A 48,045-nucleotide genomic window follows, 5' to 3' on the forward strand; every position below is an offset into this window, starting at 1 on the left:
TCGCCCGCACGACGGCCTCCTCCCCCGCGGTCGGCTCCGCCAAGCGACACGCCGCCGAGCAGCAGGCACTGATCGAAGAGGTCTTCTCGCTCTGATCCACCGAGCTGGCCGGGTCCCCGCACACGTGCGGGCACCCGGCCGCACGGAGCGGACCTGCCCTCGAGGCCCGGAGCGTGGCGGACTGGTTCCTGCTGCTCAGCAGCGCCGCGGGCCGCCGCCCTGCTGCCCGCCGCCCGCGACCTCGCGACGCTGATCATCGCGCCGGAGGTGGCCTCGCCGCAGGCCTTCGCGCTGGTCGGTCCGCGCCGGGACACTACTACCTGATGATCGAGCCGGGTTCCGCCCCACCCGCAAGGCCCGCCCCGGGCTCGCGGTCAGCGAGATCGACGCGTTCGCCGCCCGGCTGGCCGAACTCGGCGCGCTGGTGATGTGGGACGACAGCCTGCCACCCCGCCGCCGCTTCTACACCCAGGACCTGGTCGGCAACCTGCTGGAGTTCATCGAGAGCCCACCCGGCGATTGCTGACGCTCTCGGCGTGTTCGCCGGACGGTCCCCACGGTGGGCCGGGTGGCTGGGATACTGCGGTCATGGTGAATCGACTGGTGCATGCCCAGTCGCCGTATCTCCAGCAGCACGCCACCAATCCTGTGGACTGGTGGGAGTGGGGAGAGGAGGCGATGTCAGAAGCGGCAAGGCGGGACGTACCCATCCTCCTCTCGGTGGGGTACGCATCCTGCCATTGGTTACCGCTTCTGACGAACAATCAACTGGTGTCATGTGATGGCGCACGAGAGCTTCGAGGACGCCGCGCTCGCCGGGTACCTGAACGAGCGGTTCGTCGCGGTCAAGGTGGACCGCGAGGAGCGCCCGGACGTGGACGCCGTGTACATGGAGGCGGTGCAGGCCGCGACCGGGCAGGGCGGATGGCCGATGACGGTCTTCCTCACGCCCGACAAGGAGCCGTTCTACTTCGGCACGTACTTCCCGCCCGAGCCCCGGCACGGGATGCCGTCCTTCCGGCAGGTGCTGGAGGGCGTGGACGCCGCCTGGCGGGACCGGCGGCAGGAGGTCGCCGAGGTCGCCGGACGGATCCGGGCCGACCTCGCCGAGCGGGCCGCCGTCTACTCGGCCGGCGCCCACAACCCGCCCGGTGAAGCGGACCTGCACCAGGCGCTGGTGACCCTCAGCCGGGAGTTCGACCAGGCGCGCGGCGGCTTCGGCGGCGCGCCCAAGTTCCCGCCGGCCATGGCGATCGAGTTCCTGCTGCGCCACCACGCGCGCACCGGCTCCGAGGCGGCCCTGGAGATGGCCGTCCGCACCGGCGAGGCGATGGCCCGCGGCGGGATCCACGACCAGCTCGGCGGCGGCTTCGCCCGGTACGCGGTGGACGCCGGCTGGGTGGTGCCGCACTTCGAGAAGATGCTGTACGACAACGCCCTGCTGCTGCGCGTCTACCTGCACCTGTGGCGGGCGACCGGCTCCGCACTCGCGCGGCGGGTCGCGCTGTCCACCGCGGACTTCCTGCTGCGCGAACTCCGCACGCCCGAGGGCGCGTTCGCCTCCGCGCTGGACGCCGACAGCCTCGACGAGGAGACCGGGCAGTCCGCCGAGGGCGCGTACTACGTGTGGGAGCCCGGCCAGTTGGTCGACCTGCTCGGCCCCGCCGACGCGGCCACCGCCGCCCGGCTGTTCACCGTCACCGCCGAGGGCACCTTCGAGCACGGCACCTCCGTCCTCCAACTCCTCGCCGATCCAGAGGACTTCACCGAGTACGAGACGATCCGCGCCCGGATGCTCGAAGCGCGCTCGGCCCGACCCGCACCGGCCCGGGACGAGAAGGTGGTCGCCGCCTGGAACGGCCTCGCCATCGCCGCGCTCGCCGAGACCGGCGCACTGCTGGACCGGCCCGACCTGGTCGAGGCCGCCGAGCGCGCCGGCGACCTGCTGCTCGCCGTCCACCTCACCCCCGACGGCAGGCTGCTGCGCACCTCCCGGGACGGCCGGGCCGGTGCCAACGCGGGCGTCCTGGAGGACTACGCGGACACCGCCGAGGGCTTCCTCGCCCTGTACGCCGTCACCGGCGAGGCCGAGTGGCTGCAGCTGGCCGGCGGCCTGCTCGGCACCGTCCTCAAGCACTTCACCGACGAGGCCTCCGGTGCGCTCTACGACACCGCCGACGACGCCGAGGAGCTGATCCGCCGCCCGCAGGACCCGACCGACAACGCCACCCCGTCCGGCTGGACGGCCGCCGCCGGCGCCCTGCTCACCTACGCCGCGTACACCGGCTCCGACCGGCACCGGACGGCCGCCGAGCGGGCCCTCGGCGTGGTCGGCGCGCTCGCCGCGCGGGCACCCCGGTTCATCGGCTGGGGCCTGGCCGTCGCGGAGGCGCTGCTCGACGGGCCGCGCGAGGTCGCCGTGGTCGGCCCGGCCGGGGACCCGGCCACGGCCGCGCTGCGGCGGGCCGCGCTGCTCGGGACGGCGCCGGGCGCCGTGGTCGCGGTCGGCGCGCCAGGGGAGACCGAGGTGCCGCTCCTGGCGGACCGGCCGCTGGTCGGCGGGGCGCCCGCCGCGTACGTCTGCCGGCACTTCGCCTGCGACGCGCCGACCACCGACCCGGCGGCGCTGGCGGAACGGCTGGGGAGCGGCCTCGGATAGCCGGGAACTGCTCGGATAATCGCTGGCAGGCGGTCGACGAGCGAGTGAGGATGGGCCATGACCTGGACCTTCAGCACCTCGCTCGACGACTTCCGTGACCAGGCGGGCGCCTTCCTGGCAGCCCGCCCCGCCGAGAACACCGTCCTGCTCACCATCGCGCACCGGCTGGTCCAGGCCGGACCGGACGTGTTCGGCGGGCCACCGGTCTTCGGCTGGTGGCGGGCCGAGAAGGGCGCGCCGGTCGGCGGAGCCTTCCTGCAGACGCCGCCGTTCGACCCCCGGCTCTCCTTCATGTCGCAGGCCGCGGCCGCCGAGCTGGCGGTCGAACTCGCCGCCGTCGGCCCCGGGTTCACCACCATTGCCGGGGTCGGCGGGGCGGCGGACACGGTCCGCGCCTTCGCCGCGGCCTGGACGGCGGCCACCGGCACCCAGCAGTCCGTGCGGGTCGACGAACGGCTCTACCGCCTCGGACAGTTGACCGACCCATCGCGCCCGCCCGCCGGCCGCCACCGGCTCGCCGCGCCGGCCGACCGCGAGCTGGCGATCCGCTGGTACCAGGAGTTCCTCGCCGAGGCCGGGGTCCTGCTGCCCGACGTGCCGCGGGCGGTGGACGACCGGATCGCGGCCGGCGGGCTCCACCTGTGGGAGGACGGCGGCAGCCCGGTCGCCCTGGCCGGCAGCAGCCCGGTCCTCGCCGGGATGTCCCGCATCGGCCCGGTCTACACCCCCGCCGACCGCCGCGGCCGCGGCTACGGCAGCGCCGTCACGGCCGCCGCCTCCGCGTACGCCCTCACCCAGGGGGCGGAGGAGGTGCTGCTCTACACCGACCTCGCCAACCCGACCAGCAACTCCATCTACCAGCAGATCGGGTACCGCGCCGTGGAGGACTGCCTGATCCTGGACTTCCGGGCATAGGGCGGCGGTTACGCGTCCTTGGTCAGGTGCCCGCCGGTCACGCCCGCCACCTTCGTGCCGAAGGGGTCGGTGACCCCGGCCGCGGCGGGCGCCGGCAGCCGGTCGGAGTTCACATAGGTCTGCGCGCAGGTGATCAGGTTGCCCCCGGCCGCTTTCATGTCGGTCGAGAGCCCGTCCAGCAGCGTCTTCCAGGCGGTGCTGCACGCCTGCAGCGCCGCCCCGCTCTGCCAACCCGCCAGACTCCCCGCGGCCTTGGTGCTGGGCTCCGCCAACTTCGCCGTCTCGTCCGGGACCTTCCCGGCCACCGTCAGCGCGTTGTTCCCGGCGGCGGTCAACTCCCCTGGTTTGACGGTGAATCCCGGATCACTCGGCATTTGGCCCCCCTGACGCCGTGTCGGTTCGCGGGGCTATGGTAGCCACGAGTGCCGGGGGGCACTCGACGGTGACGGGGGAGACGTCATGGACCTCGCAAGTCTGAGGAACGCGAAACCGGCGGACCTCTACGCGGCGGCGGACGCCTACGACGCGCTGTGCAAGGCCTACCTCCAGCACGCCGCCGAATGGAAGAGCGGCACCACCGACCGGGTCCACGGATCCGGGTGGAGCGGCCCGGCGGCCACCGCCGCGATCCCCATCCTGGACGGCATCACCACCAAGCTGAGCGCCGCGATGACCGAGCTCAGCTGCATCGGCAAGGAGTTACGGGACTACGCCGACTCCTTCACACTCGCCCAGGGCAAGCTCAAGCAAGCCCTCGCCGACGCCCAGGCCAAGGGCTTCACGGTCGGCGACGACGGCGCGGTGAGCTGGCCCCCGTCGACCAACCCGTACCAGGCCACCGACTGGGCGGCCAAGCAGAAGGCGGCCGCCGAGGAGATCGGCAAGCGGATCGGCACGGCGCTCTCCGAGGCCACCCGCGCCGACGAGGGCCTGACCGCCGAGCTGAACCGGTTCGCGGGCCACGCCGCGGACAAGTCCGGCCTGGACGAGAAGACCGCGAGCGCCGACGCGTACCTGGAGACCTGGGCCGAAGGAGCCAACCCCCTCTGGCAGCGGAGTATGCCGGCCAAGGACGCCTCCCCCACCGAGGTCAACTCCTGGTGGAAGGGCCTCGGCCCGGACGGACAGCAGTGGTTCCTCAGCCACCACCCGGAGGTGCTCGGCAACCTCGACGGCGTCCCGGCGGACGTGCGGGACAAGGTGAACCAGGACTACCTGACGAAGCGGATCAAACAGCTCGAGGACCACCCCCGGACGTCTGCTGAGGAAGCCGAGTACAAGAAGCTCAAGCCCATTCAGCAACGCCTGGACCAGGACGCCCGTGCCCAGGACGGCAGGCCCGGGGTCTACCTGCTCGGCATCGGCTCCGACGGCCAGGGCCGCGCGATCCTCTCCTACGGAAACCCCGACACCGCCACCGATATCTCCTCCTACGTGCCCGGTATCACCACGACTCCCGACTCGCTCGGCAGGACGATCCCCGGTGCCACGCCCGGCACCAATGAGGCGGACAACGCGCTGAACGTCTGGCGGGAGGCCGACAAGAGGGTCAAGCCCGGCGGGTCGGTGGCCTCCATCGTCTGGCTTGGCTACGACCCGCCCGGGCAGGACCCGGGCGCGGCGCTCCCGGGGAAAGCACTCGAAGGCGCACCGGCCTACGCGAAGTTCGTCACGGGGCTACGGGCGAACAACGAGAGCGCGCACATCACCTCGATGGGCCACAGCTACGGCTCGCTGCTCGTCGGCCAGGCAACGAGGTACGCGACGCATTCCGGCAACCTCAGGCCGCCGGACGACGTGGTGATCATCGGCAGTCCGGGGGTCGGCGTGAAGCACGCCTCGGACCTGGGTGTGCCCAGCGGCCATGTCTGGGTGGGCGCGGCCAACAACGACCCGGTCACCTACCTCCCCTCGCCGGGCAGCCTGATGCCCTGGCCGATCAACGGATGGGTGGGAGCCGACCGGGAGGACAACTGGTACGGAAGGGACCCGGCGAGCGATTCCTTCGGGGCCAAGCGTTTCACGGTCGACGGCATGAGCCAGATGACGAACGCGGACTTCGGGATGCACACCAAGTACCTCACCCCGGAGTACGGCGGCCCCTCGCTGGGCAACATCGCCTCCATCGTCACGGGCAGGGACGACGACGTCCACGAAACACAGGGGCGCGGATGACGCCGCGGGCGACCCGCTGGAAGGTGACGGGCTTCGTCGTCCTGCTCTTCACGGCTCCGATCGTCGCCCTGGTGGTGCTGTACTCCAGCGGATACGGTCCGTCGGCCACGAACGACCGGAAGACCCGGTTGAGTCCCGAGGTCGCGAACAGCCGGATCGATGCTGCTCTGCGGGCCACCATGGAGGCGGTCTCGCCGTCCCTCACGTACGCGGGCGCCGACTTCGAGGTGGAGAGGGAGCCGGACCACAGGGACGGCGAGCCGAACCTGGGGTCGGACGTCACCGAGATCGTCCACGTCCGGACCGTGATCTCGCGGGCGAAGCTCCCGGTCCTGATGGACCAGGTGGCTCAGGCCTGGCAGGCGCTCGGGAGCACGGTGGTCAATCGGCCGGGTCCGTCCGCGAAGGAGCAGTATCTCCGCGGTGCCGGGACGGTCGGCGGAGAGACCTCCCTGACCTTCTACGCGTCCGAGGTCCAGGACTCCTCCGCCTACACGGTGATGTTCAGGGTCGAGGCGCACGCGGTGCTGTACCGACCCGCCCAGGAGTACACGCCCCTGTCCCCGCTCGCCAGGACGCCACGCAACGGCACCAACTGGGTGGTCGACCCCCTCGACGACCCGTACTGGTCGCACTGACCGCCGCTACTCCCAGTCCCACCGGATCCCCAGGATGCACGGCCGCAGGGCCGTTGCCACCAGGTGCACGCACCGGTGGCCGTCGAGGGTGAGCTCCTCGGTCTCGTACGGGGCCTCGCCCGGGGAGTGGAGGGCGAAGCGGTGGCAGCGGACGGGGAGGGCGTCGGGGTGGAAGGTGACCTGGAGGACGTACTGGCCGGCGCCGGAGTTGAAGCCGCGGACGTACTCGCAGCTGGGGTCCGGGGAGGGGGCGTCGTCGAAGCCGTAGCCGAGCAGGTGGGTGTCGCCGGCGCGGAGGCGGCGGTCGAGGAGGAGTTCGGCGGCGAGCAGGTGGTGGGCGCGGTCGCGGCGGATGCGGCCGGGGCGGCAGTTCTCCTCGGCACGGACGCCGACCAGCGTGATGTCGCTGCCCGGGTCGCCCTGGTAGAGCGCGAGGTAGCGGTCGATGCCGTCGCGGTGGGCGCGCAGCGCGTGCTGGGAGTCGCGGCGGGTGAGTTGACGGTCGGGGCCGATGCGGATGCGCTCGATGTGGGTGACGGTGTGCAGGCCGGTGTCGCGCGGCCCGGCGAGTGCGGTGAGCAGGTCGTCGACGGCGGTGGCGGGGGAGATGAGGTCGCGGTACGGCCGTACCGGCGGGCCGGTGGGGGCGGTGCCGACGGCGCGGCGGGGGCCGAGCAGCCGGGTGAGGGAGTGTTCGGGCAGGTCGAGGACGTCCTCCAGGGCGGCGACGGCGCGTAGCGACTCGGGGCGTTCGGGGCGGCGGCGGCCCTGCTGCCAGTAACTGAGGCTGGTGACGCCGACGTTCACGCCGCGCAGCGCGAGGTGGCGGCGGATCCGGTGCAGCGCGAGGCCCCGGGCGGCGATGGCGGTGCGCAGGGCGAGGTGGAACGGGCCGGTGCGCAGGGCGGCGGCGAGGTCGGCTGGGTCGCTCCGGTGGATGGCGGCCTCCTGGGGGCGGGGGCGGACGGGCGGTCCGGCTTTTGACCGTGAATATTCACATCGGTACGGCGGTTTGTCACCGGTCCGCGCCTGGTGCGCGGGGGTTTCCGGCGCGCTGTTCACACTCTCGCCCGGGCGTTCACACCTCAACTCGGGCCGCTGCAAGGGCCGTTGACCGTCTCCGGGGAGCGGCGCGATGCTCGGGGCGCGATCCGGACCGCGCCCCCACACAGCACCTCGCTCCACTCGCGCAAGGAGGCATCCCCACATGCCAGTTCCACGGATACGGCTGCGCCGTGCCGTCTCGTTGCTCGCCCTCGGCGTGCTCGGGCCGGCGCTCACCGCCGCGGTGGCCGCGCCCGCGGTCGCCGCCCCGACGGCTACCGCCCCCACGGTCGCCGCCACCCCCGCCCAGGACCGGGCCCCGCACCAGGTGCGCCGGGCCGCCGCGCCCGGCAGCACGGCCGATCTGGCCGGCACGTACAAGCAGCTCAACATCACCATGCAGCAGCAACAGCAGACCAACTGGTGCTGGGCGGCGAGCGGGAACACCATCGCCACCTGGTTCGGCTACCACTACAGCCAGAACCAGTTCTGCAACGCGGCCTTCGGCCGTGCCACCGACTCCGGCTGCCCCAACAGCCAGGCCACGCTGGCCGATGTCCAGAACGGGCTCGACTGGGTCGGTATCAACCCGGGCTCGTACGTCACGGGGTACCTGCGCTACAGCACCGTGCAGGCCGAGGTGGACGCCAACCGGCCGATCGAGACCCGCATCCAGTGGAGCTCGGGCGGCGGGCACATGCACGTCCTGTACGGCTACGACACCGGGAACAACTGGGTCTACTGGGGCGACCCGTGGCCGTCCAACTACCGCTACAACTGGGCGGATTACTGGTACTACGTGAACAACGACACGTTCTCGTGGACCCACTCCCTGTACCGGATCGGCGCGTGAGGGCGACCATGACCGAGATCCGTGACCTCCGTCGGGCCGCCGTCGGCGCCCTGCTCACCGCCGGCTTCGCGCTGGCGCTCGCCCCGGCCGCGTACGCCGCCCCGCCCGCGTCGGCCGCCTCGGCCCCCGCCCCGGTGCCGGCCGCCGAGCTGGCCCGGGCCCGCGGCGCGGTCCAGGACCCGGCCGTCCTGGACAAGGTCGGCCACTTCTTCGCCCGCAAGGGCGTCCCGCCGACCCAGCAGCTGACCATCGGCGCCGCCGAGGAGGCGTGGGCGGCGAGCGCGTCCGCGCCGAGGCTGGCCGGTGACACCGTGCCGGTGTACGTCCTGGACGCCGGCTTCGTGGCCGGCACCCCGGGCGCGCCGGTGGCGAAGGCCGAGTTCACCGCCAGCAAGGTGGTCGCGGCGGACGGGCAGACCGCCTCGGTCTGGACGGTCCGCCAGGGCGACGCCTGGCGGGTCGTGAACATCGCCTCGGGTGGTGACGAGAGCGACTACGCGGCGAAGGCGGCGACCAGCGGCGGCGGCACCGCCTTCCGTGAGCCGCAGGTCAACGCCTGGTACGTGCTGCGCGACGGCCGGGTGCTGCCGCTGGACGAGGAAGCCCGGCGCTCGGTGGGCGCGGACGGGGTGTCGCTGGCCGCGTACCAGCAGCTGGTGCACCAGCGGTACGGGGACAAGCTGCCCGGCTCGGCGTACGACCGGTCGGGCAAGGGCGGCGGCTACCAGGCGGACACGGCGGACACGGCGGACGCGGCGGACACGGCGGTTGCAGCGCACGCCGCAGCCGACCCCGCGCACGCCGCCGCGCAACCGGTGGCCGCGCCGCAGCCGGCGGCGGGCGGCGGTTCGGTGCTGTCGGCCGTGACGGCGGCCGCGGCGCTGGGCGCCACCGCGCTGGTGGGCGCGGGCGCGGTCCTGCGGCGGAGGACGGGCGTCCGCCGCGGGTGAGGGGGGAGCGGGGCCCGGCCGAGCGGACCGGGCCCCGCTGCCTCTCCCCTATTACCGCGACCCACTGACCGCGACCCACTGACCGCGACCTATCACTACGACCTATGACCGCAGGCCGTACCGCGACCCGCACCAGCCGGGCTCACATCCCGGCGAAGCCGCTTTGCAGCAGTGCGAAGGTGCGGTCGACCAGGTCCGCGATGTCCTCCCGCCCCTCGCCGTCGGCCCAGTGCAGCAGGGCTTCGGCGGTGGCGGCGGCGATGGCGGCGGCGGTGACCCGCATCTCGTACGTGGGCTCCTCGATGCCGGCCCGCCGGGTGAGCACGGTGAGGAACAACTGCTGCGGGTTGTCGCTGCTGCGGTGGAGTGCGGCGCGCAGCGCGGGCACTTCGGTGACCAGCCGCATCCGGGTGAACAGCTCCTCGCGTTCGTGCTGGAGCAGTTCGCGGGTCAGGCCGACCATGGCCTCCCGGCAGGAGGTGAGGAAGGGCTCGTCGGTGGGCCGCTCCAGCAGGGCGGCGATCACGGCCGGGTCGTACTCGTCGGAGAGGACCAGGTCCTCCTTGGTGGCGAAGTACCGGAAGAAGGTGGACGGCGAGACCTCGGCGGCGGCGGCGATCTGCTCCACCGTGGTGTTCTCGTAGCCCTGCGCGGAGAACAGCCGGTACGCCTCGCGGCGGATGCCCTGGCGGGTCTTGAGCTTCTTGCGCTCGCGCAGCGACAGCGGCGCCTCCAGCATCGCCTGGACCGGGTTGGTCTTCCGGACCGGGTCGGTCGGGGCGTCCGGGAGGGCCGCGGTCGGCTGCTGGGGCGTCATGCGTCCGATTATCCGTGATCTCCGGTGGCGGCCGGGGTGTCCGTGGGCATCCGTGCCGCGACCAGCACCGCCGAGACCACCGCGACCAGTCCGGCGACCAGCAGCACCACCCCCATCCCGTGCACGTACGCCGCGTGCGCGGAGGCGCTGAGTGCGGGCCCGCCCCCGGCCCGGGCGACGGCGTCGGCGGCGACCACCGACTCCCCGGCCCGGTGCGCCGCCTCGGCCGGCAGCCCGCCGGTGTCCAGCGCGTTCCGGTACGCCCCGGACAGCAGGCTGCCGAAGACGGCGATGCCGAGCGCGCCGCCGACCTGCCGCAGCGTCTGCAGCAGTCCGGAGCCGACCCCGGCCCGGGCCGCGGGCAGCGTGACCAGCGCGGAGGCCTGGGCGGTGATCAGCGACAGGCCCATGCCGAAGCCGAGCACGCCGAGCCAGAGCGCGGCCCGCCCGTAGCCGTCGTCCGCGCCGGTGCGGCTGCCGAACAGCAGGGCGGCGGCGAGCAGGGCCAGGCCGAGGGTGATCACCGTACGGGCGCCGATCCGGCGGACCAGCGGGTCGGTGAGCTTGGCGGCCACCATCAGCCCGAGCATCATCGGCATCAGCCGCAGCCCGCTGCCGAGGGCGTCGGTGCCGAGCACGCTCTGGAAGTAGAGCGGCAGCACGAAGAAGCCGCCGAACAGGACGAACGAGATCAGCGTGGCCGCGACGGAGGACCAGCGGAAGGTGCGGTCGGCGAGCAGGGCCAGGTCGAGCATCGGCTCGTGCTGCCGGCGGCTGCGCAGCACCAGGACGGCGAGGGCGAGCACCGAGACGGCCAGCGTGGCGGTCACCAGCGGGTCGGTCCAGCCGCGTTCGGAGCCCTCGATGATCCCGTAGGTGAGCGCGCTCAGTCCGGTGGCGGCGAGCACGGTGGCGAGCAGGTCGATCCGGGGCGGGGCGGGATTGCGGCTCTCGGGCAGCAGCAGGACGCAGGCGACGATGCCAGTCGCGGTCAGCGGGACGTTGATCGCGAAGACCGAGCCCCACCAGAAGTGCTGCAGCAGGAAGCCGCCGATCAGCGGTCCGAGCGGGGCGCCCGCGGAGAGCGCGGCGGCGAGGATCGCGGTGGCCCGGCGCTGGTCGGCGGGCGGGAAGAGGCCGGGGATCACCGCCATGGACATCGGCATGACCAGCGCTCCGGCCAGCCCCATCCCGGCGCGGGCGGCGATCAGGGTGGCGGGGGAGTCGGTGAGCATGCCGACGGCGGAGGCCAGGCCGAACAGCGCGAGGCCGGCGGTGAGCGTTCGGCGGCGGCCGAAGCGGTCGCCGAGCAGCCCGGCGGGGAGCATCACGGCGGCGAAGACCACGGTGTAGGCGTCGACGATCCACTGCTGCTGCCCGGTGGTGGCCTGCAGCTGTGAGGCGAGCGTGGGCAGGGCGACGTTGAGGACCGTCATGTCGAAGCTGATCACCAGCACGCTCAGGGCGACGGCGACCAGGGCGAGCCACCGTCGCGGGTCGGCGGTGGGGACGGCCGCGGTGCTGGTGGCGGGGGTGGGCGGAGCGGCGGGCACGTGACCTCCAGGGCTCACACGTGGGAGTTGCTGTCAAATGACAGTAACTCTCAAAAGATGGCGGCCGTCAATGCGATGGATGGGTCATCATGCGATCACACTCCGTTATGTGTCCTGGAAGTGCTGCTTCCGCACACGGAATTGACGCAACGTTGATCTGCCGTTCGCCGCTTGGGGGCAGTCGGGAGTGACTGTCGGTAGATACCATGTGGCAATCGGTCAGTGCTGGCCGACGCGTGCCGAGAGCGGAGAAGGGGTGGGGCGGCAGGAGCCGACCACGAGCCCGGCACCGGGGAAAGGGGAGCCGAAGTGGCCGATGCGGACGACAGGCAGGCGAGGGCCCAGGTGTGGGGTGCGGCGGCGGTGGTGGCCTCCGCGCTGGCCGTGGTCGCGGCCTATCTGATCAACGGCGCCCTGCTGGTCCTGGCGGTCGCCGGGGTCGAGACCGTGCTGCTCATGGTCTACGTCGGTCGCCGCTGGCGGGCCCTGCACGGCCGGCCGACCCCGATCCGGCACCGTCCGCGCCGGGGCATTCCGGACGCCGCGCACTGCGAGCGCTGCCGCCGGGCCCGCGAGGCTCTGGACGCCCGGCAGGCGCGCGGCACCTCCAGCCGCGCGGTGCGGCCGGAGGCGTCGGTGCCCTCGGAGCCGTCGTCGGTCGCCGGACGCGACGAGCACCCGGCGGACTACGGCCACCGGGAGCCGGCCCCGCAGTCCGAGCCCGGCGCGGCCGACCACCCGCTGTACCCGCGCCGCCCGCAGATCCGGGCGCCGTACGAGCGGCCCTGGACGGCCGAACGGGCGGCCGCCCGGTCCGTGGACCGTTCGACCGCCCGTCGTGGTGCGCCGGGTTCAGCCGGCCGCGCTGTACGCCACCAGTGAGACGCCGACGTACTGCACGATGAACGCCCCGAGGGTGAAGGCGTGGAACACCTCGTGGAAGCCGAACCAGCGCGGTGAAGGGTCGGGCCGCTTGAGCCCGTACACCACGCCGCCGATGCTGTAGAGCACCCCGCCGACGATCATCAGCACCAGGACGGCGACGCCGCCGGTGTGCAGGAAGTCCGGCAGGAAGAACGCGGCGGCCCAGCCCAGCGCTATGTACACCGGGGTGTACAGCCAGCGCGGCGCGCCGACCCAGAACACCCGGAAGGCGATCCCGGCGAGCGCGCCGCCCCAGACCGCCCAGAGCAGCACCTGCTGCGCGGCGCCCTTGAGCAGCAGCATCGTGAACGGCGTGTAGGTGCCCGCGATGATCAGGAAGATGTTCGCGTGGTCCAGCCGGCGCAGCACGGCGTCGCCGCGCGGGCCCCAGTCGAAGCGGTGGTACACCGCGCTGACCCCGAACAGCAGCCAGGCGCTGACCGAGTAGATCGCGCAGGCGATCTTGGCGGGCGTGGAGTCGGCCAGGCAGATCAGCACGATCCCGGCGGCCACCGTGGCGGGGAACATCCCGGCGTGCAGCCAGCCGCGCCACTTCGGCTTGCCCTCCCTGCTCTCGGCAGGGCCCTCCACGAGGCTCTCAGTGAGCGCAGCAGCAGTCATGCGCAGCATGCTACCGGCGACCTACGCATCCGTAGGTTACTGACGCGTAGGAAGTGGCGATCGTCACTCTTGGACGTTTTGGAGTATTTGAAGTGTGGCCTCGCGCACTCCGTCCGGGACGTGAGCGACTAGTTACTAGCAGGTAACCATACCTACCGTAGTAAAAGATGCGTCAATTTCGACGCTTCGGGGCGTTCAGGCCTTGAGCCCGGGGCTACGCTGCAAGCACCCTCAGACCCCCGCTACGCCGTCTCTTCGCCGAGATGGCGTGAAGGAGCGATCGTGTCGTACGAGATCTCTGCTCTCAGCGCATCCGCGCCCACCCGCCACAAGCAGCTGCTCGCTTGGGTGAGCGAGATCGCCGAGCTCACCCAGCCGGACCGCATCGAGTGGTGCGACGGTTCCGACGAGGAGTACCAGCGCCTCGCGGACCTGCTGGTGGCTCAGGGCACCTTCAAGAAGCTCGACGAGGACAAGCGCCCCAACTCCTACTACGCCGCCTCGGACCCGACGGACGTGGCGCGCGTGGAGGACCGCACCTACATCTGCTCCGAGCAGGAGAAGGACGCCGGACCGACCAACAACTGGAAGGCCCCCGCCGAGATGCGCGAGGTCTTCCAGGGCGAGCAGGGCCTGTTCCGCGGCGCGATGAAGGGCCGCACGATGTACGTCGTGCCCTTCTCGATGGGCCCGGTCGGCTCCCCGCTGGCCGCGTACGGCGTCGAGATCACCGACTCCGCCTACGTCGCCGTCTCGATGCGCGTGATGACCCGCATGGGCCGCGCCGTGCTGGACCAGCTCGGCGAGGACGGCGACTTCGTCAAGGCCGTGCACACCGTCGGCGCCCCGCTGGCCGAGGGCGAGGCGGACGTCGCCTGGCCGTGCAACACCACCAAGTACATCTCGCACTTCCCGGAGACCAAGGAGATCTGGTCCTTCGGCTCGGGCTACGGCGGCAACGCCCTGCTCGGCAAGAAGTGCTACGCGCTGCGCATCGCCTCGACCATGGCCCGCGACGAGGGCTGGCTGGCCGAGCACATGCTCATCCTGAAGCTCACCCCGCCGAACGGCGAGGCCAAGTACGTCGCGGCCGCCTTCCCCTCGGCCTGCGGCAAGACCAACCTCGCCATGCTCCAGCCGACCGTCCCGGGCTGGAAGGTCGAGACGATCGGCGACGACATCGCCTGGATGCGCTTCGGCGCCGACGGACGCCTGTACGCCATCAACCCCGAGGCCGGCTTCTTCGGCGTCGCCCCCGGCACCGGCGTGGACACCAACGCCAACGCCATCGAGACCCTCTGGGGCAACACCGTCTTCACCAACGTCGCCCTCACCGACGACGGCGACGTGTGGTGGGAGGGCCTCACCGAGGAGCCCCCGGCGCACCTGACCGACTGGCGCGGCAACGACTGGACCCCCGAGTCCGGCACCCCGGCCGCCCACCCGAACGCCCGCTTCGCCGTCCCGGCCGCGCAGTGCCCGACCATCGCTCCCGAGTGGGAGGACCCGGCGGGCGTGCCGATCTCGGCGATCCTGTTCGGCGGCCGCCGCGCCACCGCCGTCCCGCTGGTGACCGAGTCCTTCGACTGGCAGCACGGCGTCTTCCTCGGCGCCAACATCGCCTCGGAGAAGACCGCCGCCGCCGAGGGCACCGTGGGCGAGCTGCGCCGCGACCCGTTCGCGATGCTGCCGTTCTGCGGCTACAACATGGGCGACTACTTCGCCCACTGGCTGAAGGTCGGCGCCCAGGCGGACCCCGCCAAGCTGCCGAAGATCTACTACGTCAACTGGTTCCGCAAGAACACCGAGGGCAAGTTCGTCTGGCCCGGCTACGGCGAGAACAGCCGTGTGCTCAAGTGGATCGTCGAGCGCCTGGAGGGCACCGGCGAGGGCGTGGAGACCCCGATCGGCGTGCTGCCGACCGTCGAGGGCTTCGACCTCGGCGACCTGAAGCTGTCCCAGGAGGACCTCGACCTGCTCTTCACCGTGGACGCCGACATCTGGCGCCAGGAGGCCGCGCTCGTGCCGGCCCACCTGGAGACCTTCGGCGACCACACTCCGAAGGAGCTGTGGGACGAGTACCGGAGCCTGGTCGCGCGCCTCGGCTGAGCCTGAGTCTCAACCGAGTGAGAGGCGGCCGCGCGGCACGAACCGAGCGCCCCGCCGAGCGACAGGACGGCCGGAGTTCCGCCGGACGATCTTTCCCCGACCAAGGAGATCGTCCGGACCGGGACTCCGGCCGTAGTGCTTTCCGGAGCCTTTCCGGAGCCTTTCCGCGGTGCTTTCCGTAGTGCTCTCGGCAGTGCTTTCGGCAGTGCCTTCGGCCGCCGGTGCCGCCCCGCCGGTCAGGGCTGCGTGTAGCCGCCGAGGAAGTCGCCGATCCGGGTCACCGCGTCGGTGATCTCCTCCGCCCGGGGCAGGGTGACCAGGCGGAAGTGGTCCGGCTCGGGCCAGTTGAAGCCGGTGCCCTGGACCAGCAGGATGCGCTGGGAGCGCAGCAGGTCGAGGACCATCCGGGCGTCGTCCTTGATCTTGTGGACCTTCGGGTCCAGCCGCGGGAACGCGTACAGGGCGCCCTTGGGCTTGACGCAGCTGACGCCGGGGATCTGGTTCAGCAGCTCGTAGGCGGCGTCGCGCGAGGCGAGCAGCCGGCCGCCCGGGAGCACCAGGTCGCGGATCGACTGCCGGCCGCCGAGCGCGGCGGCCACCGCGTGCTGGGCGGGCATGTTGGCGCACAGTCGCATCGAGGCGAGCACGGTCAGGCCCTCGATGTAGCTGCGGGCCCGGCTGCGCTCGCCGGACAGCACCATCCAGCCGGAGCGGAAGCCCGCGACGCGGTACGCCTTGGACAGGCCGTTGAAGGTGACGCAGAAGAGGTCCGGGGCCAGCGTCGCCAGCGGGACGTGCTCGGCGTCGTCGTAGAGGATCTTGTCGTAGATCTCGTCCGCGTAGACCACCAGGTCGTGCCGGCGGGCGATCTCGACGATCCCCTCCAGGACCTCGCGCGGGTAGACCGCGCCGGTCGGGTTGTTCGGGTTGATCACCACGATGGCCCTGGTCCGATCGGTGACCTTGGCCTCGATGTCGGCGAGGTCCGGGTACCACTCGGACTGCTCGTCGCAGCGGTAGTGCACCGCGGTGCCGCCGGCCAGCGAGACCGAGGCGGTCCACAGCGGGTAGTCCGGCGCCGGGACGAGCACCTCGTCGCCGTCGTCCAGCAGCGCGGTCATGGCCAGCTGGATCAGCTCGGAGACGCCGTTGCCGAGGAAGACATCGTCGACGGAGAGGCCGTGCAGGCCGCGGTCCTCGTAGTGCATGACCACCGCGCGGCGGGCGGAGAGCAGGCCCTTGGAGTCGCCGTACCCGTGCGCGTTCGCGAGGTTGCGCAGGATGTCCTGGAGGATCTCCGGGGGCGCCTCGAAGCCGAAGGTGGCCGGGTTGCCGGTGTTGAGCTTGAGGATGCGGTGGCCCTGTTCCTCCAGCCGCATCGCCTCGTCGAGCACCGGGCCGCGGATGTCGTAGCAGACATTGGCGAGCTTGCTGGACTGGATGACCTGCATGCCTGCCTACTTTAGGGGTACGGACGACCCCTACGGCGGGTCTCCGGGAAGGTGATCCGGAGGGCTGCGAGGGGTCTCCTTTGATCGGCAGGCGGGGGCGTCGGCGGGCCTTCCAAAGGGGGAACTCGGTGTCCGGAATGCTCCCGTATGAGAGGAGCCCGGGTCGATCGCGGTCCGGAACGAGACGGACGGCACATCGGCGGCGCATCCGGCCGTGCCGGACGGCGCACCGCCCGGCGGGGCAGGATGTGGCCGGTGCGTCGATCGAGGAGGGGGTGTGCCGGTGGTACCGGTCCTGGTCGCGGCGGTGCTGGTCGGTCTCCCGGCGGCGGCGCCGCTGCGCGGGCTGGTCGCCCGCTTCGCCGTACCGGAGGGCGAACCCTGGTGCGGGGCCTGCCCGTTGTGCGGGCGTGGGGTGCGCCTGCTGCCACCGACCGGGCGCTGCCCGGGCTGCCGGGAGCGCTTGGGCGCGGGCCCGTGGTCGGTGGAGGCGGCCGTCGCGGCGGTCGCCGTCGCGGTGGCGTACGCGGCGCACGGGCCGGTGACCGCCGCGCTGGTCTGGGCGGCCGCGCTCGGGGTGGCACTCGGCTTCGTCGACGCCCGGGTGCGCCGGCTGCCGTACCGGCTGACCCTGCCGCTGCTCGGCGGGGTGGCCGTCCTGCTGGCGGTGGCGGCGCTGGCCGAGGGGCGCCCCGGGGTGCTGCTGCGCTGCCTGCTGGTCGCGCTCGCGGTCGGCGCGGTGCTCGAACTGGCCGTCTGGGCCCGGGCGTTGGGGCCCGGTGACTCCCCGCTCGGGTTCGCGCTGGGCGGGCTGCTCGGCTGGTACGGCTGGTCGGTGGCGCTCGGCGGGCTGTTCGCCGCGGTGGTGCTGGCCGGCCTCTGGGCGGTGCTGCGGGCCGCCGCCGCCCTGCTCCGCCGCCGCCCGGTGCGCGGACTCGACGTCCCGGTGGGGCCGTTCCTGCTGCTCGGTACGCTGACCGCGGTCCTCGCGAGGTAGCGCGCCGCGGGTGGAAGGCGGAAGGGCCCGCCGCACCGGACGGTACGACGGGCCCCGCCGCCGGCACGCGAGCCCCACCCTCGAGGGGCGGCACGCCGGGGAGGTGGGTCCTCGCCTACGGCATCTTGTGGACGAACGGGCCGACCGCGTTGGAGAACGCGTTGCCGTTGTTGGCGTCCCAGTTGGTGGACCAGGTCATCGCGCCGCGGATGGTGGGCCACTTGGCCGGCGGCACGAAGCTGCCGCAGTTGTTGCCGGTGGCCAGGCAGTCCAGCGCGTTGTTCACCACGGTCGGCGAGACGTAGCCGCCGCCCGCCGCCCTGCTCGAGGCCGGGACGCCGATGCCGACCTGGTCGGGCCGCAGGCCGCCCTGGATGTGGGTGCAGACCTGCGAGGTGATGAAGTCGATGGTGCCCTGGTTGTAGACCTTGCCGTCGCAGCCGTTCATGCCGCCCGAGTTGTAGAACTGGGTGTTGACGACGGTCAGGATGTCCTTGGTGTTCAGCGCCAGCTGGAAGTAGGCGCCGGCGGTGCTGTACATCCCGATGGTCTCGGGCGCCATGGTCAGGACGAAGCCGGAGCCGACCTTGGCCTGCAGGGCGTGGAGCGCGTTGCCGAGCGGCCCGGCCTGGACGCCGTTCTCCAGGTCGACGTCGATGCCGTCGAAGCCGTAGTCCTTGAGGATCGCGTAGGCGCTGTTGACGAAGTTGTTCCCGGCGGTGGCGTCCCCGACGGTGATCGCGCCGTTCTGCCCGCCGATGGAGAGGACGACCTTCTTGCCGGCCGCGTGCTTGGCCTTGATGTCGGCACGGAACTGGGCGTCGGTGTAGCCGCCGAGGGCCTTGGACAGGCCCGGGTCCAGGGTGAAGCTGATCGCGCCGGTCTGGGTCGGCACGGCGTCGGCGAAGGAGACCGCGATGATGTCGTACGCGCTCTGGACGTCGCTCAGGCGCTGCGCGGTCGAGCCGTTGTCGAAGTTCTGCCAGTAGCCGGTGACCACGTGCGCCGGCAGCCCGGTGGTCGGCGGGGTGGTGCCGGTCGGCGTCGCGGTCGGCGTGGCGGTGGCCGTCGGGGAGGCGGTGGCCGTCGCGGTCGGCGTGGGGGTCGGCGTGGGCGTGGGGGTCGCGGTCGGCGACGGGGTGCCGGTGCCGCCGGGGCCGATCAGCGCGACGTCGTCGGCGAGGTAGGCGCCCTGGCCGTACCAGCCGTGCAGGTAGACGGTGACGCTGGTGGCGTTCGCCCCGGTGGTGAAGGTGGTGGACAGCTGGTTCCAGCTGTTCTGGTTCGACCAGGTGGACGGGTCGGTGCCGCCGGTGCCGCGCGCGCCGAGGTAGGCGTACGGGCCCTGGACCCAGGCGCTCAGCGTGTAGCCGGTGTTGGGCAGCACGCTGATGGTCTGGGTGCACTCGGCGGTGTCGCCGGCGCCCGGGGCGGCCTGCAGCGCGCCGGTGCCGGAGTGGACCGGCGAGGAGACGGCGGTCGCGGCGCCGGTGCAGCTCCAGCCGCCCAGCCCGCCGTCGAAGCCGCCGTTGGTGACCAGGTTGCCGACCGCGGCGTTGGCGCCGCCGGCGAGGAGGGCGAGGCCGCCGCCCGCCAGGGCGAGTGCGGTGGCACCGGCCGCGACGGCCGGGAGGGTGCTGCGCCGCCGCTTGTGCGAGGGCTGGTTCAGCGTACGGGCCATGGGGTGACGCTCCTGGGGGAGGAGCGGCCGCCGCGGTGGGGGGCGCGGCGGCCGCGTGTGGGGGAGGGCGTTGCGTCCGTGCAGAGCCTGCGGGAGGGGGCGGAGGAGGACCGTTCCGCCCCGGATCAAAAGCTGGACTAGACCATTGCGGGTCGTCAAGCACCGGACCGACGGCTTACGGTTCCGTTAAGGATTCGGAGACCGTTCCGTGTCCGCACCGCCACGGCTCCCGCCCGACCGCCCCGCGACCCCCGACACGCCCGTCGCGACAGACTTCGTACAGGACCGTGACCAGACCGCTACCTGCGGCTTTACCGTGTGCCTGTGCTCCGGAGTAGGCTGCGCCGGGGTGGTGACGCACCAGCTGAACGAGCACGGAGGGGTCCGGGAAACATGGGTCTGCGCGATGTCGCCGAACGGACGCCGGGGCTGCGCACCCTGCTGGACGGGATGTACGGGCTCTACGGCCGCCGGGTCGAGGTCCACCTCGCGCGCACCCCGCACCACATCGGGGTGATCCTGGACGGCAACCGCCGCTGGGCCAAGGCCACCGGCGGCTCCACCGCGTACGGACACCAGCGCGGCGCCGACAAGATCACCGAGTTCCTCGGCTGGTGCGACGAGACCCACGTCAAGGTCGTCACCCTCTGGATGCTCTCCACCGACAACCTGGACCGCCCGGCCGACGAGCTGGTCCCGCTGCTCGGCATCATCGAGGACGCCGTCACCGGCCTGGCCGCCGCCCGCCGCTGGCGGGTCCACCCGGTCGGCGCGCTGGACCTGCTCCCGCAGCACACCGCCGACGTGCTCAAGCGCGCCGCCGAGGAGACCGCCGACATCGACGGCATCACGGTCAACGTCGCGGTCGGGTACGGCGGTCGGCACGAGATCGCCGACGCCGTCCGCTCCCTGCTCCAGGAGCAGGCCGGACGCGGCACCTCGATCGAGGAACTGGCCGAGATCCTGACCGTCGAGCACATCTCGGAGCACCTCTACACCCGCAACCAGCCCGACCCGGACCTGATCATCCGCACCTCGGGCGAGCAGCGGCTGTCCGGTTTCCTGCTCTGGCAGAGCGCGCACAGCGAGTTCTACTTCTGCGAGGCCTACTGGCCGGCCTTCCGCAAGGTCGACTTCCTGCGCGCCCTGCGCGCCTTCGAGCAGCGGAACCGGCGGATGGGCCTGTAGGCCCTCTCCGGTCCCCGCCCCGCGGGCCGGTGGGACCGCGGCCCCAGGCCGAGCCTCACGCGGGTGTCCCACCCCGAGTCCCACGGTGAAGTGACCACCGTAGGGCTGGCCTACCCGGCTCCCGCGCGAGGCCAAACGTTCACCGGCAATGATCCGTCAGTTCTCCGGGGGCGCGAATGCACCGCCCCCCGCCTGGGAATACTCCAGTCAGTCCGGTCCCGAGGCCACCGGGGCAGCGGGGGCCGGCTTGCCGCGGATGACGCAGGGTCATCCGCTCTGGAGGCCTAGTGGTCAGTTCCAAGAGCCGCCGGACACCAGACCGGCGCACGTACGTTCTCGACACCAGCGTGCTCCTGGCGGACCCGCTCGCCATGACCCGCTTCGAGGAGCACGAGGTCGTCCTCCCGGTGGTGGTCGTCACCGAGCTGGAGGCCAAGCGGCACCACCCGGAGCTGGGCTACTTCGCCCGCCAGGCGCTGCGGCTGCTCGACGACTACCGCATCCGCCACGGCCGGCTCGACGAGCCGATCCCGGTCGGGGAGCTCGGCGGCACCATCCGGGTCGAGCTCAACCACTCCGACGTGTCGATACTGCCGGTCGGCTACCGGGCCGGCGGCGGCGAGGCGGACACCCGGATCCTGGCGGTCGCCCGCAACCTGCAGGCCGAGGGCTACGACGTCACCGTCGTCTCCAAGGACCTGCCGCTGCGGATCAAGGCCAGTTCGGTGGGCCTGCTCGCCGAGGAGTACCGGGCCGAGCTGGCGATCACGTCCGGCTGGACGGGCATGTCCGAACTGCACGTCCCGGCGGACCAGGTGGACGCGCTGTTCGCGACCGGCCACGACGCCGGGGTGGACGTCGACGGCGTCGACGAGCTGCCCGTCCACACCGGGCTGGTGCTCACCTCGGAGCGCGGCCGCGCGCTGGGCCGGGTCACCGGTGACGGGCGGGTCCGGCTGGTGCGCGGGGAGCGCGAGGCCTTCGGGCTGCGCGGGCGCAGCGCCGAGCAGAGGGTGGCGCTGGACCTGCTGCTCGACCCGGACATCGGCATCGTCTCGATGGGCGGCCGGGCCGGCACCGGCAAGTCGGCGCTGGCGCTGTGCGCGGGTCTGGAAGCGGTGCTGGAGCGGAGGCAGCACCGCAAGGTGATGGTCTTCCGGCCGCTGTACGCGGTCGGCGGCCAGGAGCTCGGCTACCTGCCGGGCTCCGAGGCGGAGAAGATGGGCCCCTGGGCGCAGGCGGTCTTCGACACCCTCTCCGCCGTCACCACCCCCGACGTGATCGAGGAGGTCATCTCCCGCGGGATGCTGGAGGTGCTGCCGCTGACCCACATCCGGGGGCGTTCGCTGCACGACGCCTTCGTGATCGTGGACGAGGCCCAGTCGCTGGAGCGCAACGTCCTGCTGACGGTGCTGTCCCGGATCGGCCAGGGCTCGCGGGTGGTGCTCACCCACGACGTGGCGCAGCGGGACAACCTCCGGGTGGGCCGGTACGACGGGGTGGTGGCGGTGGTGGAGAAGCTGAAGGGGCATCCGCTCTTCGCCCACATCACGCTCACGCGCTCGGAGCGTTCGCCGATCGCGGCGCTGGTCACGGAGATGCTGGAGGACATCCACCCGTGATCCGTCCCTGACCGGGACATAGTCGGACAATACGGTCAATTCGCGCCCTGGGGCCCGCTCCTGACGGATCGGGCCCCATCCGTTTCATCACATCGAGTGCTTTCCGTCCGGGGAACTCCCGTACGGTGAATGTGACATGCGCCACGCGAGCGGGAATTGCGTCGACAGCGCCCGGTGCGGCATGGTGAGGGTTCTGTCAGGCCCCGCGTACGGCGCGGCAGGGCTTCCGGACCCCGGGAGTCAGGCCCGGAAGGTCCGCCAACTCCGGTCGGTGGACGCACAATTGAAGACCGATGAGCCGTACGCCGCCCGATTCCAACGCCCGGTCGCCTCACCTCGGCCGGACGCCGGGCCAGCACCTCCCGTGACCAGAGCACCGTGCGGAGGTCCGTGCCAAGGGGCATGTTGCGCCCGTACGGTCACGCGTGGGCGATGCTGGAAGGAATCCATGTGACTCGGATCTCGGTCCGGGGAGTTGCTGTGGCCTCTGCCACCGCCGTCACCGCTGTCGGTGCCGTCGTGGGCATGGCCTCGGGCAGCGAGGGCAAGACCACGCAGACGGTCGACGTCGCCGCCGGCGCGACCCTGCTTGCCGAAGTCCCCTCTGGCGCCCAGGCGCAGACCATCAGTGACAACATCGGCCAGCAGGCATCCGCCCAGCAGGCCTCCGCCGACGCTGCCGCCAAGGCCGCCGCGGAGCAGAAGGCCGCCGAGGAAGCCGCGCGCCAGAAGGCTGCCGCGGACGCCCAGGCAAAGGCCGACGCCCAGGCGAAAGCCGACGCGGAGAAGGCCGCCAAGGCCGCCGACGACCAGCGCAAGGCCGCCGAGGCGGCCAACCGGTCCAAGGCCCGCTCGGCGATGACGGCCGTCGACGACAGCACGCCCCCGGTTTCGGTCAGCCCCGGCTCGGTCCAGGACCTGGCGCGGCAGATCGTCGGCAACGACGCCCAGTTCCAGTGCTTCAGCCAGATCGTGAAGCGCGAGAGCGGCTGGGACTACACCGCGACCAACAAGAGCTCCGGCGCGTACGGCCTGGTCCAGGCGCTGCCCGGCACCAAGATGGCCTCGGCCGGTGCCGACTGGCGCACCAACCCGGCCACCCAGATCAAGTGGGGCCTCAGCTACATGAACAGCCGCTACGGCAGCCCCTGTGGCGCCTGGTCGTTCTGGCAGGCCCACAACTGGTACTAGGAGTGGCTGCCGCCTCGGCGGTGCACTCCCCGTACGGCCCCCGGCCGCTCGCCCTTCCCGGGCGGGTGGCCGGGGGCCGTCGTTTTGCCGGGTCGCCCCTCTTCGCCGGGTCGGTCCTCCCCTGCGGCGTGAAAAGGCGAACCGCGCCGCCCGGGCTGCGCTGACCAGTGCGCTCTCGGGCGGTGCGGTCCTGTTGCGGACGCGGGGCGCGGGAAGGGGTCCTGGTTGCTTCCCGCACCGGCCGGTCCGCCGGCGGTTGGTTTCGGGGATTTCCGGAGGCGTGGCCTCCGGGGTCTCGTCCCGACTCCTCCCCAGCGAAGTGCATCCGAAACCACCTGGAACATGGCGATTTGCCCTGATCATCGGCATGTGGTGCTCGAAATCGAACCCACCGGCGACCGGACTCACCGCCCCCGCGCCGGGTAGCGTCTTCCCTGACGGCCGCGGCAGGACCCGCGGCGTACCGCTGGGCACGGCGGGTCGGGCAGGGGAGCGGTGGTAGCGAGGATGGCGCGGGGCGGAAAGGCCTTCAAGGCCGTGGCCAAGGGCATGGCCGTGGTGGCGAGCGCGGCCGCCGTGATCGAACGGCGCCGACGCGCCGCGATGGCGGCAGACCCGCACGAGCTCGCCGTCCCCGAGCTCGCCGACGGGCAGGCACCGACGGTCGCCGACGCGCCCGGCCCGCTGCCCGTACCGCGGACCGACCCCGCCCCGGCACCGGCGGCGGGTTCGGCAGCCGCCGAGACCCCCGTTCCCGCCGCACCGGCGCCGCCGGCACCCGCCGCGCACGCGGGATTCGGCCGCGAGTACCACCCGGGCCGGCCCGCCACCCCCGCCGAGGCGGTGCCGTGGGGGCTGCGGGTGGCCGCCGAGTCGACCTGGCGGCTGCTGCTGCTCGGGGCCGCGCTCTATGTCGTCTTCTACGTGGTCGACATGCTCCGGCTGGTCGCCTTCTCGGTGCTGGCCTCGCTGCTGATCGCCGCGCTGCTGGAGCCCTCGGTGTCCTGGCTGCGCCGGCACGGGGCGCCGCGCTCGCTGGCGGCCGGCGTGGTGTTCCTGAGCGGTCTGGCCGGGATCGGGCTGGTCGGCTGGTTCGTGGTCTGGCAGGTGAGCACCAACCTGCCGGACGTCACCGCCCAGGTCAAGGACGGTGTCAACCAGCTGCGGGACTGGCTGATCACCGGGCCGCTGCACCTGACCCAGCAGCAGATCAAGGACTTCGCCGACCAGATCACCAAGGCGATCACCACCAACACCGATCAGCTCACCTCGGCCTCGATCACCGGCGCGCAGATCGCCGTCGAGGTGCTGACCGCGTTGCTGATGACCTTCTTCACCACCTTCTTCCTCCTCTACGACGGTGAGCGGATCTGGTCCTGGGCGCTGCGCGGCCTGCCCCGGAACTCCCGCTTCGCGATGGCCGGCGCCGGCCCGAAGGCCTGGGCGACGCTCACCGCCTACGTGCGCGGCACGGTCTGCGTGGCCTTCATCGACGCGGTCTGCATCGGGATCGGCATCGACCTGCTGGGCGTGCCGCTGGCGATGCCGCTGGCAGTGATCATCTTCCTGGGCGCCTTCGTCCCGCTGGTCGGCGCGCTGGTCACCGGCACTGTCGCGGTGCTGATCGCCCTGGTCACCCAGGGGCCGTGGACGGCGCTGATGGTGCTCGTGGTGCTGATCGCGGTCATGCAGGTCGAGAGCCACATCCTGCAGCCGCTGATCCTCGGCCGGGCCGTCCGGGTGCACCCGCTGGGCGTGGTCCTCGGCGTCGCGGCCGGCGGCATCGTCGGCGGCATCGGCGGCGCGGTCGTCGCCGTCCCGCTGATCGCCGTCACCAACACCGTGATCACCCACCTGCGCCGCCGCAACGAAGCCGGCCAGGCCGTCTTCACCGCCCTCGAAGCCGCCCGCGAAGCCGCCGAGCGCACTGCCGCCGGCCGACCCGCCGCACCGGCCCCGGTGGCCCAGCCCGCCCCGGCGGCCGAGTAGGGCCCGTCTAACGAAGGGTGGACAGTACGGCGGTGAGGGCTGCCACTGCCCTGCGGCTGCCGCCGCTCGCTCATCGGGCGGCCCGCGCGAGCAGGTAGCCCATCGCGCTCAGCCACCCCAGCACCGAGCCGATACCAGTCAGGGCCACGATCACCCTGGGCTTCCACCGCCGAGCCGGGGTCACCAGGATCACGAGCAGGGTCACCGCAGCCCCGATCGCCGGACCGCGCAGCGGGCCGAACATCAGCTCCCGGGCGGCGGCGTCCTCGCTCCGGTCCCTGTTCGCCTTCTGCAGTCCGACCAGCGGCACCCACAGCAGGGTGAACGCGATGCTCGTGATCCACGAAGTCCACGCCAGGGGCCGCCACCACGAGGCGGAGGGGGCCGACAGCGCTCGCGGACGCAGGGCTTCCTCGGCGAGCGACGGCCGGGGTGGGCGGGGCGGTCGGGGACCGGAGGGGTTGCCGGTCATCGTCGGCCGTCCCGGGTGATCCGGTCGCCGTGGCCGCTGACGATCCGCCCGATGTTGTCGACCGAGGTGTGGTCGGCGCCGGGTTCGTCGTCCCAGTACGACGAGTGCGCGGTGAAGTCCACCGGACCGTCGGCCACGGCGAAGCGCTGGGCTCCGAAGTCGGCACTCGCCGGGTCCCGGGTGTACCAGCCGGCGTGCGAGACGTAGTCGAATGCGGCGGCGCCGACGTAGGTGTGGTCGGCGCCGACGGAGAAGTCGGAGGCGTGGAAGGCGTCCGTACCGGGGCTGCCGACCAGGATGACGTCGTCGGCTGCCAGCCCGGTCGGCTTCCTCGCCGCGAGGCCGACCAGGAGCGAGCCGAAGCTGTGCCCCTGCGCCGTCACATGGGCCGGTGCCCCCTGGTGCGTGACACGCTGCCCCTCGAGGAACCTGCGGTAGGCGTCGACCCCGCCCTGGGCGCGACCGAGGTCGAGGGTTTCCGGAAAGGGGAGCGGGGCGTCGTAACCCAGCCAGGCGATCGACGCCGTCGACCGCGTCGGATCGGCGCGCCTGGCCGCGTCGTACACGGCCTTCGCCCTGTTGGCGTCGGTACCGCCGATGTTCTTCAGCTCGGTGCCCAGACCGCCGACCAGCGAAGTGACGTTGTCCGCCGTGTCCGGGTTGCCGAAGGAGATGATGCCCCGGCCCTGGCCTTCGTCCCCGATGCCGAGCAGGAGCACCGGGGGCTCCTTCCCCGCGGATTCCAGCAGCCGTTCGCTGATCTTCCGGAAGCCTTCCAGTTTCTGCCATCGGTACCCGGTGGCCGGCGATCCGTTGCGCTCGTACTCCGCGATGAACCTGTGCAGGAGGATCCGGTTGGCCTGGTCCCGGGCAAGGGCCGGGATGCCGTCGCGGTTGCCGACGAGGTCCGGGTGCTCCGTGATGATCCGTTGCTGTTGGTCGGCGGGGAGACCGTTCCACCAGGCGTTGACCTCGGTGGGGGACGCCCCGGGCTCAGGAACGGCGCCGTACATCAGGGTGCCGGGTGCTCGGCTCGGGTCGAGCTGGTCCTGGAGCGCCGTCCTCGGGTCGAGGCCGCTGCCGTCCTGCGCACGGGCGGTGTAGTGCTGGATCCGGGCGGCGAGGGCCTGGTCGACGGTGGCGGCCTCGGTGAGCGCTGCCGCGATGCGGCCGGCCAGCTGCCCGGCGGTCCGTTCGCAGCTCTTCTGGTACTCCGGGTCGTGCTGGTCGGCGTGGCTTCCGGGCGGCCAGGAGACGGTGCCGCGGTCGTCGACGGACATTCCGGCGGTCTGCACGTCGGCCAGCGCCTTGCGCAGCGTGGACTGGGCGACGGCCAGCGCGTCCGCTCCGGTGCGGAGGGATCTCCCGATCTGGCCGACCTCGCTCTGAGCGGCCTTCAGTTCGCCCGCGGTGCGGTGCAGCGCCGGGCGGGCCGCGTCAGCCGTGGACCCGGACCAGCCTGAGGCGGCGATCCGGTTGTCGACGCCGGTGCTCCACTTCTCCGCGTGCTGCCCGAGGGAGTTGTGGAGCCTGTCGTAGGCGTCGGCCGCGGCGTACAGGTGGGTGAGGTCGGTGTCGCGCAGGGTGGCGAGATCCATGCGGCTCCCCCTAACCGAAGTGCAGCACGAAGTTCTGCTGCTGTGCCACGGTGGGGCCGGTGGTGGCGGTGCGGGTGTCCGGACCGAACGCCGTACTGATCTGCCGGTCGGTGCTTCCGTACCCGTCGGCCGCGTCGGCGAGGCCCTGGCCCTGACGGCTCATCGTCGTGTGCAGGTCGGTCAGCAGGGTGTTCCAGGCGCCGGTGCAGCTGCCGAGGGCGGCGCCGGACCGGAGGCCGGACAGTCCGGCGACGGACGTCTGCGAGGTTTCGGCCAGGGCCTTCAGTTCGCCGGGGATGCCGGAGGCGGCTTCGACGGCGGTGCCGCCGGCCTGGCGGAGCCCTTCCGGACTGGCTCGGAAGCCGGATGACGGGTGGTCGGACATCTGCGGTTCCCCCCTCGGACCGAATGTCGTGCACGGATCACCCCGCACTGTAGCGAAGCACGGGGCCTCGGGCGGGGGAAACGGCAGCGGGCCCCTCGCGGACGTGGTGTCCGGGAGGGGCCCGCCGGGGGTGCCGGGTGGGTCAGGCGCTGACGGTGGCCAGGGCGGCCTCGGAGTCGAGGACGCCGGCCACGGCCTGCAGGACGGCGGCGATCTTCATCGAGGCCTGGATGACCTCGCGCTCGACGCCGGCCTTGCGCAGGACGGCCTCGTGCGAGTCGAGGCACTGGCCGCAGCCATTGATCGCGGAGACCGCGAAGCACCAGAGCTCGAAGTCGACCTTCTCGACGCCCGGGGTGCCGATGATGTTCATCCGCAGACCGGCCCGCATCGTGCTGTACTCCTTGTCGGAGAGCAGGTGCAGCGTCCGGTAGTAGACGTTGTTCATCCCCATGATCGCGGCCGCGCCCTTGGCAGCGGTGTACGCCTCGGGGGAGAGGTTGGCCTTGGCCTCGGGCTCCAGCTCGCGCAGCAGACCCGGGCTGCGGGTGGCCATCGCGCAGGACAGCACGGTGCCCCAGAGCTGCTGGGCGGGGAGGTCGGAGTTGCCGATGACCGAGCCCAGGTTGAGCTTGAGGTCCTTGGCGTAGTCCGGGAGGGCGGCCTTCAGGTCGTCGAGAGCCATGGGTCAGCCCGCCAGCAGGGCCTGGGCGTCGAGGGTGTCCTCGCCCTTGTTCCAGTTGCACGGGCACAGCTCGTCAGTCTGCAGGGCGTCCAGCACCCGCAGGACCTCCTTGGGGTTACGGCCGACGGAGCCGGCGGTCACCATGACGAACTGGATCTCGTTGTTCGGGTCGACGATGAAGACGGCGCGCTGGGCGGTGCCGTCCTCGGCCTCGACGCCGCAGGCGCGCATCAGGTCGTGCTTGACGTCGGCCAGCATCGGGAAGGGCAGGTCGCGCAGGTCCTTGTGGTCCTTGCGCCAGGCGTGGTGCACGAACTCGGAGTCGCCGGAGACGCCGAGGATCTGGGCGTCACGGTCGGCGAACTCGTCGTTCAGCTTGCCGAACGCGGCGATCTCGGTCGGGCAGACGAAGGTGAAGTCCATCGGCCAGAAGAAGACGATCTTCCACTTGCCCTCGTAGGTCTTGTGGTTGATGTCAGCGAAGGCGTTCGCGGCGTCCAGGTCGACACAGGCCTTGAGGTCGAACTCGGGGAACTTGTCACCGATCGTGAGCACGTTCGCTTCTCCTGAAGTGAGATGAGGGGAGCTTTGTCCGGATTCCGGACACCCATCACGATTCCACATCGTGGACTGATCGGGGAAATAGCTACACTGGATGGGTCTGATCGGAGTTTGCTATCAGTACCGAATCCCCCACGTCGCGGCCGGGATCCCGCCGGGCCGCCGCCGCCAAGTCCGACCCCGCTGTGGCGAGCGCCACAGTCCGCAGCCCCCGCACCCCGACGGTCGCCCAGCTGAGGGCCTTCGTCGCGGTCGCCGAGCACCGGCACTTCCGGGAGGCCGCCGCCGCCACCGGCACCAGCCAGCCCGCGCTGTCCGGGGCGGTCGCGGCGCTGGAGGAGTCGCTGGGCGCGCAGCTGGTCGAGCGTACGACGCGCAAGGTGATTGTCACTCCTCTGGGAGAGCGCGTGCACCAGCACGCCCGCCGGGTGCTCGCCTCGCTGCAGGCCCTCACCGAGGAGGTCGAGGCCGCCCGCCGCCCGTTCACCGGGCCGCTGCACCTGGGCGTCATTCCGACCGTCGCTCCCTACCTGCTGCCCACCGTGCTGCGGCTGGTCCGCGACCGCTTCCCGGAGCTGGAGCTCCACGTCCACGAGGAGCGCACCCCCTCGCTGCTGGAGGGGCTGGGCGCCGGGCGCCTGGACGTCCTGCTGCTCGCGCTCCCGGCCGGCGGGACCTCGCCGACCCTGGACATCCCGCTGTTCGACGAGGACTTCGTCCTGGTCACCCCGCCGGGTCATCCGCTCGCCGGGCGGATCGACGTCCCGCGCGACGTGCTGCTCGACCTCGAGGTGCTGCTGCTGGAGGAGGGCCACTGCCTGCGCGACCAGGCACTGGACATCTGCCGCGAGGTCGGTGCCGACCCGGGGGGCTCGACCACCCGCGCGGCCGGCCTGTCCACCCTGGTGCAACTGGTCGCCGGCGGCCTCGGCGTGACCCTGCTGCCGGCCACCGCGCTGGACGTCGAGGCCGGGCGCACCGACCGGTTGGCCGCCGTCCGCTTCGCCGCCCCGGCGCCGGGGCGCAGGATCGGGCTGGCGGTCCGTCCGGGCTCGGCCCGCGGTGCCGAGTACGAGCGCTTCGCGGCCGCGCTGCGCGAGGTGCTGGCCGAACTGCCGGTCCGGATCGTGGGGTCCTGACCGGTCCGGGCCGGGCGCCCGACCCAGGGTCGACTCAGGCCGGGCCCGGCTCCCCGTGCCAGCCGGGTTCTCCGTGCCAGCCCGGTTCTCCGTGCGGGCGCGGCTCCTCGTGCCAGCCCGGCTCCCCGTGCCCGCGCGGCTCGGGGCGGACGGCCGGGGTGCCCAGGCAGAGCCCGACCGTCGTCGCGACCAGCAGGTCCAGGGCCCCCAGGGTGTCCGCCTCGGGCCGGCCGCCGGCGCCACGCAGGGCGAGGTAGCGGGCCGTCAGTCCGTCGAAACCGCTGAGGAAGTGGACGGCGATCTCGCGCGCGGGCATCGCCAGGGCGAGCCCGTGGGCGGCCGCCAGGGCGGTGAGCATCTCGGTGGCGGTGCCCTCGATCTCGCGCTGCAGCCCGAGCATGATCTCCTGCACGTCCGGGTCGCGCATCGCCAGCGCCCCGAACTCGCTGAGCAGCACGCAGCGCCCCTCCTCGCCGGTGGCGGCCTCCCAGAGCGCGTACACCAGGGTGCGGACCTGCTCGCCGAACGGACCGTCGCCGGGGGTCGCGGCGCGCACCTGCCCGATCGCCTCGGAGGTCAGCTGCTCCACCACGGCCCGGTAGAGGTCCTTCTTGGTGCCGAAGGTGTAGTGCACCGTCGCCTGCGCGACCCCGAGCTCGGCCGCGATCGCGCGGGTGCTGCCCGCGGCGACCCCTTCCCGGGTCATCAGGTCGAGTGCGGCCTGGACCAGTTGCGGGCGGCGTTCGGAGGCGGGGACGTGAGCCATCCAGCCAGGGTATCGCCATGGTCGGTCAACTGTGTCAAGCGATGTGGTCGACCGATTCGGTCGGCCAACTTTGTCACCCGACAAACTTGAGCGTACGGTGGGACGCGACCTGCCCTGACCGACCCCGAGGACGTCCATGGCCACGTACCTGTACCGACTGGGCCGCTTCTGCTTCCGGCGACGGCGCACCGTCCTGGCCGTCTGGATCGCCGTGCTGATCGCGATCGGCGGGGCCGCGGGCGCCTTCGCCGGCAAGACCAGCGACGAGTTCAAGGTGCCCGGCACCGAGGCGCAGACCACGCTGGACCGGATCACGGACACCTTCCCGGCACAGGGCCACGGCTCCGCCCAGGTCGTCTTCGCCGCCCCGGCGGCCGGCGGCGCCACCACGCCCGCCGCGGCCCGGGCGGTCGGCGAGGCCGTCGCCCGGATCGCCCACGTCCCCGGCGTGGCAGCGGTGCCCGACCCGTACGCCACCGGCGCGGTCTCGCCGGACCAGCGGGTCGCGATCGCCCTGGTGTCCTTCGACCGCAAGCTCGCCGACGTCACCGACCAGCAGCGCGAGGCGGTCAAGGCGGCCGCCGAACCGGCCCGCGCGGCCGGGCTGGACGTGGCCTTCGGCGGCGACGCCTACAACAAGCTCGCCCAGATCGAGGGCGGCTCCGAGTCGATCGGCCTGGTGGTGGCCGGGGTGGTGCTGGTGATCACCCTGGGCACGCTGGTCGCGGCCGGGCTGCCGCTGCTGACCGCGCTGGTCGGCGTCGGCGCGTCGATGGCCGGACTGCTGGCGCTCTCCGGCTCGTTCCAGATCATCACCACCGCGCCGGTGCTGGCCCTGATGGTCGGCCTCGCGGTCGGCATCGACTACGCGCTGTTCATCCTGTTCCGCCACCGCCGCCACCTGGACGAGGGCCTGGAGCCGGAGGAGGCCGCCGCCCGTGCCACCGCGACCGCGGGCAGCGCGGTCGTCTTCGCCGGCCTGACCGTGGTCGTCGCGCTCGCCGGGCTCGCCGTCGCGGGCGTCCCGTTCCTCACCGTGATGGGCCTGGCCGCCTCCGGCGCCGTCGTGGTGGCCGTCCTGGTCGCGATCACCCTGCTGCCCGCGGTGCTGGGCTTCGTCGGCCGCGCCGTCGACCGGCTGCCGGTCTGGAAGCGCGCGCTGCGCACCAGCGGCCGGACCACCATGGGTGAGCGCTGGGCCCGCTTCGTGGTCCGCCGCCCGCTGCCCGTGCTGCTGGTCGGCCTGGCCGGGCTGGGCGCCATGGCGGTGCCCGCGGCGAGCCTGGACCTCGGCCTGCCGGGCGGCGGGTCACAGGCCGTCGGGACGGACGCGCGCAAGGCGTACGACCTGGTCAGCGACGGCTTCGGGCCGGGCTTCAACGCGCCGCTGGTGGTCGTCGTGGACGCCCACGGTGCGCCGCAGCCCGAGCAGGCGGTCCAGGCCGTGGCGGGCAAGCTGCAGACCCTGAGGGGCGTCCGGACGCTGCTGCCGCCGCAGGTCGACGCGACCGGCCGGACCGCCCTGGTCCCCGTCATCCCGCAGAGCGGCCCGGACGACGCGGACACCAGGACGCTGGTCGACGAGATCCGCCACCAGCGCGCCGACCTGAAGTCGGCGACCGGCGCGGACATCGCCGTCACCGGCACCACCGCCGCCAACATCGACGTCTCCACCAAGCTCGGCCAGGCCCTGCCGCCGTTCGTCGCCGTGATCGTCGGCATCGCGCTGGTGCTGCTCGCGCTGGCCTTCCGCTCGGTGCTCGTGCCGCTCAAGGCGGTGCTGGGCTTCCTGCTCAGCATCGGGGCCTCGCTCGGTGCGGTGGTCGCGGTCTACCAGTGGGGCTGGCTGGACGGCCTGATCGACGTGCCGAAGGTCGGCCCGGTGGTCAGCTTCGTGCCGATCCTGCTGATCGGGGTGCTGTTCGGGCTGGCGATGGACTACGAGCTGTTCCTGGTCTCCGGGATGAAGGAGCAGCACGTCCACGGCAAGGCGCCGCGCGAGGCGGTCGTGGGCGGGGTCAAGGGCGGCGCCCGGGTGGTGACGGCGGCCGCGCTGATCATGGTCTCGGTGTTCGGCGCCTTCGTCTTCGGCCACGACCCGATCGTCCAGCCGATCGGCTTCGCCCTCGCGGTGGGCGTGCTGGTGGACGCCTTCGTGGTGCGGATGGCGCTGGTGCCGGCCGCGATCGCGCTGTTCGGCAAGGCGGCCTGGTGGTTCCCGAAGCGGCTGGAGAAGGTCGTGCCGCGGGTGGACATGGAGGGCGAGCAGCTGATCGCCGAGCTGGAGAAGCGGCCGGCGGAGGAGCAGCCGGCCCGGAAGGAGCCGGTCGGGGCCTGACCGTCCGTACGGGGTGCCCGGCGGGATCCGCTCCCACCGGGCACCCGCTCACGTCCCCACGGGCAGCCGCTGCTCGAACCAGACCACCTTGCCGGTGCCCAGCCGCGTCGCGCCCCAGCGGTCCGCGCACCGGGCCACTATCTGCAGCCCGCGCCCGCGTTCATCCTCCGGCCCGGTACGGCGCGGGCGCGGCAGCAGCGGGCTGTCGTCACCGACCTCGCAGCGCAGCCGGGTGGTGCGCACCAGGCTCAGGGTGACCGGCCGGGTCGCGTGCTGGACGGCGTTGGTCACCAGCTCGCTGACCATCAGCTCGGTCGCCTCGCTGAGCTCGTCCAGCCCCCAGCGGCGCAGGGTGTGCGCGGCCAGCCGGCGGGCCCGGCCCGGCGTCTCGTTGCGCGGCTGCAGGTACCAGTGCGCGACGTCCCCGGCCGGGATGCCGTCGAAGCAGGCGCCGAGCAGGGCGATGTCGTCGCCGCGGTCGCCCGGCGGCAGGATCCGCAGCGCCTCCTGGCACAGCTGCTCGGGGGACTGCCAGTGGGCGGCGGCGATCCGGGAGCGCAGCACCTCCAGGCCGTCGCTGATCGGGCGGCTGCGGGTCTCCACCAGTCCGTCGGTGAACAGCAGCAGTGCGGAGCCGGGCGGCGCGGGCAGCTCGACCGAGTTGAAGTCCACCCCGCCGACCCCGATCGGGGCCCCGGAGTCCAGCTCCACCAGCTCGGCCGTCCCGTCCGGGCGGACCAGCACCGGCGGGACGTGTCCGGCGTTGGCCAGCACCACCCGGTTGGCGATCGGGTCGTAGACCGCGTACACGCAGGTGGCCAGGTGCTGTTCGCGGCCGAGCCGCTGGGCCTGCTCGTCCAGGTGGTAGAGCACCTCGTGCGGCGGCAGGTCGAGGGCGGCCAAGGTCTGCGCGCTGGTGCGCAGTTGGCCCATGATGGCGGCCGAGGTGAGCGAGTGCCCCATCACGTCGCCGACGATCAGGGCGACCCGGTTGCCGGGCAGCGGGACGGCGTCGTACCAGTCGCCGCCGACCTGCGCGCCGCGCTCACCGGGCAGGTAGCGCTGGGCGAGCCGGACACCGTGCGGCTGCGGCAGTCGCAACGGCAGCATGCTGCGCTGGAGTTCGTTGGCTATCTCCCACTCGCGGGCGTACCGCAGGGCGGTGTCCACGGCCAGCCCGGCCTGGGTGGCGAGGTGCGCGGCGGTCGCGGTGTCCGCGGCGTCGAAGACCGGGCGGCCGGTGCGTTCAGGAGGGCGGCGGATCAGCACCAGCAGCCCCAGCACGGCCTTGCGGCCGCGCAGCGGCAGGGCGAGGACGGAGGTGCCCGCGCCCAGCCGGGCCACCCCGCGGGTGCCGTACAGCTCGCGCAGCAGCACCTCGGTGCGCTCGGCGCCGGGCGTGCCGAGGACGGCGGGCTCGGCGGGTCGGCGGCTCAGCAGGGCGTGCGCGAGCGCCCCGCCGCGGGTCACCGGGGTGGCCGGGCCGCTGTCGGCGGTCGAGCGGGCGCCGTAGCGGGAGCGGCGCCGGTCGTCGAAGCCGCCCGGGCGGCCGCGGCGGCCGATCCGGGTGCCGGTGCTGTGGTGGATCCGCAGCTCCTCCGGGAAGCCGGGCTCGCGTTCGACGTTGGGCAGGGGGTCGCGCAGGTGGACCACGGCGGCGTCGGCCAGCGTCGGGACCAGCACCCGGCCGATGTTGCGCAGCGTCGCCGCCAGGTCGAGGGCGCTGTTGATCCGCCGGGTCGCCGAGTCGAGGTACGCGAGCCGGTCCGCCACCTCGGCGCGCTCCGGCCGCGCGGGCGTCGGCTTCGCCGGAGCCTGCGCCCGGGCCGGGACCTGGCGGCGCTGGCCCGGGACGGCGGGCGGCTGCTCCGCCTCGGTCTTGAGCTGGTCGCGCACGGCTGCCTGTCCTGGATTCGGTGTGGTCGGTGGGTGTTCTCTGTCGGTGGGTGCTGTGAGCGCCGGCGGTGCTGCGGGTGCCGGTGGTGCTGTGAGTGCCGGCGGTGCTGCGGGTGCTGTGGTCGATCGGTCGGTCAGCCGACGCGTCGACAGCACAGGAACAGCTGTTCCTCCGGCGGCAGCGAGGTACTGGCCGGCGCGTACGGATGCCCCGAGCACTCCTCGACGGCGAAGCCGGCCGCGACCAGAACCCGTTCCAGATCCTCCCTCAGATACCCACTGATCCGCAGCTCTCTGCCAAGGAACGGAAGCGGAACGTGATCCAGGTCCGCCTCGACCATACCGAGCGCCAGCAGTCCGCCCGGCCGGAGGAGTTCGCGCAGCCGCCGGAGCACGGTGGGGATCTCGTCCTGCGGCAGCAGGATCAGGGAGAAGAACGCGGTGACGGCGGCGAACCCGCCGTGGCCGTCCGGCCCGAGCCCGGGGGCGTTCCAGACCCGGTCCACGCGCTCGGTGGCCAGATCGTACAGGTCGATCCGATGGAACAGGGGCGGGAATGCGCCGGGGAACTCCGCCTCCCGGGCCATGGTGAGCATCACGTCGGAGAGGTCCACGCCGGTCACCCGCAGCCCGGCCTCGGCCAGCTGGCGGACGGTCGGCTCGCCGGTGCCGCAGCCCACGTCCAGCACCCGCGCCCCGGGTTCGAGCCCGGCGAGCAGCCGCCGGCCGCAGGCCAGCTGCCCGTCCTTGGCGGGGAAGGCCTCGCCGTACCCCGCGCCGATGGTGTCGAAGGCGACCGCCTGCAGGGCACGGGCCGCCCGGCGCCGCCGTACCTCGGGCTCGTCGTCCCCCGCGTCCTCGCCGACGGGGAACGCGTCGGATATCTGTCCGGTCGTCACGTTGAGAGGCACCCTTCCACCCGTGGCCTCCGGTCGGCTCCTCGGCGGCCTCGCGGCCGCTGCCGGTGGCGGTGTGTCACGCTCCCCGCAGCACACAGACGGACTGCACCCCGACGCGTTTCCGGCAGACACTCGTGTGCGTACTGGCATCTGAGAATATGCGTGATCACTGCGTCATGGGGTCCCTTTCCGGCCAACTCGTCATGCTTGGGTCGGTGTGGCCGGGGTTGCGGAAGCACGAGGGTGCGGGCCGGGGTGGTGCACGAGGCCCCGCACGCCGTACGGCGCGCCGGGGTGACGGCGCTGACCTGCGGTTTCTCTGATCTGCAGGCTGACTATCGGACGTTTATCGAACGTCAATCGGTCCGGTGCACAGTGGAGTCCAGCGCCGGGGAAGCGTTGAGGGCGCTCCCGCAGCCGGGGGGCTGCGGGAGCGCCGACGCAACGCGGATCGGGGGAGGTGCTCCGGGGGGAGCGGAGGCCTTTACGGCGCCGGGGTAGAGAGGGGCTCGGTGTGCTGCTGGGCGATGAGGTCCGCCACGGGGGAGGCCTCGGGCACACCGAGCCGCGTGAAGATCGCGTGGGCCTCCTGGAGGCACGCGAGTCCGCGCGCGGGCTGGGTGAGCGCCAGCAACGCCTCGCCCAGCGCGGCGTTGGCCAGGCCCTGGCAGAACGCGGAGTCCATCTGCTGACCGATCGCGAGCGATTCGCCGGCCGCCTCGGCGGCCTCGGTGTACTGCTCGGAGGTGAGTAGGGCGGAGGCCAGTCGGGCCAGGGTGTAGCCCTCCCAGAGCGGGTTCCGCTGGGACTGGTAGAGCCGATGCGCCTCGCGGAGATGGGGGACGGCCTCGATGCCGGGGAGCACCACACCCAGTTGGTAGAGGGTCTGGGCGAGAAGCGGGCCGTTCTTGGAGGCCCGTGCGGCGGCGACAGCGTCGCTGGCGGACTTGATCGCCGTCTCGGTCATGCCGAGCCGGTGCTGCACCCGGGCCATGTTGCTGACGACCCGTGCTTCGAGGATCGGTGCGCCGACGGCTTGGCTGGTGGCGCGGGCTTGCTCCAGGAACGGCAGGGCCTCGGCAGGACGGTTGCCCACACTCAGGATCACGCCCAGCATGTTGGCCGTGGCCAGGAACATGACGGTCGGCTCGTCCGCGGCCTGGTGGTCCAGGCTGCGGCGGAAGGACTGCTCGGACCCCTGGAAGTCACTGGTGACGGACTGCAGGGTGCCGAGGGCGAAGTACACCCCGGCGATTCCGGCGGAGTCGTCACGGCGCTGCGCGTCCTCGCCGATCGCCTCCAGGACCCGGGCCGCGCGTGGACCGCGAGTCGGGTCCGGGTCGATGCTGAACAGGTAGTTCAGCAGGTCGACGGCAGCGCGTTGCAGGGCGCCGGGGCCTTGTGCGGCGGCCTCGACGGCGCTGAGCATCAGGGCGCCCTCGGCGCTGAGCCAGTCCTGTGCGGCCTGGCTCGTCGGCAGGTCGAGCCCCGGCGAGGTGAGCGTGGTCAGCAACTCGGGCAGCGTGTCGTCCGGTTCGATGACCTGGGCCGCGTTGCGCACGGTCGGGATCAGCAGATCGAGCAGTCGCAGTACCGCCCGCTCCTGCTCCCCGGCGTCCCCGATCCGTTCGTTCTGCCGCTGGGCGTAGAGCCGGAGCAGGTCGTGGTAGCGGTAGCGGCCGGGGGTGAAGCACTCCAGCATGTTCGCCTCGACCAGCGCCTCGGCGAGGTCCTCGGCGGTGTACTCGTCCACGCCGAGCAGCGCCGCGGCGGCCGCCAGCGGGATGTCGGGGGAGTCGATCAGGGCGAGCAGCCGAAAGGCGCGGGCCTCGTCTACGGACAGCTGTCCGTAGCCGAGCCCGATGGTGGTCTCCACGGCGAGGTTGCCGAGCTGGAGTTCGTCCAGCCGCCGGCGCTGGTCGGCTAACCGACTGGCCAGGTCGGAGACGCTCCAGCGGGGGCGGCTGGCCAGCCGGGCGGCGGCGATGCGGACGGCCAGCGGCAGGAAGCCGCAGGCGGTGACCACCTTCATGGCCGCTTCCGGCTCGGCGGCGACCCGCTGCTCGCCGACGATGGCCGAGAAGAGTGCCAACGCCTCGGCCGGGGTCAGTTCCTCGACGTCGAACAGCTGCGCGCCGGGGATGCCGGCCAGTCGGGAGCGGCTGGTGGCGAGCACGGCGCAGCCGGAGACGCCCGGGATGAGCGGCTGGATCTGTTCGGCGTCGCGCGCGTTGTCGAGCAGGATGAGCATCCGCCGGTTGGCGAGCAGCGAGCGGTACAGGGCGGCGCGCTGTTCGAGCGAGTCCGGGTTCTCCGTGACGCCGAGCGCGTGCAGGAAGTCGCCCAGGACGACCACCGGGTCGGCGGGCGAGGCGCCGGCTCCGCGCAGGTCGACGTACAGCTGCCCGTCCGGGAACTCGGCGCGGACGCGGTGGGCGACGTGCACCGCGAGGGTGGTCTTGCCTACCCCGCCGATGCCAGCCAGCGAGGTGACCACCACGGCCTGGCCGGTGGCGTTCATCAGGACCGCCGAGAGGTCGCCCACCAGTTCGGTGCGTCCGCTGAAGTCCGAGACGTCGGCCGGGAGTTGGGCTGGCGCCGGGGGCGCGGCGGGGCCGTCCTCGCGCGGGGTGGGGGCGGCTGCGGCCGGGAGGGCGAGTGCCGGGTCGGCCGCCAGGATGCGGTTGTGCATCGCGGACAGGCCGGTGCCCGGCTCGACCCCGAGCTCCTCGATCAGCAGCTTGCGGGTGTCGGTGTAGACGCCGAGTGCCTCGGCCTGGCGGCCGCAGCGGTACAGGGCGAGCATCAGCAGCTCGCGCAGGCGCTCGCGCAGCGGGTGCTCGGCCGTCAGGCTGTTGAGCTCGCCGACGATCTCGGCGTGCAGGCCGACGTCGAGGGCGATGGCGCACAGCTCCTCGGCTGCGGCCACCTGGCGCTCGGCGAGTCTCAGCCGCTGGGCGTCGGCATAGGGGCCGGGGACGCCGGTGAGCGGACGGCCGCGGAACAGGTCCAGCGCCTGCGCCAGCAGTCGGTGCGCCTCCTGCTTGTCGCCCGAGGTCCGGGCGGCCGCGGCCTCGGCGGAGAGCCGCTCGAAGACCGTCAGGTCGAGTGCCTCGCCCGGGATGCGCAGCGCGTAGCCGTCGGCGACCGAGACCAGGAGCTCGGCGGGTCGGCGCACCTCCCGCCGGGGCTCGATGACGGAGCGCAGGCGGGAGACGTAGGTGCGGAGGGCGGCCACCGCCTGGGTCGGGGGCCGGTCGCCCCAGAGCGCGTCGACCAGGTCCTGCGTGGTGACCGGGCGTCCGGAGTGCAGCAGGAGGGTGGTCAGGACGGCCTGCTGCTGGGGGGATCCGAGGGAGAGGGGCTTGCCGTCGAGCCAGGCCTGGACCGGACCGAGGACCTGGAAGCGCAGCGCAGAGGTCTGCGGCGTCTCCCGAAACTCCATGAAGTCCCCCGATGGCCTGTGGTGTCGATTCCGTGAAAGGGCGCTCGGCGGTCCGCCGCGGTGCTTCAGCTTAGGCGGACGCCCGACTCTGCCGGACTGCAGCGCAAGCCACACGATGTTTATCGGACATTTAATCAACCCTACGATACTGTCCGCGCGCCCGCGCCACGGAGGTCGGGCTGAACACATTTGATGACCGAAAGGCGGCCGCCCAATGGCCAACGACCAGAGCGAGACCCCGGTGGCGTCGGCGCCCGAGAACGCGGCGAAGACGGAGGCCCCGGCCGCCGCTGTGGAGGCGGGCAAGGCTGTCGAGGGCGCGGTGGCCGCGACCTCGAACCCGACCGAGTACACCGCGCCGACCGACGAGCAGAAGGCGGACATCGAGGACGGCCTCTTCGGTGACGAGGCCGAGCACGTGGTGGAGCCCACCACGCCGGCCACCGGTGAGCCGGGCAAGAAGTACGTGCCGGAGAGCGTCGTCGGCGGCCACCCGTAAGCCGTTCCGGTCGAGTGCCCCGCCCTCCGCGCCCCCACGCCCCCGTCCGGGCGCGGGGGCGCTTCGGTTATGTACGCGCCAGTTCGTACGCGGGTGCGCCGGTGGCCGATTCCCGCCCCCGGTGCACTCATGGTGACCGGCTTAATCCGTAACGTGCCCGGCGGCGAGCGCGCGGCGTTCCGGAATTCCGGATTCACCGGGGGATAGCGGGGTCCGGAATGTAGTCGTTCGCGTGGATTTCGCCGAGTTTTCCGAGATCGAACTCATTCCGGCGAATCGCGGGGCCGGGGAACGGGCGAGACGTGGTTCGGTTCGGCGGTCCATTCGCGGCCGCCGCTCTCGGGGCGCAGGTAGTGCTCGCCGCCGATGGTGTCCATGTAGATGCCGGTGCGTCCGGTCCTCCGGTCGAGGACGAGTTCGCCCACGTGCGGCCGGTAGGCCGGGGCGTTGCGCTGTCGGATGCTCACCGCTGTGCTCCTCGCTCTGGTAGGCGACTGGCCAGCATCTCTAGAGAAGCTAATATCTCTAGAGATGTCAACGGTCGTATCGGCTTACTAGCGGCCGCGGGCGCGCCTACGATTTGTCCGAGGCAGAGGGAGCGGCGATGACCGGCAGCAGTGGCGACAAGCAGCCCAAGTACCAGCGGATCGCCGAAGCGCTGAAGGCGGCCATCGACACCGGCCGGTACCACGCGGGCGACCGCCTGCCGGGCGAGAACGACCTCATGGACGAGTACGGCGTCGCCCGGATGACCGCCCGGCAGGCGCTGGGCGTGCTGCAGAGCGAGGGCATCGCCGAGGCGCGCCGCGGCGCCGGGGTGTTCGTCAGGGACTTCCGGCCGCTGCGCCGGCGCGGCATCCAGCGGCTGGCGCAGGGGCAGTGGGGCGCCGGACGGTCGATATGGTCGGCGGACATCGACAACCGCACCCTGGTGGTCGACCAGGTGGCCGTCACCGAACGGGGCGCGCCCGAGCACGTGGCCCGGGTGCTCGGGGTGGATCCGGGTGCCCCGATGTGCGTGCGCCACCGCCGCTTCGTCCTGGACGGCAAGCCGGTGCTGCTCTCGACCTCCTACCTGCCCGCCGTCCTGGTCGCGGGCACCGCCATCACCCACGAGGACACCGGCCCGGGCGGCACCTACGCCCGGCTGGCCGAGATCGGCGCCAAGCCCGTGCACTTCCGCGAGGAGGTCCGCTCCCGGATGCCCAGCGCCGAGGAGTCCACCCGCCTGGAGCTGTCCGCCGGCACCCCGGTGATCCTCATCTGCCGCACCGCCTTCGCCGACGAGGGCCAGGTGGTCGAACTCAACGAGATGATCCTGGACGCCGCCTCCTACGTCCTGGAGTACGACTTCGACGCGTGACGGCGAACCGCCCCGGCCGCAGGGGCGGCCGGGGCGGGTGAGGGGTTCGTGGGGGCGGGCCTGCGGCTACTCCTTGGAGCGGACCCGCAGGTTGGTGATCAGCGGACCCTCGGTGGTCTCGCGGAAGAAGTCGTTGCCCTTGTCGTCCACCACGATGAACGCCGGGAAGTCCTCGACCTCGATGCGCCAGACGGCCTCCATGCCGAGCTCGGCGTACTCCAGGACCTCGACCTTCTTGATGCAGTCCTGGGCGAGGCGGGCGGCCGGGCCGCCGATGGAGCCGAGGTAGAAGCCGCCGTGCTGGGCGCAGGCGTCGGTGACCTGCTTGCTGCGGTTGCCCTTGGCGAGCATGACCATCGAGCCGCCGGCCGCCTGGAACTGGTCGACGTAGGAGTCCATCCGGCCGGCCGTGGTCGGGCCGAAGGAGCCGGAGGCGTAGCCCTCGGGGGTCTTGGCCGGGCCCGCGTAGTAGACCGGGTGGTCCTGCAGGTACTTGGGCATGCCCTCTCCGGCGTCCAGGCGCTCCTTGATCTTGGCGTGGGCGATGTCGCGGGCGACGACCAGGGTGCCGGTGAGCGAGAGGCGGGTCTTCACCGGGTACTTGGAGAGCTCGGCGCGGATCGCGGACATCGGCTGGTTGAGGTCGACGCGCACCACGTCGTCGTCCAGGTGCTCGTCGGTGGTGTCCGGCAGGTACTTCGCCGGGTCGGTCTCCAGCTGCTCCAGGAAGACGCCCTCGGCGGTGATCTTGCCCAGCGCCTGGCGGTCGGCGGAGCAGGAGACGGCCATGGCGACCGGCAGCGAGGCGCCGTGTCGGGGCAGGCGCACCACGCGCACGTCGTGGCAGAAGTACTTGCCGCCGAACTGGGCGCCGATGCCGATCTTCTGGGTCAGCTCGGTGACCTTGGCCTCCAGCTCCAGGTCGCGGAAGCCGTGGCCGGTCTTGGCGTTGCCCGAGGTCGGCAGGTTGTCCAGGTAGTGCGCCGAGGCGTACTTGGCGGTCTTCAGCGCGAACTCGGCGCTGGTGCCGCCGATCACGATGGCCAGGTGGTACGGCGGGCAGGCCGCGGTGCCGAGGGAGCGGATCTTCTGCTCCAGGAACGAGAGCATGCTCGCCTCGTTCAGGATGGCCTTGGTCTCCTGGTACAGGTACGACTTGTTGGCGGAGCCGCCGCCCTTGGCCATGAAGAGGAACTTGTAGGCGTCGCCGTCGGTGGCGTACAGCTCGATCTGGGCCGGCAGGTTGTTGCCGGTGTTCTTCTCGTCCCACATGGTCACCGGGGCCATCTGGGAGTAGCGCAGGTTGAGCTTGGTGTACGCGTCGTACACGCCGCGCGCGATGGCGGACTCGTCGCCGCCCTGGGTGAGCACGTGCTGGCCGCGCTTGCCCATGACGATCGCGGTGCCGGTGTCCTGGCACATCGGGAGGATGCCGCCGGCCGAGATGTTGACGTTCTTCAGCAGGTCGAGCGCGACGAAGCGGTCGTTGGGGCTGGCCTCCGGGTCGTCCAGGATGCGGCGCAGCTGGGCGAGGTGGGCCGGGCGCAGGTAGTGCGAGATGTCGTGCATCGCCTCGGCCGTGAGCAGCCGCAGCGCCTCGGGCTCGACCTGGAGGAAGGTGCGACCGCCCGCCTCGAAGGTGGAGACGCCCTCGGAGGTGAGCTTGCGGTACGGGGTCGGGTCAGCGCCCAGGGGGAGCAGGTCGCTGTACTCGAAGTCTGGCGTGGGAGCCATCGGGGCGGTCCTTAGGTGTCCAGTGGTCCGGCTGCGTCGGCGAAGCACCATCCAGCGTAGGACCCGGTCGTCGCCGGCATGCGGACAGGTCAGCCTTGCGTGACCGGGCTCACTCGGGCTGGAGTGCGAGCGACTAGGCTGGCGCCGTGGACAACTCGCCGTCGCACGACGATCCGGGGCAGCCGGTGCCGGCGCCCGTACCGATGACCAAGTCCGAATCCGAGCCCGAACGAGAGTCGCGGCCCGAGCCGGGGCTCGAGCCCGAACTCAGGCCGGAGGCAAGCCCGGAGGCGAAGGCCGGGGCCGTGCCGCAGCCGTCGCACGCTCCGGCGGCGCAGGCGGAGATGCGCGTCTCGGACGCCGACCGCGAGCGGGTCGCGGAGCTGCTGCGGGACGCCTACGCCGAGGGCCGCCTGGACGCGGACGAGCACGCGGAGCGCATCGAGGCCGCGTACGCCGCCAAGACCTTCGGCGACCTGGCGCCGCTGACCCGGGACCTCCCGGCCCGCCCGCTGTCCTTCGAGAAGCAGCCGCTGGCTGCCGCGACGCCCCAGCCGCCCGCGCGCCAGGAGTCGCCGGCGGTGGTGGCGATCTTCGGCGGCGCGTCCCGCAAGGGCCGCTGGCGGGTGGGCTCGCACCTGAAGGCCTTCGCCGCGTTCGGCGGGGTGGAGATCGACCTGAGCGACGCCGTCTTCGAGTCTCCCGAGGTGGAGATCGTGGTCGTGGCGATGTTCGGCGGGGTCGACGTGCGGGTGCCGGAGAACGTCACCCTGCAGGGCAGTGGGGTCGGCCTGTTCGGCGGTTTCGACGTCCGCGAGCAGACCGCGGCGGATCCGTACGCTCCGGTTGTCCGGGTCAAGGGCCTTGCGCTGTTCGGGGGTTGCACCGCCAAGCCGCGCCGCGGCAAGAAGCTCAAGGAGTGGGTGCGCCGCCAACTCGGCACCGACTAGTCCCTGTTGACCTGTACAGCGCCCGACCGTGGACCAACTCCCGGTCGGGCGCTCGACGTTGTGGCCGGTGCACTCCGTAGTCGATTGCGTGCAGTGTGCATGAATCGCGGCCGGGCGGGGTAGTTCCTTCCGCACATCGCTTCTTGTACGGCTGCGCACCGGAGGCGGCCCAGGGGCCGTTCCGGGGGGTTGGACAACGGGGGCTCGCAGCCGGGCAGGGGAGCGGGGTTCCCCGTGTCCGAGAGCCTCGTCAGGAGTACGGCCGTGCTGCATCCGATCGAGTCCCGCACCACCTCGCCAGTCGCCGCCGCGCAGCTGCTGGAGCGCCGCCCCGAGGTCCGTCCGCAGCCGCAGCCCCCGGGCGGACCGGCGGGCGCCCCTGCGGGCGAGGACGACCCCTGGCACACCGCCGCGGCCTGCCGGCGGGACGAGGTAGGGCTGTTCTTCGCGCCCTCCAAGGAGCCGACCGCGGCCCGGCTGTCCCGCGAGGAGCAGGCCAAGCAGGTCTGTGCCCGATGCCCGGTGCTGCTGGAGTGCCGCGAGCACGCGCTGGCCCAGCCGGAGCCGTACGGCGTCTGGGGCGGGCTGACGGCCGCCGAGCGGCGGGTGGTGCTGGCCCGGCGCCGCCGCCGGGACGCGGAGCTGCGCGAGGCGGCCCGGGTGACGGCCTCCGCGCGCCGTCGGATAGCCGGGTGACGGCCGGTCGAAGACCCCGGGGCGGGCACCGAGGAGCCGAAGGCCCGAGGCCGGACGCGCAGCGGCCCCGGCGGAGAGGGATTCCGCCGGGGCCGCTGCCTGCTGTCCGCAGGAGGCGCTGTTCGCCGGGTGTCAGTTGGCGCGGTCGAAGTCGATCGCGCTGTAGGCCCGCAGCTTCGAGAGCTTGTGGGTGGAGTTGATCTCGCGGATCGTGCCGCTCTTGGAGCGCATGACCAGCGAGCTGGTGGTGGCGGTCTCCGAGCGGTAGTGCACCCCGCGCAGCAGCTCGCCGTCGGTGATGCCGGTGGCGACGAAGAACACGTTCTCGCCGCTGACCAGGTCGTTCGTGGTGAGCACCCGGTCCAGGTCGTGGCCGGCGTCGAGGGCCTTCTGCCGCTCGGCGTCGTCCTTGGGCCACAGCCGGCCCTGGATCACGCCGCCCATGCACTTCATCGCGCAGGCCGCGATGATGCCCTCCGGGGTGCCGCCGACGCCCATCAGCAGGTCGACGCCGGTGCCCTCGCGGGCGGCCATGATGGCGCCGGCCACGTCGCCGTCGGAGATGAACTTGATCCGGGCGCCGGCCTCGCGGATCTCCCGGACCAGGCCGTCGTGGCGCGGGCGGTCGAGCACGACGACGGTGACGTCCTCGACGGCGCTGCCCTTGGCCTTGGCGACCCGGCGGATGTTGACGGCCGCCGGGGCGGTGATGTCGACGAACTCGGCGGCCTCCGGGCCGGCCACCAGCTTGTCCATGTAGAACACGGCGCTGGGGTCGAACATGGTGCCGCGGTCGGCCACCGCCAGCACGGCCACGGCGTTGTTCATGCCCTTGGCGGTGAGGGTGGTGCCGTCCACCGGGTCCACCGCGACGTCGCACTCGGCGCCGGTGCCGTCGCCGACCCGCTCGCCGTTGTAGAGCATCGGGGCTTCGTCCTTCTCGCCCTCGCCGATGACGACGACGCCGTTCATCGAGACGGTCGAGACGAGGGTGCGCATCGCCTTCACGGCTGCGCCGTCCGCGCCGTTCTTGTCGCCACGTCCGACCCACCGGCCGGCGGCCATCGCGGCCGCCTCGGTTACCCGGACGAGCTCGAGCGCGAGGTTCCGGTCCGGAGCCTCGGGCGCGACCTCCAGGGCACTGGGAAGGTGGTGCGGGTACTGCGTGGTCATCGTCGTTACCTCTCTGTACGCGACGGCCAGTGAGCGCCCGACTACTGCCTGGTCGAACGCCGTGGTGAGGGTTCTGCGATCGTATCTGCCCAAGAGATGACTGTCTGTGGCGCGGGTCGCCACCCGGTGGCGAAAAGCACTGGTTCGTCCCGGTTCACCCGTACGTGGACACCCCGGGTGGCCGCGCCGGAACGTGGATGAGTCACCATGTGGGGGTGGCTGCAGAGAGCAAGGGCATGAGGGGTCGCCAGACCGTACGGGACATGGTCCTGTCGATGCTGGCGGTCGGTTTCGTCGTCTGGATCGGGTACCTGTTCCTCCCGCACGACGCCAACAGCGACCCGGTGCACGTGGTCGAGTACAAGGTCGCGGCGGCCACGGCCAAACGCGCCGCGCCGTACCCGCTGCTCTCCCCGGACGGGCTGTCCGACAAGTGGCGGGCCACCTCGGTCAGCTACCGGCCGGCCGACCAGAACAACGGCAAGGGCAACGCCTGGCACCTGGGCTTCGTGACGCCCTCCGGCCAGTACGCGGCGGTCGAGCAGAGCGACGCGCCGCGCGACTCGCTGCTGTCCGACAAGGTCGCGGGCGGCAAGCCGGACGGCACCTCCGACGTGGCGGGCCGCAGCTGGGAGCGGGTCCAGGGCGAGAAGGCCCGCGCGCTGACCGCGCAGACCGGCTCCGGGACCACCGTGCTCACCGGCACCGCCTCCTACGAGGAGCTGGCCGAGCTGGCGCAGGCACTCAAGTAGCACCGCCGGTGGCGCCGACGCCGGCGCCGACGCCCGGCAGCGGGCCCGGGCGCTCGAGTGGCACCGGCGCCCGGCGACGGACGCGAGCACTCGAGTGGCACCGCGCCCCGGAACGCCGAAGGGCCCCGTACCGGACGAACCGGTACGGGGCCCTTTCGCGCGGGGCGCGTCAGACGGTGGTGACGACCTCGTCGTACTCCAGGCGCGGCGAACGCGGGAACCAGGCGTCCTCGCCCGGCTTGCCGATGTTGACCACGGCCAGCACCGAGTGCTCGCCGTCGCCGAAGAACTCCTTGTTGAGGCCGTCGGCGTCGTAGCCGGTCATCGGGCCGGCGGCCAGGCCGGCGGCGCGCACGCCGATGATGAAGTAGGCGGCCTGCAGGGCGCCGTTCAGCGTGGCGGACTGCTCACGGACGCTGCGCTCCGAGAAGAACAGGTCCTTGGCCTGCGGGAAGTGCGGGAGCTGGGTCGGCAGCTCCTCGTGGAACTCGTTGTCCGCGGCCAGGATGGCGACCAGCGGGGCGGCGGCGGTCTTGGCCTTGTTGCCGTCCGCCATGTGCTGGACGAGGCGCTCGCGGCCCTCGGCCGAGCGGACCAGGACGACGCGCAGCGGCTGCTGGTTGAACGCGGTCGGGCCGAACTTGACCAGGTTGTAGATCGCCTGGACCTGCTCGTCGGAGACCTGCTCGTCGGTGAAGGTGTTCGCGGTGCGGGCCTCGCGGAACAGCAGGTCCTGAGCGGCGGCGTCGAGAACCAGGGCGTCGGTGGTCATGCTTCTGCACCTCATGCGGGAGGGGGCTTCGTCGGTGTGACCGGCCGCGGCCGATCACGTCGTCCAACATAGGTGAAAATTCAACGATTCCCCAAGTGGATGTGACTCGCATCACATCCAGGCTCACTCGCTGCCCGGGGCCCCGCCCTCCTCGGCGGCCAGCGCGGCGTCCAGTCGGGCCCGGGCGCCGTCCAGCCAACGCTGGCACACCTTCGCCAGCTGCTCGCCACGCTCCCACAGGGCGAGCGACTCCTCAAGCGATTTCCCACCGTTCTCCAGCTGCCGGACGACCTCCAGCAGCGCGTCCCGGGCGTGCTCGTAGCCCAGCGCGTCGTCCGGGTTCGGCGCCGCCGCGTCCTGCTGCTCCTGCTGCTCTGCCATGCGTGCCAGCGTAGGGGGTGGGGCCGACACCGCGGGCGAGCCCGTTAGCGCTCGTCCGACCCGGCTAGCTGTACTGACCCGTGAGGTTGGTGACGCGGCTGACGGGGGGCTTTCCCCGGAGCGCGGTGTGTCCGCGGTGGTGATTGTAGGTGTGGAGCCATCCG

Annotated in this window: 40 protein-coding genes and 2 pseudogenes; 21 read left to right on the forward strand and 21 right to left on the reverse strand. The window is 72.4% G+C overall.

Translation table 11 applies throughout. From position 1 onward, the window contains the following. Window positions 1-182: 182 nt before the first annotated feature. From ACZ3TI_RS37510 to ACZ3TI_RS37520, 3 genes and pseudogenes are all read left to right on the forward strand, one after another. A pseudogene (locus ACZ3TI_RS37510) lies at window positions 183-309 on the forward strand (NADH-quinone oxidoreductase subunit N); the annotation flags it as partial. Window positions 310-588: 279 nt separating this feature from the next. Continuing rightward, window positions 589-2,659: pseudogene (locus tag ACZ3TI_RS37515) on the forward strand (thioredoxin domain-containing protein). A 57-nt stretch (window positions 2,660-2,716) separates the two neighbouring features. Further along, a complete protein-coding gene (locus ACZ3TI_RS37520; RefSeq protein ID WP_465734471.1) occupies window positions 2,717-3,574 on the forward strand; it encodes a GNAT family N-acetyltransferase in 858 nt (285 codons plus the stop codon). Between the two features lie 8 nt (window positions 3,575-3,582). On the opposite strand, the gene ACZ3TI_RS37525 is transcribed toward ACZ3TI_RS37520, so the two are convergent. Beyond that, the gene (locus ACZ3TI_RS37525) at window positions 3,583-3,948 is read right to left on the reverse strand and encodes a hypothetical protein (protein ID WP_465734473.1); all 366 of its coding nucleotides are present in this window, start codon (window positions 3,946-3,948) and stop codon (window positions 3,583-3,585) included. Window positions 3,949-4,033: 85 nt separating this feature from the next. Between ACZ3TI_RS37525 and ACZ3TI_RS37530 the strand changes: the two genes are divergently transcribed. Together ACZ3TI_RS37530 and ACZ3TI_RS37535 are read left to right on the forward strand one after the other, a co-directional pair. Further along, a complete protein-coding gene (locus tag ACZ3TI_RS37530; RefSeq protein ID WP_465734475.1) occupies window positions 4,034-5,749 on the forward strand; it encodes an alpha/beta hydrolase in 1,716 nt (571 codons plus the stop codon). Then, window positions 5,746-6,387, forward strand: coding sequence for a hypothetical protein (locus ACZ3TI_RS37535; RefSeq protein WP_465734477.1), 642 nt, complete (start codon window positions 5,746-5,748; stop codon window positions 6,385-6,387). Before ACZ3TI_RS37530 ends, ACZ3TI_RS37535 begins: the two co-directional genes overlap by 4 nt. Before the next feature lie 6 nt (window positions 6,388-6,393). Here ACZ3TI_RS37535 and ACZ3TI_RS37540 read toward each other — a convergent pair whose 3' ends face one another. Then, window positions 6,394-7,326: a hypothetical protein gene (locus tag ACZ3TI_RS37540; protein ID WP_465734539.1), complete on the reverse strand. Its 933-nt coding sequence runs from the start codon at window positions 7,324-7,326 to the stop codon at window positions 6,394-6,396. A gap of 268 nt (window positions 7,327-7,594) precedes the next feature. Between ACZ3TI_RS37540 and ACZ3TI_RS37545 the strand changes: the two genes are divergently transcribed. Beyond that, a complete protein-coding gene (locus ACZ3TI_RS37545; protein ID WP_465734479.1) occupies window positions 7,595-8,284 on the forward strand; it encodes a papain-like cysteine protease family protein in 690 nt (229 codons plus the stop codon). A gap of 8 nt (window positions 8,285-8,292) precedes the next feature. After that, window positions 8,293-9,234, forward strand: a complete 942-nt coding sequence (locus tag ACZ3TI_RS37550; protein ID WP_465734481.1) for a hypothetical protein — start codon at window positions 8,293-8,295, stop codon at window positions 9,232-9,234. 142 nt (window positions 9,235-9,376) lie between these two features. Here ACZ3TI_RS37550 and ACZ3TI_RS37555 read toward each other — a convergent pair whose 3' ends face one another. Both ACZ3TI_RS37555 and ACZ3TI_RS37560 read right to left on the reverse strand, forming a co-directional pair. Further along, window positions 9,377-10,051 carry an acyl-CoA-like ligand-binding transcription factor gene (locus tag ACZ3TI_RS37555; RefSeq protein WP_465734483.1) on the reverse strand — a complete coding sequence of 225 codons (675 nt, stop codon included), beginning with the start codon at window positions 10,049-10,051 and terminating at the stop codon, window positions 9,377-9,379. A gap of 8 nt (window positions 10,052-10,059) precedes the next feature. Continuing rightward, window positions 10,060-11,604: an MFS transporter gene (locus tag ACZ3TI_RS37560; RefSeq protein WP_465734485.1), complete on the reverse strand. Its 1,545-nt coding sequence runs from the start codon at window positions 11,602-11,604 to the stop codon at window positions 10,060-10,062. Between the two features lie 309 nt (window positions 11,605-11,913). Between ACZ3TI_RS37560 and ACZ3TI_RS37565 the strand changes: the two genes are divergently transcribed. Then, the gene (locus tag ACZ3TI_RS37565) at window positions 11,914-12,486 is read left to right on the forward strand and encodes a hypothetical protein (protein WP_465734487.1); all 573 of its coding nucleotides are present in this window, start codon (window positions 11,914-11,916) and stop codon (window positions 12,484-12,486) included. On the opposite strand, the gene trhA is transcribed toward ACZ3TI_RS37565, so the two are convergent. Then, window positions 12,457-13,149 (reverse strand): PAQR family membrane homeostasis protein TrhA, encoded by a 693-nt coding sequence (gene trhA, locus ACZ3TI_RS37570; RefSeq protein ID WP_465734489.1) that lies wholly within the window; start codon window positions 13,147-13,149, stop codon window positions 12,457-12,459. The two genes, ACZ3TI_RS37565 and trhA, sit on opposite strands and share 30 nt — an antisense overlap. A gap of 282 nt (window positions 13,150-13,431) precedes the next feature. On the opposite strand from trhA, the gene ACZ3TI_RS37575 reads away from it, so the two are divergent. Next, complete coding sequence (locus ACZ3TI_RS37575; RefSeq protein WP_465734491.1) at window positions 13,432-15,258, forward strand: phosphoenolpyruvate carboxykinase (GTP); 1,827 nt, start codon at window positions 13,432-13,434, stop codon at window positions 15,256-15,258. Window positions 15,259-15,494: 236 nt separating this feature from the next. Here the strand turns inward: ACZ3TI_RS37575 and ACZ3TI_RS37580 are convergent, their stop codons facing one another. Further along, entirely contained in the window at window positions 15,495-16,709 is a 1,215-nt protein-coding gene (locus tag ACZ3TI_RS37580; RefSeq protein ID WP_465734493.1) for a pyridoxal phosphate-dependent aminotransferase, read from the reverse strand. Window positions 16,710-16,986: 277 nt separating this feature from the next. Here ACZ3TI_RS37580 and ACZ3TI_RS37585 point away from each other — a divergent pair, with 277 nt between their 5' ends. Next, window positions 16,987-17,706: a prepilin peptidase gene (locus ACZ3TI_RS37585; RefSeq protein WP_465734495.1), complete on the forward strand. Its 720-nt coding sequence runs from the start codon at window positions 16,987-16,989 to the stop codon at window positions 17,704-17,706. Window positions 17,707-17,821: 115 nt separating this feature from the next. Here the strand turns inward: ACZ3TI_RS37585 and ACZ3TI_RS37590 are convergent, their stop codons facing one another. Next, a complete protein-coding gene (locus tag ACZ3TI_RS37590; RefSeq protein ID WP_465734497.1) occupies window positions 17,822-19,387 on the reverse strand; it encodes a chitinase in 1,566 nt (521 codons plus the stop codon). 393 nt (window positions 19,388-19,780) lie between these two features. Here ACZ3TI_RS37590 and ACZ3TI_RS37595 point away from each other — a divergent pair, with 393 nt between their 5' ends. The 4 genes from ACZ3TI_RS37595 (at window position 19,781) to ACZ3TI_RS37610 (ending at window position 25,377) form a co-directional block, all read left to right on the forward strand. Continuing rightward, window positions 19,781-20,575, forward strand: a complete 795-nt coding sequence (locus ACZ3TI_RS37595) for an isoprenyl transferase (RefSeq protein ID WP_465734499.1) — start codon at window positions 19,781-19,783, stop codon at window positions 20,573-20,575. Window positions 20,576-20,862: 287 nt separating this feature from the next. Further along, window positions 20,863-22,197, forward strand: coding sequence for a PhoH family protein (locus tag ACZ3TI_RS37600; RefSeq protein ID WP_465734501.1), 1,335 nt, complete (start codon window positions 20,863-20,865; stop codon window positions 22,195-22,197). A gap of 450 nt (window positions 22,198-22,647) precedes the next feature. Then, window positions 22,648-23,388: an aggregation-promoting factor C-terminal-like domain-containing protein gene (locus ACZ3TI_RS37605; RefSeq protein ID WP_465734503.1), complete on the forward strand. Its 741-nt coding sequence runs from the start codon at window positions 22,648-22,650 to the stop codon at window positions 23,386-23,388. A 507-nt stretch (window positions 23,389-23,895) separates the two neighbouring features. Beyond that, on the forward strand, window positions 23,896-25,377 hold the full coding sequence (locus tag ACZ3TI_RS37610) for an AI-2E family transporter (RefSeq protein WP_465734505.1): 1,482 nt from the start codon (window positions 23,896-23,898) through the stop codon (window positions 25,375-25,377). Window positions 25,378-25,447: 70 nt separating this feature from the next. On the opposite strand, the gene ACZ3TI_RS37615 is transcribed toward ACZ3TI_RS37610, so the two are convergent. The 5 genes from ACZ3TI_RS37615 to ACZ3TI_RS37635 form a co-directional block, all read right to left on the reverse strand. Further along, a complete protein-coding gene (locus tag ACZ3TI_RS37615; protein ID WP_465734507.1) occupies window positions 25,448-25,849 on the reverse strand; it encodes a hypothetical protein in 402 nt (133 codons plus the stop codon). Then, entirely contained in the window at window positions 25,846-27,447 is a 1,602-nt protein-coding gene (locus ACZ3TI_RS37620) for an alpha/beta hydrolase (protein ID WP_465734508.1), read from the reverse strand. The genes ACZ3TI_RS37615 and ACZ3TI_RS37620 overlap by 4 nt, the downstream gene beginning before the upstream one ends. 10 nt (window positions 27,448-27,457) lie before the next feature. Next, the gene (locus tag ACZ3TI_RS37625) at window positions 27,458-27,832 is read right to left on the reverse strand and encodes a WXG100 family type VII secretion target (RefSeq protein ID WP_465734509.1); all 375 of its coding nucleotides are present in this window, start codon (window positions 27,830-27,832) and stop codon (window positions 27,458-27,460) included. A gap of 142 nt (window positions 27,833-27,974) precedes the next feature. Further along, window positions 27,975-28,517, reverse strand: a complete 543-nt coding sequence (locus ACZ3TI_RS37630) for an alkyl hydroperoxide reductase (protein WP_465734510.1) — start codon at window positions 28,515-28,517, stop codon at window positions 27,975-27,977. A gap of 3 nt (window positions 28,518-28,520) precedes the next feature. Next, the gene (locus ACZ3TI_RS37635; protein ID WP_465734512.1) at window positions 28,521-29,072 is read right to left on the reverse strand and encodes a peroxiredoxin; all 552 of its coding nucleotides are present in this window, start codon (window positions 29,070-29,072) and stop codon (window positions 28,521-28,523) included. 191 nt (window positions 29,073-29,263) lie between these two features. Between ACZ3TI_RS37635 and ACZ3TI_RS37640 the strand changes: the two genes are divergently transcribed. Further along, window positions 29,264-30,217, forward strand: coding sequence for a LysR substrate-binding domain-containing protein (locus tag ACZ3TI_RS37640; protein WP_465734514.1), 954 nt, complete (start codon window positions 29,264-29,266; stop codon window positions 30,215-30,217). 34 nt (window positions 30,218-30,251) lie between these two features. Here the strand turns inward: ACZ3TI_RS37640 and ACZ3TI_RS37645 are convergent, their stop codons facing one another. Then, complete coding sequence (locus ACZ3TI_RS37645) at window positions 30,252-30,983, reverse strand: TetR/AcrR family transcriptional regulator (protein WP_465734516.1); 732 nt, start codon at window positions 30,981-30,983, stop codon at window positions 30,252-30,254. 136 nt (window positions 30,984-31,119) lie between these two features. Here ACZ3TI_RS37645 and ACZ3TI_RS37650 point away from each other — a divergent pair, with 136 nt between their 5' ends. Then, entirely contained in the window at window positions 31,120-33,321 is a 2,202-nt protein-coding gene (locus ACZ3TI_RS37650; protein ID WP_465734518.1) for an MMPL family transporter, read from the forward strand. 48 nt (window positions 33,322-33,369) lie between these two features. Here the strand turns inward: ACZ3TI_RS37650 and ACZ3TI_RS37655 are convergent, their stop codons facing one another. The 3 genes from ACZ3TI_RS37655 to ACZ3TI_RS37665 all read right to left on the reverse strand — a co-directional run bounded on the left by ACZ3TI_RS37655 (window position 33,370) and on the right by ACZ3TI_RS37665 (window position 39,561). Then, complete coding sequence (locus ACZ3TI_RS37655) at window positions 33,370-35,217, reverse strand: ATP-binding SpoIIE family protein phosphatase (RefSeq protein WP_465734519.1); 1,848 nt, start codon at window positions 35,215-35,217, stop codon at window positions 33,370-33,372. A gap of 134 nt (window positions 35,218-35,351) precedes the next feature. Continuing rightward, window positions 35,352-36,023 carry a methyltransferase domain-containing protein gene (locus ACZ3TI_RS37660; RefSeq protein ID WP_465734541.1) on the reverse strand — a complete coding sequence of 224 codons (672 nt, stop codon included), beginning with the start codon at window positions 36,021-36,023 and terminating at the stop codon, window positions 35,352-35,354. A gap of 577 nt (window positions 36,024-36,600) precedes the next feature. Beyond that, complete coding sequence (locus tag ACZ3TI_RS37665) at window positions 36,601-39,561, reverse strand: AfsR/SARP family transcriptional regulator (RefSeq protein WP_465734521.1); 2,961 nt, start codon at window positions 39,559-39,561, stop codon at window positions 36,601-36,603. Window positions 39,562-39,775: 214 nt separating this feature from the next. Here ACZ3TI_RS37665 and ACZ3TI_RS37670 point away from each other — a divergent pair, with 214 nt between their 5' ends. After that, window positions 39,776-40,060, forward strand: coding sequence for a hypothetical protein (locus tag ACZ3TI_RS37670; RefSeq protein ID WP_465734523.1), 285 nt, complete (start codon window positions 39,776-39,778; stop codon window positions 40,058-40,060). A 263-nt stretch (window positions 40,061-40,323) separates the two neighbouring features. Here ACZ3TI_RS37670 and ACZ3TI_RS37675 read toward each other — a convergent pair whose 3' ends face one another. Next, the gene (locus tag ACZ3TI_RS37675) at window positions 40,324-40,527 is read right to left on the reverse strand and encodes a hypothetical protein (protein ID WP_465734525.1); all 204 of its coding nucleotides are present in this window, start codon (window positions 40,525-40,527) and stop codon (window positions 40,324-40,326) included. Between the two features lie 137 nt (window positions 40,528-40,664). Here ACZ3TI_RS37675 and ACZ3TI_RS37680 point away from each other — a divergent pair, with 137 nt between their 5' ends. After that, the gene (locus tag ACZ3TI_RS37680; protein WP_465734527.1) at window positions 40,665-41,423 is read left to right on the forward strand and encodes a GntR family transcriptional regulator; all 759 of its coding nucleotides are present in this window, start codon (window positions 40,665-40,667) and stop codon (window positions 41,421-41,423) included. Window positions 41,424-41,489: 66 nt separating this feature from the next. Here the strand turns inward: ACZ3TI_RS37680 and ACZ3TI_RS37685 are convergent, their stop codons facing one another. Beyond that, window positions 41,490-43,157, reverse strand: a complete 1,668-nt coding sequence (locus ACZ3TI_RS37685; RefSeq protein ID WP_465734529.1) for a fumarate hydratase — start codon at window positions 43,155-43,157, stop codon at window positions 41,490-41,492. A gap of 344 nt (window positions 43,158-43,501) precedes the next feature. Here ACZ3TI_RS37685 and ACZ3TI_RS37690 point away from each other — a divergent pair, with 344 nt between their 5' ends. Both ACZ3TI_RS37690 and ACZ3TI_RS37695 read left to right on the forward strand, forming a co-directional pair. Further along, complete coding sequence (locus ACZ3TI_RS37690) at window positions 43,502-44,107, forward strand: DUF1707 SHOCT-like domain-containing protein (protein ID WP_465734543.1); 606 nt, start codon at window positions 43,502-43,504, stop codon at window positions 44,105-44,107. Between the two features lie 315 nt (window positions 44,108-44,422). Continuing rightward, window positions 44,423-44,803: a WhiB family transcriptional regulator gene (locus tag ACZ3TI_RS37695; protein WP_465734545.1), complete on the forward strand. Its 381-nt coding sequence runs from the start codon at window positions 44,423-44,425 to the stop codon at window positions 44,801-44,803. Between the two features lie 132 nt (window positions 44,804-44,935). Here ACZ3TI_RS37695 and glpX read toward each other — a convergent pair whose 3' ends face one another. Further along, window positions 44,936-45,976 (reverse strand): class II fructose-bisphosphatase, encoded by a 1,041-nt coding sequence (gene glpX, locus ACZ3TI_RS37700; protein ID WP_465734531.1) that lies wholly within the window; start codon window positions 45,974-45,976, stop codon window positions 44,936-44,938. Window positions 45,977-46,191: 215 nt separating this feature from the next. Between glpX and ACZ3TI_RS37705 the strand changes: the two genes are divergently transcribed. Continuing rightward, entirely contained in the window at window positions 46,192-46,728 is a 537-nt protein-coding gene (locus ACZ3TI_RS37705; protein ID WP_465734533.1) for a DUF4245 domain-containing protein, read from the forward strand. A 169-nt stretch (window positions 46,729-46,897) separates the two neighbouring features. Here ACZ3TI_RS37705 and ACZ3TI_RS37710 read toward each other — a convergent pair whose 3' ends face one another. Next, entirely contained in the window at window positions 46,898-47,500 is a 603-nt protein-coding gene (locus ACZ3TI_RS37710; protein WP_465734535.1) for a malonic semialdehyde reductase, read from the reverse strand. Between the two features lie 123 nt (window positions 47,501-47,623). After that, window positions 47,624-47,881, reverse strand: a complete 258-nt coding sequence (locus ACZ3TI_RS37715) for an exodeoxyribonuclease VII small subunit (protein ID WP_465734537.1) — start codon at window positions 47,879-47,881, stop codon at window positions 47,624-47,626. Between the last annotated feature and the right edge of the window lie 164 nt (window positions 47,882-48,045).

Source organism: Kitasatospora sp. NPDC023120 (assembly GCF_055560835.1).

Excerpts from the sequence above, each read along its gene's own strand:
- ACZ3TI_RS37520 (WP_465734471.1), top strand. The coding sequence starts at position 2,717 with ATGACCTGGACCTTCAGCACCTCGCTCGACGACTTCCGTGACCAGGCG.
- ACZ3TI_RS37625 (WP_465734509.1), bottom strand. The coding sequence starts at position 27,832 with ATGTCCGACCACCCGTCATCCGGCTTCCGAGCCAGTCCGGAAGGGCTC.
- ACZ3TI_RS37685 (WP_465734529.1), bottom strand. The coding sequence starts at position 43,157 with ATGGCTCCCACGCCAGACTTCGAGTACAGCGACCTGCTCCCCCTGGGC.
- ACZ3TI_RS37715 (WP_465734537.1), bottom strand. The coding sequence starts at position 47,881 with ATGGCAGAGCAGCAGGAGCAGCAGGACGCGGCGGCGCCGAACCCGGAC.
- ACZ3TI_RS37620 (WP_465734508.1), bottom strand. The coding sequence starts at position 27,447 with ATGGATCTCGCCACCCTGCGCGACACCGACCTCACCCACCTGTACGCC.
- ACZ3TI_RS37580 (WP_465734493.1), bottom strand. The coding sequence starts at position 16,709 with ATGCAGGTCATCCAGTCCAGCAAGCTCGCCAATGTCTGCTACGACATC.
- ACZ3TI_RS37650 (WP_465734518.1), top strand. The coding sequence starts at position 31,120 with ATGGCCACGTACCTGTACCGACTGGGCCGCTTCTGCTTCCGGCGACGG.
- ACZ3TI_RS37535 (WP_465734477.1), top strand. The coding sequence starts at position 5,746 with ATGACGCCGCGGGCGACCCGCTGGAAGGTGACGGGCTTCGTCGTCCTG.
- ACZ3TI_RS37550 (WP_465734481.1), top strand. The coding sequence starts at position 8,293 with ATGACCGAGATCCGTGACCTCCGTCGGGCCGCCGTCGGCGCCCTGCTC.
- ACZ3TI_RS37525 (WP_465734473.1), bottom strand. The coding sequence starts at position 3,948 with ATGCCGAGTGATCCGGGATTCACCGTCAAACCAGGGGAGTTGACCGCC.
- ACZ3TI_RS37530 (WP_465734475.1), top strand. The coding sequence starts at position 4,034 with ATGGACCTCGCAAGTCTGAGGAACGCGAAACCGGCGGACCTCTACGCG.
- ACZ3TI_RS37645 (WP_465734516.1), bottom strand. The coding sequence starts at position 30,983 with ATGGCTCACGTCCCCGCCTCCGAACGCCGCCCGCAACTGGTCCAGGCC.
- ACZ3TI_RS37670 (WP_465734523.1), top strand. The coding sequence starts at position 39,776 with ATGGCCAACGACCAGAGCGAGACCCCGGTGGCGTCGGCGCCCGAGAAC.
- ACZ3TI_RS37665 (WP_465734521.1), bottom strand. The coding sequence starts at position 39,561 with ATGGAGTTTCGGGAGACGCCGCAGACCTCTGCGCTGCGCTTCCAGGTC.
- glpX (WP_465734531.1), bottom strand. The coding sequence starts at position 45,976 with ATGACCACGCAGTACCCGCACCACCTTCCCAGTGCCCTGGAGGTCGCG.
- ACZ3TI_RS37680 (WP_465734527.1), top strand. The coding sequence starts at position 40,665 with ATGACCGGCAGCAGTGGCGACAAGCAGCCCAAGTACCAGCGGATCGCC.
- ACZ3TI_RS37555 (WP_465734483.1), bottom strand. The coding sequence starts at position 10,051 with ATGACGCCCCAGCAGCCGACCGCGGCCCTCCCGGACGCCCCGACCGAC.
- ACZ3TI_RS37615 (WP_465734507.1), bottom strand. The coding sequence starts at position 25,849 with ATGACCGGCAACCCCTCCGGTCCCCGACCGCCCCGCCCACCCCGGCCG.
- ACZ3TI_RS37630 (WP_465734510.1), bottom strand. The coding sequence starts at position 28,517 with ATGGCTCTCGACGACCTGAAGGCCGCCCTCCCGGACTACGCCAAGGAC.
- ACZ3TI_RS37595 (WP_465734499.1), top strand. The coding sequence starts at position 19,781 with ATGGGTCTGCGCGATGTCGCCGAACGGACGCCGGGGCTGCGCACCCTG.
- ACZ3TI_RS37690 (WP_465734543.1), top strand. The coding sequence starts at position 43,502 with ATGCGCGTCTCGGACGCCGACCGCGAGCGGGTCGCGGAGCTGCTGCGG.
- ACZ3TI_RS37610 (WP_465734505.1), top strand. The coding sequence starts at position 23,896 with ATGGCGCGGGGCGGAAAGGCCTTCAAGGCCGTGGCCAAGGGCATGGCC.
- trhA (WP_465734489.1), bottom strand. The coding sequence starts at position 13,149 with ATGACTGCTGCTGCGCTCACTGAGAGCCTCGTGGAGGGCCCTGCCGAG.
- ACZ3TI_RS37545 (WP_465734479.1), top strand. The coding sequence starts at position 7,595 with ATGCCAGTTCCACGGATACGGCTGCGCCGTGCCGTCTCGTTGCTCGCC.
- ACZ3TI_RS37590 (WP_465734497.1), bottom strand. The coding sequence starts at position 19,387 with ATGGCCCGTACGCTGAACCAGCCCTCGCACAAGCGGCGGCGCAGCACC.
- ACZ3TI_RS37710 (WP_465734535.1), bottom strand. The coding sequence starts at position 47,500 with ATGACCACCGACGCCCTGGTTCTCGACGCCGCCGCTCAGGACCTGCTG.